The sequence below is a fragment of the Ruegeria marisrubri genome, assembly GCF_001507595.1.
In the GTDB taxonomy this organism is placed as follows: Bacteria; Pseudomonadota; Alphaproteobacteria; order Rhodobacterales; family Rhodobacteraceae; genus Ruegeria; species Ruegeria marisrubri.
Window position 1 is genome coordinate 671,494 of record NZ_LQBQ01000012.1, and the last position, 49,378, is coordinate 720,871.

Below are 49,378 nucleotides of genomic sequence, written 5' to 3' on the forward strand. Positions count from 1 at the left end.
CGGCGTCCAGTTCGGCGACCAGTTTCGAGACGGGTGCCGTTTTTGTGCCGGCCTTGATCCGGTCGAACCGCGCGCGCAGGGCCTTTTTCTCGTCGCCCTTGCAGTCGTTCCACGGGCGGCCCTGCAATCCCATCACCAGAACGTAGTAGCCGATGAAATGCGGGCGGGTGCCGGCCTCGATCAGCCTTGCATAGGCCGCATCCGCGCCCAGTTCGCGCAGCTCCTCGGCCGAATGGATGCCGGCGCGGGCGCAGGCCTGCTCGAAGGCGGGGCCGAGATTGCGGATCGAGGAGACGGGGCTGGGCATGGGGTCTGTCTAGCGGCGGTCGGCGGCGATGTCACGCTTGTCCGAGGTCTCGGCCTGGGATACCCAAGGGCTGGGGAGCCTACGGCAGGGGAGGACGGAATGAACGCATTGGATGTGGCACAGGCGGCGCGGCAGCTTGACCTGACCGATCCGCCCGAGGGCTTCGTCGAGAACCCGTTTCCGTTCTACGACGCGCTGCTGGCCCATGCGCCGGTTCTGCCGCAGCCGGACGGGTCGGTTCTGCTGAGCCGCCACCGGGATCTGGACCGGATCTATCGCGACACCAAGCTGTATTCGTCGGACAAGAAGGCCGCGTTCGGCCCGAAATTCGGCGTGGGCTCGCCTTTGTTCGAGCACCACACGACCTCGCTGGTGTTTTCCGACCCGCCGCTGCACACGCGGGTGCGCAAGATCATGACCTCGGCGCTGACCCCGCGGGCGATTGCCCGGATGGAGCCGGGGCTGATCGAGACGGTGGATCATCTGCTGGACGCGATGGCGGGAAAGCCCCGGGTCGATCTGATCGAGGATTTCGCCTCGACCATCCCGATCCAGATCATCGGCAACCTGCTGGACGTTCCGATGGAGGAGCGCGGGCCGCTGCGCGACTGGTCGCTGGCCATTCTGGGTGCGCTGGAGCCCGCGCTGACCGAAGAGCAACTGGCGCGGGGCCATGCGGCGGTCGAGGAGTTCAAGGCCTATCTGACCGATCTGGTGGCGCGGCGGCGGGAGGCGCCGGGCGATCCCGAGACCGACGTGCTGACCCGGCTGATCCGGGGCGAGGGGGCGGACGCGACCCTCAGCGAGATCGAGCTCTTGCAGAACTGTATCTTCATCCTGAATGCCGGACACGAGACCACCACGAACCTGATCGGCAACGGGCTGGCGCTGCTGAACGATCACCCGGAGCAGAAACAGCGCCTGCTGGACGACCCCGAGCTGATCACGCCGGCGGTGGAGGAGATCCTGCGCTTTCGCTCGCCCAACCAGTTCGGCAATCGCGAGACGACCGAGGACATCGAGTTGGACGGACTGGCGATCCCGGCGGGCACCAACCTGCACCTGTGCATCGGCGCGGCGAACCGTGACCCCGAGGTGTTCGGCGATCCCGCCCGGTTCGACATCACCCGCAAACCGAACCGGCACCTGGCCTTTGCCGGTGGGCCGCATGTCTGCGTCGGGCTGACGCTGGCACGGATGGAGGGGCGCATCGCCATCGGCCGTCTGCTGGCGCGGTTCCCCGGCTATCGCCTGTTGGACGGGCGGGTGCGGGGCGGGCGCATCCGGTTCCGTGGCTACGCCGCGCTGCCCGCGGAACTGTAGGCGGGCGTTCGGTCACGCGGCGGGTCAGGACTTCGACAGGTTCAGCGTGACCTCCAGCCCCGGATCGGCGTTGCGGGCGGTGAAGCTGCCGCCATGCATCCGGGCGATGGCCGCCACCAGCGCCAGCCCCAGACCCGAGTTCCGGCTGCCGCGGGCCGGGTCCAGCGTGACGAAGGGCTGGTCCAGCCGGCCCAGATCAGAGGCGGGCACGCCGGGGCCCATGTCGCGGACGCTCAGCCGGGCATGGCCGTCCTGCTCTCCCAGTTCGACCGTGATGCCGGTGCCTTCGGGCGCGTAGCGCAGGGCGTTTTCCAGCAGGTTCGACAGCGCCTGGGACAGAAGCGGCCGGTGGCCGGGGATGGGCGGGGCGGTGCCGGTCAGGCTGAGTTCAACCCCCTGATCCGCAGCGACGGGTTCGTAGAGTTCCACCACGTCCGCGGCCAGTCGGCCAAGATCGACCTGTTCGAACTGCTCGCGGCCCAGCCCGGCCTCGGCGCGGGAAATCTCGGTCAGTTGCGCCAGAACGCGCAGCAGGTGGTCGACCTCTCCCAGTGCGCGGATGGCGTCGGCCTCGCGCTCGGGCTCGGGGCGGTCTGGAATGGACAGGGCCTCGACCCGCTGGCGCAGGCGTGACAGCGGCGAGCGCAGGTCATGGGCGATCGAGTTGGAGGTGGTGCGCAGGTTGCTGACCAGTTCCTCGATCCGGTCCAGCATCTCGTTCAGCGTACCGGCCACCTGGTCGAACTCGTCGCCCGAGCCGCGCAGGGGGATGCGGCGCGAAAGGTCGCCCGAGACGATGTCGTCGGCGGTGCGGGCGATGTCCTTGAGGCGCGAGAACACAAGCCGCGTCAGCAGCCAGCCGGTCAGCAGGCTGAGCGCGAAGGCGGCGATGAGCGCCAGAAAAACCGAACGGAACAGGACCCGGTCGAACTGCTGCCGGGCCGAGGCGTCGCGCCCGACCAGCAGGCGTTCGCCGGTGCGCAGGCGGATCGAGGCGGCCGAGATCGGGACGGCTTCGTTCGAGGCGGTCTTGATCACGTCAAGCTCGACCCAGCCGCTGCCGGGTTCGATCTCCGGGGGCCACCTCAGCATGTTGCCGGCCAGGACCAGCCCGTCCGGATCCGTCAACAGGTAGAGCGCGTCGCGTTCGGCGGCATTGCCGAGGCGTCGTTCGATGGCGGTGAGCAGGCCCAGCATCCCGCGCCGTTCATATTCGTCGGCCAGCCCGGTCAGTTCGGCGGTGACCACCGACCGCGTCTCGCCGGCGATGGTCCGGTTCGCGGTGACATAGACCAGCGCCAGCACGGCGGCCGTCAGCAGCGTGCTGAGCACCATGCTGGCCAGAACCAGCCGCGTGCGGGCGTTTCTGAGGGACAGCACGGACCTAGCCATCGGACATCATGTATCCGGCGCCGCGCACGGTTTCGATCAGCGGCTCGCCGCCGCCCTCGTCCAGCTGGCGGCGCAGTTTCGAGATATGCACGTCCACCACGTTGGTGTTCGGGTCGAAGTGATAGTCCCACACGCCTTCCAGCAGCATGGTGCGCGACACCACGCGGTTCTTGCGGCGCAGGAAGAATTCGAGGATCTGGAACTCGCGCGGGGTCAGGGTGATCTCGCGGTCGCCGCGCGTGACGCGGCGCGTCAGCAGGTCCATCTTGAGGTCGCGGCAGGTGAGAACCGAAGCTTCCTCGGTTTCCTGCGGACGGCGCAGAAGGGCCTCGATGCGGGCGTGAAGTTCCTGAAAGGAAAAGGGCTTGACGAGATAGTCATCGGCCCCGGCGCGCAGGCCCTTGACCCGCTCGTCAACGGCGCTCATCGCGGTCAGCATCAGAACGGGGGTCTTGAGACCCGCCGCACGCAGGGACTTGACCAGCGACAGCCCGTCGAGACCGGGCAGCATCCGGTCAAGGATGATCGCGTCAAAACCACCGTCGGTGGCGTGATACAGCCCCTCGCGCCCGTCTTCGCAGGCCTCGACGGTGTATCCTTCCTCGGCAAAGCCCTTGGCGATGAACTCGCGGGTGTCGGCGTCGTCCTCGACGATCAGAATGCGTCTGCTCATGCTGAGAAATCCTTTTCCGACAGGTATATGCGGATGTTTCCCGAAATGCACGCGCCGGGTGCGGTTGCCCGCACCCGGCAGTTCGGCGATGGGGGGACGCGTGTTCATCGCCGGAGTTGCGCGCCTGAAAGCCTCACCAATCGGCGCGCGCGTGTCCATGTCAGGCGATGTCGACGGCCACGAAGATCCGGTTGCCGCCGCGGTCGATCAGCACCAGCACCGGATCGGAGGCTTCGCTGTCGAGCGCCTCCTTCAACTCGGCGGGGTCGTCCACCGGCCGGCCGCCGAACTGCACGATCACGTCGCCCCTGCGCAGACCGGCCTTGGCCGCCGGGCTGTCGGGGTCGATCGAGGTGACCACGACGCCTTTCGTGTCGCCGTCGATCCCCAGTTGCGCGCGGGTGGTGTCGTCCAGCGGGGCCACGGTGACGCCCAGAACCCGCTGGGAGTCATCGCTGGCCGAAGGGATGGCCGTATCGGCCGAGGCCAGTTGATGCTTGCCGATGGTGACGGTGAGCTCTTTCTCCTTGCCGTTGCGCAGCACCTTGATGGTGGAGTCGGTGCCTGCGCGGGTGGCGCCCACCAGACGGGGCAGGTCGGCGCTGGATTTCACCTCGGTCCCGTTGAAGGACAGGATCACGTCGCCCTGTTTCAGCGCGCCTTCGGCGGGGCTGTCGCTCAAGACATCAGAAACCAGCGCCCCGGTGGGCTTGTCGATGCCCATGGCGGCGGCGATTTCCGGGGTGACGGTCTGGATCGAGACGCCAAGCCAGCCGCGATCCACCTGGCCGTCCTCCATCAGGTCATCGACGATGGTTTCAACGATGTTCGAGGTGACCGCAAAACCAAGCCCCACTGAGCTGCCCGTGGGCGAATAGATGGCCGAGTTCACGCCGACCACCTCGCCTTCCATGTTGAACAGCGGGCCGCCCGAGTTGCCCTTGTTGATCGCGGCGTCGGTCTGGATGAATTCGGCATAGGGGCCGTCCGAGATGTTGCGGCCCTTGGCCGAGACGATGCCGGTGGTAACGGTGGAGCTCAGGCCGAAGGGATTGCCGATGGCGACGACGTCTTCGCCCACGCGGATCTCGTCGCTGTCGCCCAGCTTGACGGCCGGAAGCTCCTCGTCCGTGTCGATGCGCAGCAGGGCGATATCGGTCAGGGGGTCAGTGCCGATGACCTGCGCATCGAAGGTGCGGTCGTCGCTCAGCCGCACGGTGACCGTATCGGCCCCTTCGATCACGTGGTTGTTGGTGACGATATGGCCGTCCTCTTCCAGGATGAAACCGGATCCCAGGCCCCGGCTGGGGCCGGGGTTCGGCATCCCGAACCCCTCGGGCATGCCGAACTGGCGGAAGAATTCGTTCAATGGGTGATCACCCAGATCCAGCCCCCTTGCGCCCTTCGGGCCGGGCTTGGGCTTGTGTTCCGCGATGATGGTCACGACCGAGGGCGAAACCTCTTCGACCAGATCGGCGAGGGCTTCGTCGGCGAGGGCGGGAAGGGCGGTCGAAGTCATCAGCGCCGCGCCGAGCGCGCCGGCGCCCGTCCAGCCTGACAGCGAAGGGAATAGTCGGGATGTCTTGCGGATCGTCATTTTCGTCTCCTGTAATCGGGCGGGTTGTTCCGGGTTTGAAGCAGGAGATGACCTTGCAGCCTGTAAGCTTCCTGTCGGCAGGATTAAGATTTCTTCATCTTGTGCGGATCGGGCGGGGCTGGCAGTCCTCGCCGTGGGCCGCAACCCCGGGGGAAAGACCGTGTTTCCGGCCCTGTTTCAGGTGCCCGGGCCCAGGTGTCGACCGCGTCACATCAAAGGCTCGGACGTGGTCGTATCGAATCGCCAACCGCCTTTTCCGGTCAAATCGATCAGCGATCGGACGGGGTATGGTATTGTTGCAACAAGGGGAAATAGTTTTTGCGCTAACGGGGTGATTGTTGATGGATGGGAAACGAGAGGGCTGGGTGGCGGAAAAGTCTCAAAATGATCTATCGAGGGTTGAGCGATTATTGCCTGCCGGATCTTGAACGGTCATCTTCCGGTCTTTGAAAAATCTGTACTTGAGTCACGGATCTTGAAAGTTTTGTTCAAATATCACTGATTCTGTGAATATCTGTTACTCTATCCAGGGTTGAGTCGGTCAAGAGCGAACTGTTGCGGAAAAACATGGTGTCCATGCGCTGCCGGCAAGACCCCCTCGATTTTTCCGTTGTCTGCTCATGACAGATGCGCAACCATGAAATTGCCCAAGTGAGGGGGACCTGTCGGCGCCGGGGGGTGCCGTCGGTAAATTTCAGTCAACTGGAAACGCTGGCTGCCATGTTAACGAGGGGGTCAAGTATTTGTGCGGCGGCGGCGTAACCGGGCAACCTTTTCGGTTTCCCGGCGGTGTTCCCAGGTGTCAGTGAAATGTTAAAGAATCTAACTGGGCAGGCGGTCCGGCTTTGAAAGCCGGACCGCACTCTTTTTGGGGGACGCGAAATTTCGCGCTCAGGTCCCCCGAGCGCCTTTTTGCCCGGCACGCCAGCGGTCCCAGTCCCGGGGGGTATCCAGATCGGTGCGCGCGTGCTGACCGGGCAGGGGCGTCAGGTGGACCCGGTCGGAATGGCGGTTCACGATTGACTGTGCCCCGCCGTCACCGGTCAGGGTGGCCAGTTCTCTGAACAGGGAAGAATGGAAGACAACCGGATGCCCCGGTTTTCCGTCTTCGGTCGCGCCTCTCCAGATAAGCATGTCCGGGGCATCCGTGACGCTTTCGAGCACCGCTGCCAGGTCTGCCGCGGTCAGGTCCACCAGATCGGCCAACATCACCATGACAGCCGTGGATTCCTCGGGCAGGGCCTTTAGCGCGCCGCGCAGGCTGGCGTTCATGCCCTCGTCCGCGTCGGCGATCGGAACGATGCGGACATCCAGCCCGGCCAACGCGTCGTGGCGCGGGTGCGGGGCTGGGGGCAGGGCCACGATGACCGGGGCCACGGCACGCGCGATTTCCGCGGTCCGGCGCAGCAGGGGCTGGCCGTCGATGTCCTGCATCAGCTTGTCCGCGCCGCCCATGCGGCTGGACCGGCCAGCAGCAAGGAGGATGATCGGAATGGTGCTCATGCCGCCACCATGGCGTGTGGCGCGGGCGTTGTCACCCGCGCATGCGTGCGCCATCCGCGTCGAAGGGCGGGGTCGAGAGAACGCGGGCCTTGCGCATCTGGCCCAAGATCTCGATCTCGACCTGCAGCCCGTCCGCGATACGGTCGGTGGGCAGAAAGCCCATCGCGATGGATTTTCCCGTGTGGTGCGAATAGCCACCCGAAGTGCAGAAGCCCACGACCTTGCCGTCCAGCCAGATCGGTTCATAGGCGTTCACGTCGGCATCGTCGGCATCGACCTCGAAGGCCACCAGCCTGCGCGCGGGGCCTGTCGCACGTTCCGCCTCGGCGGCGGCGCGGCCGATGAAATCGGCGGGCTTGTTGAAGGCGATGAAGCGGTCCAGCCCGGTTTCCGCAGGCGTGTAGTCGGGTGAAAACTCGCGCATCCACGAGCCGAAGAACTTGTCGAGCCGCAGGCTCATCATCGCGCGCATCCCGAAGGGCACCACGCCGTGCGGCTGACCGGCCTGCCACAGGGTCCACCACAGTTGGCGCTGCGCCATCGGATCGCAGTAGATCTCGAACCCCAGATCGCCGGTATAGCTGACCCGCTGCACGATGCAGTCGGTCATGCCCACGACCATCCGGCGCACGTCCATGAAGCGCATGTCGCTGACATCCTCGCGCGTGCAGGCGGCCAGAACCTCGCGGGCCTTGGGGCCGGCGATCTGGAAGCCGTTGCGTTTGTCGCTGATATTCTCGACGGTTACGCCGTCTTGCTGATGCTGCTGGAACCATCGCATGTGGAAGTTCTGCGCGCCGTATGAGGCGGTGAGCTGGAACTCTTCCTCGCCCAGACAGGAGACGGTGAAATCGCCGATCAGCTTGCCTTTGGGCGACAGCATGGGCGTCAGCGACAGGCGGCCCGGGGCGGGGATGCGCCCGGCCATGATGCGGTCGAGCCAGGCGCGGGCGCGCGGACCTGTCACCAGGTATTTGCCGAAATTGTGCACCTCGTTGATGCCGACGCCCTCGCGCACGGCGCGCACCTCGCGGCCCGTGGCGGCAAAGGCGTCAGAGCGGCGGAACGAGGGGGTTTCATAGGTCGGCTCGCCCTCTTGCGCGAAATAGTTCGGCACCTCGAGCCCGTATTGCTGGCCCCAGACCGCACCCAGATCGCTGAAGATGTCATACATCGGCGTGGTGCGGTTGGGCCGCGCGGCCGGCAGTTCCTCGTTAGGGTAGGCGACGGAGAAGCGCTTCTGATAGTTCTCGATCACCTTGGGGCGGGTATAGCCGGGGGTGATCCAGTCGCCGAACCGGGCCACGTCCATGGCAAAGACGTCGCGTTCGGGCTCGCCCTCGATCATCCATTGCGCCAGTGTCAGGCCGACGCCGCCGCCCTGGCTGAACCCGGCCATGACGCCGCAGGCCGACCAGTAGTTGCGCACGCCGGGCACCGGGCCGACCAGCGGGTTGCCGTCGGGGGCAAAGGTGAAGGGGCCGTGGATCACCGATTTCACCCCGGCCTCGGCCAGAACCGGGAAACGGCGATAGGCGAACTCGATCGAGTCGGTGATCTTGTCGAAATCGTCTGGCAGCAGCTCGTGCCCGAACTCCCACGGGGTGCCATCCACCGCCCAGGGCTTGCAGGGCTGTTCGTAGAAGCCGATGCACAGGCCGCGCCCCTCCTGCCGCAGGTAGCTTTCGCCGGCCGGGTCCATGACGTGCGGATGCTCGCCGCCCGCGTCGATGATCGCCTCGATTTCGGGGATATTGTCGGTGACGAGGTATTGATGCTCCATCGGGTGCAGCGGGAAGTAGATGCCCGCCATCGCGCCCACCTCGCGCGCCCAGAGGCCGCCGGCGTTGACGATATGCTCGGCGTGGATGGTGCCCTTGTCGGTCACCACGTCCCATGTGCCGTCGGGGCGCTGGTTGGTCTCGCGCACCATGCAGTGGGTCTCGATGGTGGCCCCACCCATCTTTGCGGCCTTGGCATAGGCGTGGGTGGTGCCCGAGGGGTCGAGGTGCCCGTCCAGAGGGTCATAAAGCGCGCCGATGATGCCGTCGGTGTTGGTGATCGGCGCGATCTTCTTGATCTCGTCGGGGCCCACGATCTCGGTTTCCAGCCCCATGAAGCGGTGCTTGGCGCGTTCGGCCAGCAGCATGTCGAACCGGTCCTGGTTGTCGGCCAGCGTGATGCCGCCCACATGGTGCAAGCCGCAGGACATACCGGTGATCTCTTCCAGTTCCTTGTAGAGCCGGATGGTATAGCCTTGCAGCGCGGCCATGTTGGTGTCGCCGTTCAGCGTATGAAACCCGCCCGCCGCGTGCCAGGTCGAGCCGCTGGTGAGTTCCGACCGCTCCAGCAGCATCACATCCGACCAGCCCAGCTTGGTGAGGTGATAGAGCACCGAACAGCCTACGACGCCGCCACCGATGACGGCAACCTGACAGGTGGTTTTCATGGGTTCCCTCCGGTTTTTGCGGCGAGGGTGCAGGGCGCCTTCGCCGCTTTCTGTTCCGTTAGCGACACGTTTTGTCGTTTGCCTCAGTCGCTGGTGCGCAGGCGCGAATGCTGCACGATCCAGACCGTCAGAATGGGGGCCAGCAGGGTGATCAGGGCGACGGTGATCAGCAGGATGCCCAGTTCGGAATAGTCGGCGGGCGTGGTGACGGTGCCGTCGGGGGCCTTGACCTCGCGCGTGACGGTGAAGATCTGGTTGAGATACTTGGTGCCGAGGCTGGAGGCGGAAAGCGCCAGGTTGGTGAACGAGGCCATGACTGCGAAGAAGGTCGCCTTGAGCGCGGGGGGCGCGTTGCGGGCGATCCAGGCCAGCATCGGGATCATCGAGATCTGGCCCAGCGGAGATTCGATTGCCGTGTCGATGATGGCGATGAAGCGCGCATCCACGACGCCGCCGGTCAGTTCCGCGGTCCAGTGGTGGATGCCGTAATACAGCCCGATCCCCGGAAGCGACATGATCCCTGCGGCGATGCTCAGCAGGATCACGATGTCGGCGATGGTCTTGGACGCCATCAACGGGCGCAGCACCACCATGCCGAACAGCGTCAGTACCGAGGTGATCAGATAGAGCACCGACAGGAACTGCTGGTCAAAGCCCAGAACGTCGATCTCGAACCAGGAGTTGCCCGCGCCGGGCAGCGGGACGGCGCGGAAGACGAAGACGATGATCGCGGTGCCCACCAGCGCCCGCGCCTTGTCGGGTTCGAGATTGCGGACCAGTTGCCGCATCAGCGTCAGCACGATGGCCATGGACCCGGCAAAGACGATTTCCTGTGAAAAGGGCATGTCCAGCAGACCCACCGTCAGGGTCATGGCGACGAAGATCGCGCCGCCGGTGAAATACCAATGGTTCGCCTTGATCGGTTCTCCGTCCGGGTCGAAATGCTTCAGCGCCTCGTCGCGGCTCAGCCCTTGCTGGATCAGGAACCGGATGGTTTTGCGTTTCTGGAGGCCGGCGAGCACGACGCCCGAGATCGAGATGCAGGGGATCAGCAGCGCCAGCAGGTAGATTTCGCCGTAGACGGCGGCCTTGTCGGCCTCGGGCAGGGTTTCGATCCCGGCAAACAGCCAGATGTTCAGAGCGGCGACGGAGCTGGCGCCGCTGATAAGGGCAAAGCGGCCCAGCGTCTGCATCGTGGTGTGCAGGGCGCGTTCGGTCTCGGTGTCCAGCGGTTGTCCGTATTCGTCGCGTTTCGGCACCGCCTCGACCGACATGGCGTCGGCCACCGCGTCCTGGATGACGTATCCGCAGGGGGCCAGCAGCACCGACAGCACATACCATGCGGTCACCGACATGATCTCGGGCATCCAGGCCACCCGCGTGGCCAGCCCGAACATGATCAGCAGGCTGGTCGCGATCAGGGCCGCGCCCACATAGATGAGCCACGCCTTCCACCGCCAGATCAGGTCCACCAGGTGCCCCAGCGGCATCTTGAGCGCCCACGGCAGACCGGCCCAGAAGGCGAGGCCTGCAATGAAGGCGGCGGAGACGTCGAGATATTCCTTGACGAAAAAGGTGCCCACGATCCCGGTCAGGCCCTGCGCGCCGGCCGCGAAATAGACCATCAGCGGCGGCAGGAAGGACCAGCGCAACTGGCGGCCCAGATCCAGAACCACCGCGTCGAACCAGAGCCAGAGACGCGCGGCGGCCTTCATAGCGGTCGGATCTTGAGCTCGGTCACCCGGTTGCCTTCACGCTTGGTGACCTCGAAGCGGAAGCCGTGGAAGGCAAAGACCTGTCCGACCGTCGGGATCATCTGCGCCTCGTGGATCACCAGGCCGGCGACCGTGTTGGCCTCTTCATCCGGCAGGTTCCAGTCCATTGCGCGGTTGAGATCGCGAATGGTCATGGCGCCATCCACCAGATACTGGCCATCCTCGGTGCGGATGACCTCGGATTCCGCATCGGTGTCGAACTCGTCGGTGATCTCGCCGACGATCTCTTCGAGAATGTCCTCGAGCGTGATCAGGCCGCGGAGCGAGCCGTATTCGTCCACCACCAGCGCGAAGTGGCTGCGCATCCGCAGGAATTCGCGCATCTGGTCGTCGAGCGTGGTGGTTTCCGGTACGAAATAGGGGGCGTTGGCGACCTTGGTGATGTCGAAGTTCCGCAGCCGGTCGGTGTCGCCGCCAGACCCGCCCACCTGCGCATACATGGCGCGGAACAGGTCCTTGGCGTGAACCACGCCGATGATGTTCTCGTGCTCGCCGCGATAGACCGGCAGGCGGGTGTGCGGGCTTTCGAGACATTGCTGCAGGATTGCCTCGGGCTCGTCCTCGGCGTCGATCATCTCGATGTTCGAGCGGTGCAGCATGATTTCTTCGACCGTGCGTTCCCCCAGATCGAGCGCGCCTAGGATGCGGTCGCGGTCCTCTTTTTCGACGACGCCCTCGGAATGGCCCAGCTGCAAGGCGCCTGCGATTTCCTCGCGCACCGCCAGGATGTGGCTGTCGGGGTCGATCCTGACGCCGAACAGGCGCAGCACGCCGCGCACCAGAAGGCGGACGGCGGCGACGACAGGCGCGAATACCGTCACGATCACGCTGATGGCCGGGGCCACGGCGGCGGCGGCCTTTTCGGCGTTGGTGATTGCGTAGGTCTTGGGCAGGACCTCGGCAAAGATCAGCACCAGCAGCGTCATCACCAGCGTCGCCAGCGCCACGCCGCTTTCGCCGAACATGCGGGTGAACAGTGCCGTCGCCAGCGAGGCCGCAAGGATATTGACCAGGTTGTTGCCCAGCAGGACCGAGCCGATCAGGCGCTCGTTGTCGTCGGTGATGTCCAGCGCCTTCTGCGCCCCGCGCGAGCCCTTGTCCGCCTGCGCCCGCAGCTTGCCGCGCGACGAGGCGGTCAGCGCGGTTTCCGAGCCCGAGAAAAAGCCCGAGAGAACGAGCAGAAACAGGATGGCGCCGGAGGTGATCCAGAATGCGCCGTCGATTGTGGAAGAGGTCGGGTCCATCGGTCCTACGTTGTGCTTGGTGTTCTGTCCGTTATGGGGGCGGTGCCTTGCCCGATCAAGGGGTTAGCCTTTGTTCCTGGCAAGGGGATGATGTTCGAGCACCAGTTCGGACAGGCGTTCGTCGAGAACATGGGTGTAGATTTCCGTGGTCGCCACGTCTGCGTGCCCCAGCAGCGTCTGGATCGCGCGCAGGTCGGCCCCGTTCGCCAGCAGGTGCGTCGCGAAGGCGTGGCGCAGGGTGTGCGGCGTCACCTTGTCGGGCGGCAGGCCGGCCGTTACGGCGAGTTCCTTGATCAGCAGGTAGAAGCGGTGGCGCGTCAGGTGGCCCGACTTGCCGCGCGAGGGAAACAGGAATTTCGAGGGCCGCCCGCCCTTGCTGACCAACTGTTCCTCAGCCTCGTCCCGGACCGCCAGCCAGGCGGCCAGCGCTTCGCGCGCCGGGGGCGAGAGGGGCACCATCCGCTCTTTCCCGCCCTTGCCGAGGACCAGCAGCATCCGGGGATCGCCCCGCGCCGAGGCAACGGGCAGCGAGACAAGTTCGGTCACCCTCATGCCGGTGGCATAGAGCACTTCCATCAGGCAGGTGTTGCGCAGCCGGTCGGATTGCGTTCGCCCGGTCGTGCGCGCCGCGTCCAGAAGGCGATCGACCTCGGGCACATCCAGCGTCTTGGGCAGACGTTTCTGGCGGCCCGGCCCCTTGATCTGGATGGCGGGGTTGGAGTCGCGCCAGCCTTCCTCGAAGGCAAAGCGGTAGAGTTGTTTGATCGCCGACAGACGCCGGGCGCGTGTGGATTGCGCCAGCCCCTGCGCGTCGCAGTCGATCAGATAGGCCTCGACCTGGTCCCGGTCGGCGGTCGCGAAGTCGGAGTTTTTCCGGGACAGGAAGCCGGCGAAATCCTTCAGATCCCGCCCATAGGCGAGCAGCGTGTTGGTCGCGGCGCCGAGTTCGGCGGCCTGCGCCTCGAGAAAGGTCGAAATCCACAGATCCTGCGTGGCCGGTCCGCCCATGTCTCACCCCCCGTTCAGGATCAGCAGTTGCAGGGCGGCCCGGCGCGCGGTGTCCTCGAGCCCGACGTGACGCAGAGCCGAGATGGCGCCGGTCAGATCGACGAGGTTGCCGCGGGCGCCCTGGGCAAAGAGCTGCATGGTCACGAGGATCGCCTCTCCGAACTGGCCCTTGTCCAGAAGCGTGCGGACCTCGCGCGGAACGTCGGCCGCCCAGACGAAGCCCTCGGAAACAGCGTCTGCGAGTGGGGACGGGGACAGCCCACGCCCCGGTTCGCCCCGCGCCAGCGCCGCGAGGAACCTGTTGGCCTCGGAGTCATCCGGCGGGTTTTGGGCCGCCTGCTCGTAGAAGTCCGAGAGCAACAGGATACGCCAGCGCAGGTTTTCCGCGTCCTTGTCGGGAAGCTCGTGTTGCACCAGCTGCTCGGCGAACAGCTCGGCAAAGGGAACCTCGAGATCGACGGCGGCCATTGCCTCCCAAACCGGGGGCAGGGCCTTGGCAATGGCGGAGGGGTCTTTGGTGGAGAGTGCCGCTTCGAAACGCTGCACGGCCTCGACGCGATCCCAGACCCCGCCCGAGGCGGCAGGTTCGCGCTCGGTATAGAGCCCCAGCAGGCGGTTCGGCGTCAGGGCGCCGATGCGGGTCAGGCGTTCGGCCGCTTCGACCTGTGCCTTCCATCCGGCCACGTCGCGCAGATCGGCATTGGCGAAGGCGCGGGGAAGCGGCGCGGTCGGCAGGCGCTCTCCGATCGTTTCGAACAGGCGGAAGGTGAGCGGGTCCGGGTCGTCGGGCTGCGGCAGGGGCGGCGCGCCTTCGAAGAGTTCCGGGCTGAGGAAGCGGTCGAGTAGGTCAAGCTCTTCGGGTGAGAGCAGATCCAGGGCGTGCGCGGCCTCGAGTGTCAGCGCGGCCGAGGCCCAGTCGCCGCGCCGGGCCTTGCAGAAGATCTGCGCCGGGTAGCTGTGCGACAGATACGGTTGCGCGATCAGGGCCGCGCAGCTGCGGTCCTCGTCACCGGTCAGAAGGGTGGCGTCGAACCAGCGTTTGAAGCGGTCTTGCGAGTCGGTCGGGCCGGCAAGCTGGACCAGCGCCTGCGCCGGATCGACGGCCCCCAGTTGCATCAGCCTGTCCAGCCGGGCCGACAGCAGGGTTTCATGGGCACCTGGCCCCGATGGCGCGCGCGACTCGGACAGAAGCAGGGTGAACAGCAGACGCTGCATCGCCGGGTTGTCGCGGACAGGAACGGTCAGAATGAGGTCGGCGAGATGGTCGGGGTCGCTGCCGCGCCACAGATCCACCGGCAAGCCGGTCACGGATGACGACACCAGGCCCAGCGGGGGGGAAAGCCGCTCGAGCGGGGTCACTTCGACCTCGGGACGCGCGCCGGTGTCCGTGACCGGCGGTTCCAGCAGTACCGTTCCGGGCAGGTTCCGCGGCGGTTCGTTCAGCCAGTCGATCGCCGACAGGGGTTGCTGCGCCAGCGCCGGTCCGGTCAGCCATAGCGCGATCAGCGCCGCTCTAGTCCACATCCAGGGTCACCGGAACGCGGACTTCGCCTTGCGGTGCGGAAAAGTCGGCGCCAAAGAACTCGCCGAGATAGGCATACCCGACAAGCCCGATGAAACACAGGCAAATGATGTAGACGAGGAATTTGATCAAGCGGCCCATTGCCTCACGCTGCCCCATTCTGCTCTTTTGACCAAGTTATAACTTCCAATTTCCGCAAGATCACGTCATTCACGGTGCAATGAGCGAAATTAAGCATAACGCCCCTGAATCCGTCGAGGCGCAGCACTGGATTCTGCACAAGACGGTGGTGATGGTGGGCATGATGGGTGCGGGCAAGACCGCCGTGGGGCGGGCCCTGGCCGCGCGGCTGGGGGTTCCGTTCCTCGACAGCGATGCCGAGATCGAATCGGCGGCGAACATGACCATCCCCGAGATCTTCGAGCGCGACGGCGAGGCGTTCTTTCGCAAGAAGGAAAGCCAGGTCATCAGCCGCCTGCTGGACGAGGAAAGGGGTATCCTTTCGACCGGCGGCGGCGCGTTTCTGTCCGAGGAAAACCGCCGCATGATCTCGGAGCGCGGCGTTTCGGTCTGGCTGCGGGCGGATCTGAACGTGTTGTGGAACCGGGTCCGGCACAAGGACACGCGGCCGCTGCTGCGCACGCCGGACCCGCATGCGACGTTGCGCGCGCTGTATGAAGCGCGGGTGCCGATCTATGCCAAGGCCGACTTGATCGTGGACTCGGATGCCGAAACCACGATCGACAGAATGGTTGACCGGGTGCTGGCCGCGTTGGAGACCCGCCCGGACGTTTTGGAACGGAAATAGATGCATCAGACCGTACATGTCGCCCTGGGCGAACGCTCTTACGACGTTGAAATCGGGCCGGACCTGCTGGCCGAGGCCGGGGCGCGCATCGCGCCCCTGCTGAAACGCAAACGGGTGGCGGTTCTGACCGACGAGACGGTGGCCGGGTTGCATCTGGAAAGCCTGCGGGCCGGGCTGGCTGGCGGTGGCGTCGAGATGGTCTCGCTGGCGTTGCCGGCGGGCGAGGCCACCAAGAGCTGGCCGCATTTCGAACGCGCGGTCGAGTGGCTGCTGTCGGAAAAGGTCGAGCGGCAGGACGTGGTGGTTGCCTTTGGCGGCGGCGTCATCGGGGATCTGGCGGGCTTTGCGGCGGCGGTGCTGCGGCGCGGGGTGCGCTTCGTGCAGATCCCCACATCGCTGCTGGCGCAGGTGGACAGCTCGGTGGGCGGCAAGACCGGGATCAACGCGCCGCAGGGCAAGAACCTGATCGGGGCCTTTCACCAGCCCTCGCTGGTGCTGGCGGATACCTCGGTTCTGGGGACGCTGACGGCGCGGGATTTCCTGGCGGGCTATGGCGAAGTGGTGAAATACGGGCTGCTTGGTGATGCCGAATTCTTTGAGTGGCTCGAGGCCAACGGCCCGGCGCTGGCCGCCGGTGACATGGCGGCGCGGGTGCAGGCGGTGACCCGCTCGGTGCAGATGAAGGCCGATATCGTGGCCCGCGACGAGACCGAGCAGGGGGACCGCGCGCTTTTGAACCTCGGCCATACCTTCTGCCACGCGCTCGAGGCGGCGACGGGTTATTCCGACCGGCTGCTGCATGGCGAGGGCGTCGCGATCGGCTGTGCGCTGGCCTTCGAATTGTCGGCGCGGCTGGGGCTGTGTTCGCAGGAGGACCCGAGCCGGGTGCGGGCGCATCTGCGGGCGATGGGGATGAAGACCGACCTGTCCGACATTCCGGGCGATCTGCCGGGGGCCGAGGCGCTGGTGGCGCTGATGGCGCAGGACAAGAAGGTGGTGGACGGTGAGCTGAGATTCATCCTGGCGCGCGGGATCGGGCAGGCCTTCGTGACCTCGGACGTTCCGCCCGACGCGGTTCTGGCGGTGCTTGAGGATGCGCTGGCAACCTGCTGAAACCGGGCGGTTCAGCGGCCCCGGATCACCATCAGCTCGCCGATGTTTTCGCGGGTGATGTAACCGACCATGCGGCCGCTTTCGGTGCAGACCGCGATGGCCGGCGCGCCCTTGTGCAGAGCGTCCAGCACGGTTTCCAGGCCCGCCGTCAGGGGCACGCGGGGGATGTCGGTTTCCATGATCGAGGTGGCCGGGTCCGAACGGGGGTGATCCCCGGCCAGTGCCGCGAACAGCTGCCCACGCGTCACGAAGCCCAACAACTCGCCGTTGTAGTCCAGCACAGGGAATTCATGCTGGGTGGTGTGAATGACGGCCTGCGCGGCGGTGTTCAGGGTATCGGTCGGCGACAGCGCCTCGAACGAGGTAATCATCGCGTCGCGCGCCAGCACCCGGCGCGCCACGGCGCGCATGGCGACGTCCTGGCTTTCGGCATTGGCGGCGATGAACACGAACACGGCAATCAGAACCAGGATCGGGTTGCCCGTGCTGAGGCCCAGGAAGCCGAACAGGATGGCGACGAACTGGCCCGCCGAGGCGGCCATTCGGGTCGCCTTGACCCGGTCCATGCGCATGCAGAGCAGGGCGCGGAACACCCGGCCGCCGTCCATCGGGAAGGCCGGGATCATGTTGAACACCGCGAGGAACAGGTTGATGTAGGCCAGACGGGTGAACAGGTCGATCTGGGCCGAGTCGATCTCGGCCATGGTATCGAGTTGCACGCCCGCGCCGAACACCACCAGCACGCCCCAGATGACGATGTTCACGGCCGGGCCGGCCAGGGCGACCATGACCTCCTGCGTCGGTTTTTCCGGCATCCGTTCCAGCCGGGCGAGGCCGCCGATGGGCAGCAGCGTGATGTCGGGCGTGCGGATGCCGTAGCGCCGCGCCATCAGGGCGTGGCCGAATTCATGCGCCACCACGCAGGCGAACAGGGCGACCACGAAGATGACGTTCTCGACCGCGGCGGGCCAGCCGCCCTCGGCATAGGCGGCAAAGCCGATCCACGCCAGCAGCAGGAAAAACGTGACGTGGACCCTCAGTTCCGAGCCGAAAAGACGGCCAAGCGTGAAGGACCATGTCATGTCTTACCTCCGGCCGATCAGAACGGGATTTCGTCGTCGTCGATGCCGCTGGACGCAGGCGCCGGTGCGCTGCTGCCATACGGATCGCTCTGCTGACCGCCGCCATAACCGCCGCCGTAGCCGCCACCGGCCTGGCCGCCACCATATCCTCCGCCGCCTTCGCCGCGGGCATCCAGCATCACCAGGTTGGCATTGAAGCCCTGCAGGACGACCTCGGTCGTATAGCGGTCCTGGCCGGACTGATCCTGCCATTTCCGGGTCTGTAGCTGGCCTTCGAGGTAAACCTTGGAACCTTTCCGAAGGTATTGCTCGGCCACGCGGACCAGACCTTCGTTGAAGATCGCCACCGAGTGCCATTCCGTGCGCTCGCGCCGCTCGCCGGTGTTGCGGTCCTTCCAGGTCTCGGAGGTGGCGACGCGAAGGTTGCACACCTTGCCGCCGTTCTGGAACGTCCGCACCTCGGGATCGCGGCCCAGATTTCCGACCAGAATGACTTTGTTGACTGAGCCAGCCATGTATTTCCCCGTTCTTGTTGTCTCGATGCTTTCGAATCTGAGCGATCCGTCCTCGTGACCCTATACGGACTGCGTCATGGTTAAAACAGGGTTGATGCGGGTGCGCGCCGCGACACCGGCCTCAAGGGGGCGTTACACTTTCATTTTGGGCAGAAAACAATATAATCAGCCACAGGGGGACAGAAACCGGGTCTGCTTTGATGCGTGTATTGTTTAGCGGTTTTGTGTTGATTTCTTTCGTTCTGGCATCGGCCCCGGTCCAGGCGGACATGCTGTCGTCCAAGAACAGGCGGGACATATTCCGCAATCAGGCCAAGCTGCTCGATACCCGGGCCGCCAGCCAGTATGAGAACTCGGTCAGGCTGCGGCCAAAATCCGTCCAGCCGCAATTCAACAAGCGATACGCCGGCAAGTATCGCGGGCAGTATCTGCAGCTGGCCCGTGATGCGGCGCGGAAACACAACATTCCCGAAGACCTGTTCCTGCGCCTCGTCCAGCAGGAATCCGGCTGGAACCCGACGGCGAAATCTCACAAGGGGGCGTTGGGGCTGGCGCAGTTGATGCCGCAGACGGCTCGGCTGTTGGGCGTGAACCCGTATGACCCAAAGCAGAACCTCGAAGGTGGCGCGCGCTACCTGTCGTGGCAATACCGCAAGTTCAAATCATGGCGCCTGGCGCTTGCCGCCTACAATGCCGGCCCCGAGGCGGTCGAAAGGTATGGCGGTGTCCCGCCCTACAAAGAGACGCAGAACTACGTCAAAAGCATCTGGGGCGGCTGAGCGAAACGCCTTGCCCGGACTCGTCCTTTCGGAATCTCACCTATGTGGCGGTATGGAACGCGTGTCGCCGGCTGTCGCGCAACCGCCCGAGCAGGGGGCCTGACCCGAAGTCATGTGTTCGACCGAAGAGGGGACCGAAGCCGGATACGCTCTACGGCCCCACGTAGCGCGCCGAAATGGTCGGCCCCGTGCGTGAATGTCAGTTGGACGCGTGTGCGTTGGATCGGGACGCCGCAGTCAAACTCTGCGCCCTCTCGGAGTGGAAAACTGCACTGAATTGGCCGCTGCGAGGAAGGGCCGATTGTCCGAAAACACCGCCTTAGCCCACAATACGCAGCCACGACGGTTTCGCCGTGGCTACGGTCAGAAGGACAGGGGGCGGAACCGCCGCTTGCGAAGGGGGCTACTCGGCCGCGATCTTGATGACCGGCTCCATGCTCTTGAGGATCTCTTCGCTCAGGTGGCACTTGATCTGGTGACCTTCGGCCACCCTCCTGGACGGCGGCACCTCGCGTTCGCACAGATCGCCGGGCACCTGGGATTTCCAGCGGCAGCGCGTCTGGAAGGGGCAGCCCGGCGGCGGGTTCATGGCGGACGGGATGTCGCCCTCGAGCACGATGTGCTGTTTCTCAACCGACGTATCCGCGATCGGAACGGCCGAAAGCAGCGCCTCGGTATAGGGGTGGTAGGGCGGCGAGAAGACCTGATCAGTGGTTCCCAGTTCGACCACATGGCCCAGATACATCACCATCACCCGGTCGCTGAGATAGCGCACGATGGACAGGTCATGGCTGATGAAGAGCAGCGTCGTCTTCTTTTCACGCTGGATTTCCATCAGCAGGTCGGTAACCGCCGCCTGGACCGACACGTCCAGCGCCGAGACCGGCTCGTCCGCGACGACGATCCGCGCATCGCCCGCAAAGGCGCGGGCGATACCGACGCGCTGTTTCTGCCCGCCCGACAACTGGCGCGGCATCCGGTCGGCAAAGGCGCGGGGCAGCTTCACCAGGTCCAGCAGTTCCAGCATGCGCTGCCGCCGCTCGGCCTCGGAATTGCCGACGCCAAAGATTTCCAGTGCCCGGATGATCTGACGGCCCACGGTCATCGACGGGTTCAGCGTGTCGAACGGGTTCTGGAACACCATCTGCACCTCACCGACGGTCTTGGCGTCGCGTTCCTCGATCGGAACCTGCTCGATGTTGCGGTTGTCCAGAAGGATCTGCCCGTCCGTCGCCGTCTCGAGCCCCATCAGCACCTTGGCGAAGGTGGACTTGCCACAGCCGGACTCGCCGACGATGGCCAGGGTCTCGGATTCATGCGCCTCGAAGCTGAGCGTCTCGTTGGCCTTGACCACCTTCTTGTGGCCGCCGCCGAACAGGGCATTGGCCGCGACCTCGTAGTATTTCTTGAGGTTGTCGATCTTCAGAACGGTCTGGCCGATCTCGGCCTTTTCCTTCGTATCCGCCATCGTGACCGGCGCGCTCCAGTCGATCTCCTGGAATTTCAGACAGCGCGTGTGATGGCGGTCATTGCCCGGAACCGTGAACATCGGAATGTCCTGCGCGTCACAGCGGCCTTCCTCGAAATAATCGCAGCGCGGCCCGAAATTGCAGCCCGGCGGGCGTTCGTGGGGCAGGGGGAAGTTGCCGGGAATGGCGATCAGCGGACGCGAGTTCTTGTCCGCCCCCGGCAGCGGGATCGAGCGGAACAGCGCCTGCGTGTAGGGGTGCTGCATCTCGTCAAAGACATCGTGGATCGAACCGCGCTCGACTGCCTCGCCGGAATACATCACGCACAGCCGGTCGCAGGTCTCCAGCACCAGCCCCAGGTTGTGGCTGATGAACAGCATCGAGGTGCCGTATTTCTTGCCCAGGTCCTTGACCAACTCCACCACGGCCGCCTCGACCGTCACGTCCAGCGCGGTCGTGGGCTCGTCCAGGATCAACAGCGCCGGTTTCGACATCAGCGCCATGGCGATCACGATGCGCTGCTGCTGGCCGCCCGACAGTTGGTGCGGATAGCTGTTCAGCATCCGCTCGGGGTCGGGCAGGCGCACGTCGGTCACGACCTCCAGCGCGCGGGCATAGGCCTCTTCCTTGCTGACCCCTTCATGGATCATCGGCACTTCCATCAGCTGCTTGCCGATCTTCATCGCCGGGTTCAGCGAGGCCATCGGCTCCTGATAGATCATCGCGATCTCGTTGCCTCGGATGTCGCGCAACTCTTCGGCGCTCATCTCGCTCAGGTCGCGACCCTTGAACTTGATGGTGCCGCCGACGATGCGCCCGTTCTTGCCCAGGTCCTGCATCACGCCCAGCGCCACGGTGGACTTGCCGCAGCCGGATTCCCCGACCAGCCCGACCGCCTCGCCCGGCATCACCGAAACCGAGAAATCCATCACCGCGGGAATTTCCCGCAGCCGGGTGAAGAAGGATATCGACAGCTTGTCGATCTCAAGGATCGGGCCGTCATAATCCGCAAGTTTGCTCATTTTCTTGCTCCCAGATGAACGCGGGCCTCCGCCCTTCTTCATCTTTTCGAAAATACTCCGGGGGTCCGGGGGCAGAGCCCCCGGCCTTGGTCACGTCAGTCCTTCAGGCTTTCTTCGCGCAGGCCATCCGCCAGCAGGTTCAGGCCCAGAACCAGCGACAGCAGCGCCAGCGCCGGCGGCAGGGCCGGGTGCAGATAGATCGACAGCAGCTTGCGCCCCTCGTTGATCGTCGAACCCCAGTCCGGGCTTTCCGGCGGCAGGCCGAGGCCAAAGAAACCCAGAGTTCCCAGAAGGATGGTGGTATAGCCGATGCGCAGGCAGAAATCGACGATCAGCGGCCCGCGCGCGTTGGGCAGGATCTCCCACAGCATGATGTACCACGGGCCTTCGCCCCGCGTCTGGGCGGCGGCCACATAGTCGCGCGTCTTGATGTCCATCGCCAGCCCCCGCACGATGCGGAACACCGTGGGCGAGTTCACGAAGACCACCGAGACGAATACCACCAGGATCCCCCCGGGCACGTCGAACAGATCCATGAAGGTCGGCAGGCCCCAGATCGCATAGTCCTTGGTGTTGATCACATACCCGCCGGTCGAGATCAGGGACAGGTAGAGCCAAATCGCGACGCCCAGCACCCCGATCAGCAGCGGTGTGCGGAAATTCGGCCGTGTATAGTAGCGCGAATTCAGCAGCACTCCGACAAAGATGATTGGGAAGACGAACAGCACGGCGGCCATGTAGTTTGGCACGCCGGTCGCGATGATCTCGGGCGTTACCAGCAGATAGAACAGCAGGATCACCGGGAAGGCCAGGATCAGGTTGGCGAGGAAGGACAAGAGCGTGTCGAGGCGGCCGCCATAGTACCCTGCGGGCAGGCCCAGCGTGATGCCGACCATGAAGGCGAACAGCGTTGCCAGCGGCGCGATCTGCACCACGATCCAGGCGCCCTTGACCATGCGGCTGAACACGTCGCGCGCCAGGTTGTCGCCGCCCAGCAGATACCAGGCATATTGGCTCTCATCCAGATTGGGCAGCGGTGTTCCGGGAACCTTGTTCTTCATTCCCGAAACCTGCACCAGCGGGTCGTGGGTCACGATCAGGTCGAGGGCCCCGAAAATCCCGGTAAACACCCAGAACATCACCAGTCCGAACCCGATCATCCCAACCGGGCTGTCGAACAGTTTGCCATACAGCCCCAATCGGCGCTTGAAGGCGACCGACATGGCGAAGACGATGATCAGCGACACCCAGACGGGCAGGAATTGCTGCGATATTGCGCCGACGATCCCGGCGTTGCTGCCCAGGAAGACGCCAAGCACGATGTAGGCCAGCGCCAGCAGAACCGAGGCCAAAAACGTGAAACGCAGGGCGGTCTGCGCCAGGCCCCGCGGCCCGGCGGCGGATTTGAGTGTCCCGTCGGGATTGACGATCACCGGGCCTTCGGTGGTGGCGATATTGATGAGGATCCAGGCAAGGATCGACAAGATCAGTCCCGCCAGGGCGATCGCGAGAACAGGGTTGAGAAAGGCGATCGAGCCAGTCCAGCTGAGAGGTTCCATATCCTGTTCTCCCTTACGAAATCCGGATGCGCGGGTTCAGGTAGACATAGCCGATATCCGAGATCAGCTGCGTCAGCAGCACCACGAAGACCGACACGACCGAGATCGCCAGCAAGAGCTGGATGTCGTTGTTGCCGGCGGCCTGCACCAGCGCCCAGCCGAAGCCCTTGTAGTTGAACAGGGTCTCGACGATCACGACGCCGTTCAGCAGCCAGGGGAACTGCAGCATGATGACGGTGAAAGGCGCGATCAGCGCGTTGCGCAGGGCGTGCTTCATCACGATCGTCGGGAACGACACCCCCTTGAGGCGTGCAGTCCTGATATACTGCGCGGTCATCACCTCGGTCATCGAGGCCCGGGTCATCCGGGCGATATAGCCCATGCCGTAAAGCGCGATGGTCAGCACCGGCAGGAAGAAGTTCTCGAAGGTGGGATTGTCCATCGCCTGCGTCGCGGTGCCCTTGAACCATTTCAGCCCCACCGTTGACGAGGTGAAGATGGCGATGAAGATCACGCCCGAGACGTATTCCGGTGTTGCCGTGGTGATGATCGAAAAGGTCGAGAGCGACCGGTCAAGCACCGAGCCTTCGCGCATCCCGGCCAGGATGCCGACGATCAGCGCCGATGGGACCATCAGCACCAGAACCCAGAACATCAGATATCCGGTATTGCCGAGGCGCTTGGAAACGATCCCGCCCACGTCATCCTTGAAGACCGTGGAATAGCCCCATTCACCCTGCAGGACGCCGCAGAATTTCGGCGTGTCCTCGGGCGCCACGCCGGGCCGGGCGCAGGTGCCGACGAACTGACCGTCATCCAGCGTGTTGGTAAAGCCCGGCATCACCCCCAGCCATTGGCCATACTTGACCAGCATGGGTTGGCGATAGCCGCGATTCTCGAGCCAGGTTTCGACCTGCTCGTCGGACATCCGCTGGTTGCCCTGCGTTTTCGCGAGCTTTTCGAGGTTCGGATAGAGGTTGGTCAGAAAGAAGACCACGAAAGTCAGACACAATGCCGTCAGCAGCATCACGCCGAACCGTCGGAGGATGAAGAGTCCCATGATGACCCCTGTTGTTCATGTGTTCCACAGATCGTTGGGCCTTTTGTGCCGGCCTCTGGTTTCCGGGTTCAGTCCGGTGCGTCTGCGGCTGGAAAGGGGCGCCCTGCACGGGCGCCCCGGTCTGTGTCGTCAGCGCAGGGCTCAGGCAGCCCAGCCCCACTTGTAGTGGTGGTGCTCGAAGGACACGTGCATGTCGGTGCCAACCAGCCCTTCCTTCATGTGGCGATACAGCGAGCGCCAGTAGGGCTGGACGGTCACGCCTTCCTCCTGGATCAGCGCGGCTGCGCGTGCGGCCACTTCGCGGCGCTTGTCGGCATCCGCGATGGCCAGCGCCTCGTCGAGCAGCGCGTCGAACTCGGGGTTGGCCCAGCCGAATTCGTTCCACGCCTCGCCCGAGCGATAGGCCAGCGCCCAGACCTGAACGCCCAGCGGGCGGTGGTTCCAGTTGGTCGAGCTGTAGGGATATTTCGCCCAGTCGTTCCAGAAGGTGTTGCCCGGCAGAACCGTGCGCTTGACCTTGATGCCCGCGTCACGCAGCTGCGCGGCGACGGCGTCGGTGGTGTTGCGGCGCCAGTCGTCGTCGATCGAGATGATCTCGTGCTCGAAATCGGCCATGCCGGCCTCTTCCATCAGCTTGAGCGCACCGGCCGGGTCGTGCTTCTGCGGCGGCAGTTCCGGATACTCCGGGTGGATCGGGCCGATATGGTGGTTCTCGGCGGTCTGGCCGCGGTTGCCATAGCCCAGTTCCAGGCAGACCGAGTTGTCCACGGCCATCTGCAGGGCCTGACGGACGCGCTTGTCGGCATAAGGCTTCTTGCCGTCCACCTCGGCCAGCTGGTTCGGGCGGATCACGATGGTGCTCATGGTGACCACTTCGGACTTCACGTAGCCGAGGCCGTCCATCACGTCGATGAATTCACCCACCGACTCGTAGAGCATGTCCACCTCGTCGGATTCCATGGCGGCCAGCCAGGCCGACGGGTCGGTGCCGTAGTCGATATACTCGATCCGGTCCAGCGCCGGACGGCCAAAGACCGCCTCGCCCCACCAGGTGTGGTTCTCGTTGCGGGTCATGACCGCTTTGACGCCCACTTCGAGTTCGGACATCAGGTAGGGGCCGGTGCCCACGTTGTTGAGCAGGTCGCTTTCGCTGAACGAGCTGTGGACGATCGCCGCCGGATAGTCGGCCATGCCGGCGATCAGCGAGATGTCGGACTTGGGCAGGTTCAGGCGGACGGTGTGGGTGTCCACGACCTCGATGCTGCCTTCGACGGCCTGGCCGGTTTCGGCGTCAACCAGCGTCGCGAAGCGGCCCGCCATCGAGTTGGTTTCCGAGCTCTTGTCGCACCAGCGGGCGATGTTGCGGGCCACGTCCTCGGCGGTGAAGTCGTCGCCGTTGTTCCACTTCACGCCCTGGCGGACCTTGAGCGTGTACTGGGTGGCGTCCTCGTTGATTTCCCAGCCTTCCAGCAGCATGCCGCGGAATGTCCCGTCCGAGTTGTACTCGACGAGATATTCCAAGGTGCCGCGCGAGAAGTTCGCGATCTGCGACCAGTCATAGGTACGCGGATCCTTGAGGGCGCGCACCTCCATCTGGGCGCGCAGCGTTCCGCCTTCCTTCTTGGCGGCGTCGGCGGCCTGGACGGGCGCGGTCAGGCCGATCATCCCATAGGCCGCGGCGGCAGTTACCCCGAGGCCGGTCGCGCGGGTCAGGAACTCGCGGCGACTGAGCTTGCCTTCCCGGTATTCCTGGGCGTGCATCTCTGCGGCCCAGTGAACGGGTGCTCCGGTCATTGTCTTGTTGGTCATGAATGTCTCCCTGTGACACGTTTGATTATTGGTGGAGGTTTCAACTCGGATGGTTGAAGTCAAAAGCGGTTCCTTCTTTGGAAGGCCGACAACTCTTTTGGAACGTTCGCATCCCCATATGCCCATTTCGCAACAGAAATCCCCGCAGGTCAATGTTCGGAATCGTCATGAATTGGACAAAAGCGACATGGGCGCAGAAAGTGGCGCATTCGTCATGGGGCCTTTGGACACCCGTGTGCGCAGGGATTCCCGTATGTTTTCGGGCTTGCGGCCCCTCCGGGTGAGGTGGTCAAAAAAACGTGAATTTTCTGTGCGTATTGCGCAGCGTCCCGACCCGCGCAGTTTTAGATTTTCCAAATGTCAGCCGGGCAGATGGATGTGATTCCAGCTTTTCATTCGTGCCCGGAACCATGTGCGCTGACGCTTGGCGAATTGCCGGGTGGCGATTCCCGCCCTTTCCCGCGCCTCATCCAGGGTCAGTTCGCCCCGCAGATGGGCCATCAGTTCGGGAACGCCGATCGCCTTGCACGAGGGCAGGGCAGGGTCGTAGCGGTCGCGCATGGCCGCGACCTCGGCCAACGCGCCCTGTTCCAGCATCTGGTCGAAGCGGCGCATGATGCGGTCGAGCAGCCAGGTCTTGTCCACGTCGAAAACCAGTGGCACGGCCTGGTCCAGCGGCAGGGCGGGCGGTGGTGTGTCGTCCTGCCAGTCGGACAAGGGGCGACCGGTGGCCTGCTGCACCTCCCACGCGCGCTGAACCCGCGCGCGGTTGAGCGTGTCGATCCGCGCCGCCGTCTCGGCGTCGATCCCGGCCAGCAGTTCGGCCAGTGACATGGCGTCGGCCCGGGCGCGGATGCCGGGTGGCGTCGGAGGAATATCCGCCATGCCTTCGGTCAGGGCCGCGAAATACAGGCCCGTTCCGCCGACGATGATCGGGCGCGGCCCGGCAGAGAGCAGGGGCACCACCTCGCGCAGCCAATGCCCGGTGGAATAGGTGGCGTCATATGGAACATGGCCATAGAGCAGATGCGGCGCGCGGGCCTCTTCCTGGGGCGAGGGGCGGGCGGTGATGATGCGCCAGCAGTCATAGACCTGGCTGGCGTCGGCATTGACGATGACGCCGCCGTGCCGTTCGGCGATCTCGAGCGCCAGCGCAGATTTCCCCGAGGCCGTCGGCCCCGCGATCAGCACCGGCTTGTCGTCCGGGATCGGCGGCAGTCCGTCCAGCAACCGGGTCACAGTGTTTGCCGTCATGTGCGATTGCCTCGTTTCGAACCGTGCCGCATTGAACCTGCGGGGGTTTTGCTTCATTTTGCGCCGGAAAAACAACCCCGGGCCTCAGCGGAGCGCGACATGACCTCTACCATCCTCCCAGAATCACAGGAACAACCGCAGACCAAGTTCAAACGGGTCATGCTCAAGATCTCGGGCGAGGCCTTGATGGGCGATCAGGGATTCGGCCTGCACCCGCCGACCGTCCAGCGGATCGCCGAAGAAGTGAAGTCGGTGCATGACCTCGGCGTCGAGATCTGCATGGTGATCGGAGGCGGCAACATCTTTCGCGGCCTGTCCGGTTCGGCGCAGGGGATGGAGCGCACCACGGCCGACTACATGGGGATGCTGGCCACGGTCATGAACGCGCTGGCCATGCAGTCGGCGCTGGAGGGGATGGGGGTGTTCACCCGCGTGATCTCGGCCATTCCGATGGACCAGGTGTGCGAGCCCTATATCCGCCGCCGCGCGGTCCGGCACCTGGAGAAAAAGCGGGTCTGCATTTTCGCCGCCGGCACCGGCAACCCGTATTTCACCACCGACACCGCCGCGACGCTGCGCGCCAACGAGATGGGCTGCGAGGCGATCTTCAAGGGCACCAAGGTGGATGGCGTCTATGACAAGGACCCGGTCAAGTTCCCCGACGCCAAACGCTATGACACGGTCAGCTATGACGACGTTCTGGCCAAGCGCCTGGGCGTGATGGACGCCTCGGCCATCGCGCTGGCGCGCGACAACAACCTGCCGATCATCGTGTTCTCGCTGGATGAACCGGGCGGATTCCGCGGCATTCTGGCGGGCGAGGGAACCTATACCAAGGTTCAGGGCTGATATCGCCGTCGAACGGAAAGTCGTGGGCCGGGGCGGAAAACCCCGGCCTTTTTCGTGTGAATCTGTTAGATTGCGGGATGGGGCAGGTTGGCGGAAACCGTCGATTTCGTCGGTTTCAGGGGGCATTCGGTCTCATTTGCCGCGCAAAGGGGGCAGATGCTGGTCGATTAGGAGGGGCACAAAACAACAGGAGAAGAGGGATAATGTCCGACAGCACCGAAACCGACTATGAAGTCGGTCAGGACAATATCCAGATCATGGGTCTGGATATTCACAATCCGGTCTTTGCCGTATCCGGCCTGACCATCATCGCTTTCGTTTTCTTTTCGCTCGTGTTCCGCGAACAGGCCACCGAGTTCTTCGGCTGGCTGCGTCCGGCGCTGACCAGCAGGTTCGACTGGGTCTTCATGATCGCCTGCAACATCTTCGTGGTGTTCTCGCTGGTCCTGATCGTGACGCCCTATGGCTCGATCCGGTTGGGCGGGGCGGATGCCAAGCCGGACTACAGCTATGCCGGCTGGTTCTCGATGCTGTTTGCCGCGGGCATGGGCATCGGGCTGGTGTTCTGGGGCGTGGCCGAGCCGATCTCGCATTACGGATCGTCCATGGGCGGGATTGCCGTGGGCGAGGACGGTGTCCGCACCGACTGGGCGCCTTTGGGTGCGGCAGCCGGCGATCCGGCGACCTCGAAGGATCTGGCGATGGCCGCCACCATCTTCCACTGGGGCCTGCATCCCTGGGCGATCTACGCGGTGGTGGCGCTGGCGCTGGCCTTTTTCAGCTTCAACCGGGGGCTGCCGCTGACCATGCGCTCGGTCTTCTACCCGCTGTTCGGCGAGGCAACCTGGGGAACGCTGGGCCACATCATCGACGTGCTGGCGGTGTTCGCCACCATTTTCGGGCTGGCGACTTCGCTGGGGCTGGGCGCGACGCAGGCGCTGGCGGGTCTGAACTATCTGTTCGACGTTCCCGTTACCGACGGGATGAAGGTGCTGCTGATCGTGCTGATCACCGGCTTCGCCCTGGTTTCGGTCGTTGCCGGCCTGGACAAGGGCGTCAAGCGCCTGTCCGAGGCCAACATGATCCTGGCGGCGGCGCTGCTGATCCTGGTGCTGATCGTAGGCCCGACCGTCGCGATCCTGACGGGGTTCTTCACGGGCATCGTGGAATACGTCCGCGAACTGCCGGCGCTGTCCAACTGGATCGGGCGCGAGGACACCAACTTCATGCAGGGCTGGACCACCTTCTACTGGGCCTGGTGGATTTCCTGGTCGCCCTTCGTCGGCATGTTCATCGCCCGTATCTCGCGCGGTCGAACGGTGCGCGAATTCGTGACCTGCGTGATCCTGATCCCGACCGTCGTCGGTGCCCTGTGGATGAGCGTGTTCGGTGGCGCGGCGCTGGACCAGGTGATGTCGGGGGCCGGGCAGGCCGTGTCGGATGCCGCGCTTGAACTGAAGATGTTCAAGATGTTCGAGGCCTTTCCGATGACCGGCGTGCTGTCCTTCATCGGCATCATTCTGGTGGTGGTCTTCTTCGTCACCAGCTCGGACTCGGGCTCTCTGGTGATCGACACGATCACCGCCGGCGGCAAGACCGACGCCCCGACGGCGCAGCGCGTGTTCTGGTGCATCCTCGAAGGCGCCATCGCCATCGTGCTGCTGCTGGGCGGCGGGTTGGGCGCGTTGCAGGCCGCCGCCATCGCGACGGGCTTTCCCTTTGCGATCGTGCTGGTCCTGATGTGCGTGTCGATCTTCATCGGGCTGGCGCGCGAGAAACGCAGGGGCTGAGCCCGTTCGACACCAAACCGAAAGACCCCGGACAGGTTCCGGGGTCTTTTCATATCGTCTTGACCCCAAGCCGCGGGACCGGCTATCTGCCGGGGTCCCGCGCCACAAAACGGGCTTGCGGGGCTGCCGCCGTTCCCTCATTCCTTGTGCGGGGCCGCGGCTCGGCTGGAAGACCTGCCATGTTTTCGGACCTGTCCGGATCATGCGCGGGCAGCCATCCGAGCAGTGGAGCATGAATGAGGAGAAACGTGCGATGAGCACCTTGGACATTGATTTCGTTCGGGCCCAGTTTCCGGCTTTTTCCGAGCCTGCGCTGCAGGGGCAGGCCTTTTTCGAGAATGCGGGCGGGTCCTATACCTGCAAGCCGGTGATCGACCGACTGATGCGCTTCTACACCCAGCGCAAGGTGCAGCCCTATGCGCCCTACGAGGCAAGCCGCCTTGCGGGGGAAGAGATGGACGAGGCCCGCGCGCGGATGGCCGCGCTGTTGGGGGTCGAGACCGACGAACTGAGCTTTGGCCCCTCGACCACGCAGAACACCTATGTTCTGGCGCAGGCCTTCCGCCAGTGGTTGAAGCCCGGCGAGGCCATCATCGTCACCGATCAGGACCACGAGGCCAATTCCGGCCCCTGGCGGCGGCTGGCAGATGACGGGATCGAGATCCGCGAGTGGACGATCGACCCGGATACCGGCTCGCTGAACCCGTTGGATCTGGAAAACCTGCTGGACGAAAAGGTCCGGCTGGTGTGTTTCCCGCATTGCTCGAACGTGGTGGGCGAGATCAACCCGGTGACCGAGATCACCGCCATCGCCCATGCCGCCGGGGCCTTCGTCTGCGTGGACGGGGTGTCCTATGCGCCGCACGGGTTCCCCAATGTCGGCGACCTCGGCCCGGATATCTACCTGTTCTCTTCCTACAAGACCTACGGGCCGCATCAGGGCTGCATGGTCATCCGCCGCAGCCTTGGCGAGTTGCTGCCCAATCAGGCGCATTTCTTCAACGGCGATGTGCTCTACAAGCGGTTCACGCCCGCCGGGCCGGATCATGCGCAGGTGGCGGCCTGTGCCGGGATGGCGGATTATGTCGATCTGCTGTGTGAACACCACGGTGGCCCCGCGGCGGACGCGGCCGGGCGGGGCGCTTTCGTGCACGATCTGATGCGGGCGCATGAGGTGGAGTTGCTTCATCCCTTGCTGGATGCGGTCAAGGACCGGAACGCGGTTCGGCTGATCGGCCCGGCGGATGCGGGCAGGCGCGCGCCGACGGTGGCTCTGTCCCTGAACCGGGCGTCCGAGCCGGTTGCCGCGGAACTGGCCGAGCATGGGATCATGGCGGGCGGCGGCGATTTCTACGCCGTGCGTCCCTTGCAGGCGATGGGGGTCGATCTGGACAAGGGTGTTCTGCGGCTGAGCTTCACGCATTACACCACGAAGGCCGAAATCGATCAGCTCATCGACGCGCTGGATCGGGTATTGTGATCTGCCTTCATCCCCGCTTCGTATCGTTTTCAACGGCATGAGGCGGGGATGAACGGCAAGACGGCTCCCATCATATTCTGGTTCAGGCGCGATCTGCGCCTGTCCGACCATCCGGGGTTTGCGGAGGCCGCGCGCTCAGGGCGGCCGGTCATTCCGGTATTCATCCGCGACGAACTGGTCGATGGGCTTGGCGCCGCGCCCAAGTGGCGGCTGGGGCAGGGTCTGGAGAGTTTGGCCGCTGATCTGGAGCGGCGCGGCAGCAAGCTGATTTTTCGCAGCGGGGATGCCTTGCAGGCCCTTCGTGCGTTGGTGGCCGAAACCGGGGCGGACACCGTCTGTTGGACCCGGGCCTATGACCCGGATTCGATCAGGCGGGATTCAGCGATCAAGGCCGCGCTGCGGGGGCAGGGCATCGAGGCGCGATCGCATTCGGGCCATCTTTTGTTCGAGCCTTGGACAGTGGCCAATAGATCGGGGCTGCCCTACAAGGTGTTTTCGCCGTTCTGGCGTGCCGTGCGCGGGCGCGAGGTCGCCGCGCCAGAGGCTGCGCCCAGCCGTCTGGCAGCGCCCGATGTCTTGCCGGCCTCCGAGGATTTGGGCAGTTGGGCGCTGGGTCGGGCCTTGCGGCGCGGGGCCGAGGTTGTACGCACTTTTGTGCGCCCCGGTGAAGCTGTCGCGCATGAAAAGCTGGAGAATTTTATTCACGAAAAGCTGCCCCGGTATCCGGAACTGCGCGATCGGCCAGATGTCGATGGCACTTCGGGCCTGTCGGAATACATGGCTCTGGGTGAAATTGGTCCGAGAACCGTCTGGCACACCGTCATGCGCGCGCTGCAATCCGGGGTGCCGGGGGCCGAGGCGTTCTTGCGTCAGTTGGCATGGCGCGAATTTTCCTATCACCTGATGTTCCATTCGCCGGTGCTTCTGACCGGAAACTGGAAACCCGAGTGGGATGGCTTTCCGTGGAGCGAAGATTCGGGCCAACCGCATGTGGTTGCGTGGAAACGGGCTAGGACGGGCGTTCCCATCGTGGATGCGGGCTTGCGCGAGATGTATGTGACCGGGCGGATGCACAACCGGGTGCGGATGCTTGCGGCAAGTTATCTGACCAAGCATCTGATGACGCACTGGAAAATCGGGATGGACTGGTTCGCCGACTGCCTGATCGACTGGGATCCGGCGGCCAATGCGATGGGGTGGCAGTGGGTCGCCGGATCGGGGCCGGATGCGGCACCCTATTTCCGGGTTTTCAACCCCGCGACGCAGGCGGAACGGTTCGACCCGGATGGTTCGTATCGTCGGCGCTGGGTTGCGGAAACTCAGGCTAAACCGCCGAAGACAGCCGAGGCTTATTTCCGGGCCGTACCGCGCAGGTGGGGGCTCTCGCCGCGGTCGGAATATCCGGATCCAATCGTCAGGCTCGATGACGGCCGCAGGGCCGCGCTGGCGGCCTATCAGGCGGGCAAGTCACGTGTAAGGAACTGAAAACTTGCCACAAACCAATTCAGCGCCTAGCCTACGTCTGATAGGCGCATTCGGGGAGAGCGGATGATCCTGACGTCAACGGAAGGGCAGGAAAACCTGCCACGGTATTTCGCCCAGGTCATGAAAATGCTTGGCGCGCTCGAGATGGGCCGTCTGGATATCGCCCTGCCTGACGGAAGGATCTTCCGTGCCGAGGGGCAGAAACCGGGGCCAGTGGCGCGGATCGACGTTCACGACCCCGACGTGTTTTCGCGGCTGGTGCGGGAGGGCGATCTTGGATTTTCCGACGCCTACTTGGAAGGCGAATGGAGCACGCCGGACCTTCGGGCCTTCATGGACTTTGTGCATAGGGGAAGCGACTCGGTTTACGATGGCTTTCCGGGGCAGTTCCTGCTGCGGGCTTATGAACGGTTGAGGTTCTGGCTGCATCGAAATCACCGCAAGCAGGCGAAAAAGAACATCTCCTACCACTACGATCTGGGCAATGATTTCTACGATCTCTGGCTGGATGACACGATGACCTATTCCAGCGCGCTGTTCGAGACCGGACAGGAAAGCCTGGAAAATGCCCAGACCGCGAAATATGCCAGTCTCATCGACCAGATGGAGGCCAAGCCCGGCGACCATATCCTTGAAATCGGCTGTGGATGGGGCGGGTTCGCGGAATATGCCGCCAAGGAGCGCGGGCTGCGCGTAACGGGGCTGACGATCAGTCAGGAGCAGTTCAACTATGCGACGCAGAGAATTGAAAAAGCTGGTCTTTCCGACCTTGCGAAGTTCAAGCTGCAGGATTATCGCGACGAGCGCGGCACCTATGACGGGATCGCGTCCATCGAGATGTTCGAGGCGGTCGGTCAGCAGTATTGGCCCGTCTATTTCGAAACGGTGCGCGAACGTCTGAAACCGGGGGCTCAGGCGACACTTCAGATCATCACCGTCGCCGACAGGCGGTGGGAGGTCTACAAGAGAGGCGTCGATTTCATCCAGAAATACATCTTTCCCGGCGGCATGTTGCCGTCGCCCACGGTTCTGCGGCAGCAGATCGAGTTGGCGGGGCTGGACGTCGTCCGCTCCAAGGAGTTCGGAAAGAGCTATGACCTGACCCTGCGCCGCTGGTACGAAACCTTCAACGACAAGTGGGACCAGATCGCCGACAAGGGCTTTGACGAGCGTTTCCGCCGCATGTGGAATTTTTATCTGACGGCGTGCGGTGCAGCCTTTGACACCGGCAACTGTGATGTGACACAGATTACAGTCGCCAGACCAAGGTGACGCCACATGATCCCAATGCCTACAGCCTACCGGTTGGTTGCCGCCTGTTGCCTCGCGGTGCTGGCCTTCATCGTTTCCAGCCAGGTCATCAACCTGAGCCCGGAAGGCACGAACTTCGGTTATTTCACCTATGTGAATATCGGGTTGGGAGTCATCTGCGGCTGGGTGGTCATGGGCAAGCGCACCGGGCGCGGCATCACCGCCGCGATCAACAACGGCCTGACGGGGATGGTGGCGCTGGTGTTCTGGGGTCTTTTCGTGCAGGGCACCAACGAGATGTTCAAGCTGGCCATGCGCCATCGCTATGACGGGCCGTTCGAAGCGGTTCTGGGCATTTTCCAGCTCGGCGTGGAGTATGGAAAAGTCCTTTTGGAGCCGCATATCATCTGGACCCTGCTCATCGGCGGCGTCGTATCCGGTCTGCTGACCGAGCTGGCCTGGCGCCGGTGGCGGTGAGTCTCGTCTCAATGATCTGAATGAAAGACCACATTTCGTGAGCAATCTGTTTTTCTACGGCACCTTGCGGCATGCGCCGCTTCTGGAACTCGTGCTGGGGCGCCCGGCCTCTGATATCGATGCGACACCGGCAGTATTGCAGGACCATGCGGTTCATGCAGTGCGCGAACAGGCTTTCCCGATGATCCTGAAGGCGCCGGGCGAACAGGCCGAAGGGATCCTGGTGCGTGGTCTGAGCGAGGAGGACATAGCGCGTCTGGAGTTCTACGAGGGCGGCTTTGACTATGATCTGGAGACGCGCTGGGTCGATCTGCCCGATGGGACGCGAGCCGAGGCCGAGGTTTTCTATCCCGAGGCCGGGCTGTGGCAGCCGGGCGATCGTTGGTCACTGGAGGCCTGGGCCGAGCAATGGGGCGAACTGACCCTGCTGGCTGCGGAAGAGGTCATGGCCTATTGCGGGCGTGTCGATGCCAAGCGGATCGCCCGTAGCTTCCCGGCGATCCGCATGCGGGCCTGGGCGCGTATCGCCGCCCGGTCACGGGTGACCGGCGATGCGCGCGATGTATCCCGAGATGTGATCGTCCATGATCGAAGACATGCCTATGTCGACTATTTCGGGATGGATGAGATCGACTTGCAATATCGCCAGCACGACGGATCCATGGGGCCGGTTCTGAGGCGCAACGGTCTGATGACTGGGCAGGCGGTGATCGTTCTGCCTTATGATCCGGTGCGTGACACGGTGCTGCTGATCGAGCAGTTCCGCGCGCCGGTCTACCTGATTGGTGACCCCGAACCCTGGATGTGGGAAGCGGTGGCCGGCATGATCGATCCCGGGGAAACGCCGGAAACAACCGCGCACCGCGAGGCCATGGAAGAGGCCCATATCGAGCTGAAGGGGCTCGAATACGCAGGGGGAGCCTATTCGTCCTGCGGTTCCTCCACCGAGTATGACCATCTCTATGTCGGGCTGGCTGATCTGTCCAGGACCGTGAACAATGGCGGAGTCGACAGGGAGGGCGAGGACATACGCAGCCATATCCTGCCATTTGCCGAGTTCATGCAATGGGTGGAAGACCACAGGATCAAGAGCCTGCAACTGCTGTCGCTGGCGCATTGGCTGGCGCGGCACCGCGACCGGCTGCGCGGGCAGGGTTGATCCGCATCGGGTTTGCCATGACCGCTTGTGGTCGCGTCGGGCCGACTGTAAATCTGAACACTGAACGAATATTGAGAGGGCACCATGCGCATTGCACGCGATCTGGCGGACGCCGTTGGCAAAACACCTCTGATCCGGCTGCGCCGCGTCAGCGAGGAAACCGGATGTGAAATCCTCGGCAAGGCCGAATTCATGAATCCGGGGCAATCGGTCAAGGATCGGGCGGCGCTGTACATCATCAGGGATGCCGTCGCGCGCGGCCAGCTCAAGCCGGGCGGAACCATCGTCGAGGGAACCGCGGGCAACACCGGAATCGGTCTGGCGCTGGTCGGCGCCTCGATGGGCTTCAAGACCGTTATCGTGATTCCCGAAACGCAGTCGGAAGAGAAAAAGGACATGCTGCGGCTGGCGGGCGCGCAGCTGGTCCAGGTGCCGGCGGCACCATACCGCAACCCCAACAACTTCGTCCACTATTCGCGCCGCTTGGCCGAGGAACTGGCCAAGACGGAGCCGAACGGCGCGATCTGGGCCAACCAGTTCGACAATGTGGCCAACCGTCAGGCGCATGTGGAGACCACCGGTCCCGAAATCTGGGAGCAGACCGAAGGCAAGGTTGACGGGTTCATCTGCGCCGTGGGCTCGGGCGGGACGCTGGCCGGCGTGTCCGAGGCACTCAAACCCAAGGGCGTCAAGATCGGCCTGGCCGATCCGATGGGGGCCGCGCTCTATTCCTACTACACCACCGGCGAACTGGCGATGGAGGGCGGCTCGATCGCCGAAGGGATCGGTCAGGTGCGTATCACCAAGAACCTCGAAGGATTCCGGCCGGATTTCGCCTGTCAGATTTCCGACAACGAGGCGCTGCCCTATATCTTCAACCTGCTGCGCGAGGAGGGGCTGGTCATGGGGGGATCGACCGCGATCAACATCGCCGGTGCCGTTCGCATGGCCAGGGAGATGGGGCCGGGACATACGATCGTTACCGTCCTGTGCGACTATGGAACCCGCTATCAGTCCAAGCTGTTCAACCCCGAATTCCTGCGTGAAAAAGAGCTGCCCGTGCCGGACTGGATGACCGAAGCACCACGCAGCATTCCCGGCGTGTTCGAGGACGTGTAATGCGCGGCCTGGGCCGCTACCTGTTCGCGCTTGTTGCAGCGCTGCTGTTGAGTTTTGGCAGCGGCGCCCAGGCGCAACTGTCGGAAGAACAGACCGAGTTTTACAAGGAATGGCTTGCGACCGCCGAGCGGGCCGAGGAGGTGGTCGAGGCCGATCGGGCTTCGAACGCGGCGTTCGAGGCTTTGCGGTCAGAGATTGCGGGCTATCGCGATGTCTTCAACAAGACGCGGACAGCCAACGGCGAACGGATCAAGACGCTGGAAAGCCAGCTGAACGCCTTGGGGCCAAAGCCCGAAGACGGAGCCGAAGAACCCGAGGACATAGCGGCGTTGCGCGCGCATCTGGAAGGGGAACTGGACAGGCTGCGCGTGCCCCGGATCATTTCCGAAGAGGCGTATTTCAGGGCTACTGGCCTGATCAGCGAGATCGACAACATCATCCGTGAAAGACAGGCCCAGGAACTGCTGCAGCGCGGTCCGTCACCTCTGAACCCACGCTACTGGCCAAGGGCCTTGGAGGACATAAGGGAGGCCGGCCACTCACTGGCAAACGAGATTCGGGCCAACTTCAAAACGGCGGTTGTTCACGAAAAGATTCAAAATAACGCTCCGGCGATTTTCGTGCTTGTCGTGGTGGGCTTTGTCCTGATCTGGCGGGGCAAGCGGTGGTCTGAACGGGCCGGCGACTATCTGCGTTCGCTGGGCGGCAACGGCACGGGTGTATGGACCTTCATCGTTTCCCTTTTCCGTATCCTGCTGCCTTGGGCGGGCGTTCTGGCGCTGACCCATGCGGTGAACCTGACCGGGGTCCTGGGGCTGAGGGGAACGCTTTTGCTGCAGCAGATACCGCTTTGGGCCGCGGCAATTTTCTATTTCGACTGGATCGGTCGCCAATTGTACGTGGCGAGCGCCATGAACCGCTTTCAACGGTTTTCCACCGCCCAGATATCCGAGATGCGGATTCACATCGATCTGCTGGCCGTCATGCTGGTGCTGCATGGGATGGCCCAGCAGTTCGAGCAGATCGAGAACGTCTCGGACGCAACGCGCGCGGTCGTGGGCTTCCCGATCATCGTGGCGACAGCCGTCCTGCTGCTGAGAATACGACAGATCCGAGGGCGTGATGATCTTGGGGAGGACCAGGACGGTACGTCCTCTGCTCGCTCTGCAGGGTTCAGCCAGATCGTCGAGATCATCCGGCGTGGGCTGTTGTTCCTTGCGTTCGGGGCACCGGTTCTGGCAGCTTTCGGGTTTTCCAACGCGGCCGAAGCGATCATCTTTCCTACGGTCAAAACTCTCGCCCTCATTGCTGCGCTCATCATCTTCCAGGGCTTTCTCAGCAGCGTCTACGGCTGGATAACAGGCAAGGGTGAGGCTGCGCAGGACTCGTTGTTCAATGTGCTGGTCGGTTTTGTCCTCGCTCTGTTCTCGATCCCGATCATCGCCATCTACTGGGGCGCCCGCGAAGCGAACCTGCGCGAATTCTGGTCGAAGATCCTGGAGGGGTTCCAGATCGGCGGAGTCACCATTTCGCCGACCAATTTCTTCACCTTCGTAATCATCTTCCTCGTCGGATACGGCGCGACCAAGGTGTTCCAGAGCAGTTTGCGCGGCTCGCTGCTGCCCAAGACCAAGCTCGACCCCGGCGCGCAAAACGCCATCGTGGCCGGGACGGGATATGTCGGTATCTTCATCGCGGCCCTGATTGCCATCACGCTGGCGGGGTTTGACCTTTCGTCGCTGGCCATCGTCGCCGGTGCTCTGTCGGTCGGCATCGGCTTTGGCCTGCAGACCATCGTTTCCAACTTCGTGTCGGGCATCATCCTGCTGATCGAGCGGCCGATTTCGAAAGGCGACTGGATCGATGTGAACGGCATGATGGGCTATGTCCGTGACATTTCGGTGCGCTCGACCCGGATCGAAACCTTCGACCGGACCGACGTGATCGTGCCGAACTCGGACCTGATCAGCGGGGTGGTGACCAACTACACCCGCGGCAACACGGTGGGCCGCGTGATCGTGCCGGTCGGCGTGGCGTATGGAACCGACACCCGCAAGGTCGAGACTATTCTGCGAGAGATCGCCAATGCGCATCCTATGGTTCTGGCGAACCCGGCACCGTCCATCGTGTTCCAGGGGTTCGGCGCGGATTCGCTGGATTTCGAGATCCGGGCGATCCTGCGCGACGTGAACTGGGTGTTGTCGGTGAAGTCGGACATGAACCACGAGATCAACCGACGCTTTGCCGAAGAGGGCATCGAGATTCCCTTTGCGCAGCGAGATGTATGGCTGCGCAACCCTGAAACCTTGACGGGCGCCATGGTTGCGCCTGAAACGCAAAAGGCGCCGCCGGTGTCCGAGCCGGGCCGCGCGTCGTCGGAGCCGGCTGCGATGACCGAAGCGGATCTGGACGCCGATGGAGGCGGGGATGGAGACGGCCGATGAGCACTGACATGCTGTTCCGGGAGAATGCCTATCTGCGCGTGTCCGAGGCCACCGTGACTGGCCACACTGATGAGGGCGGCGTGATCCTCGACCGCAGCCTGTTCTACCCGACCGGTGGCGGGCAGCCCGGCGACAGCGGCCGGCTGGAGTGGTCCGGTGGTGAGATGTCGGTGGCGACGGCGGTCAAGGGGCAGGGTGCTGAGATCGTTCTGGTCCCGGCCGAAGGGAGCAGCCTGCCACCGGTCGGCGCACCCGTGACGCAGCATCTGGACTCGGATCGCCGCTATCGTCACATGCGGGTCCATACCGCCTTGCACCTGCTGTCCGTTGTCCTGCCGTTCGAGGTATCCGGCGGCGCGATTGGCGCGGAAAAGGGACGGCTTGATTTCAACATGCCCGAGGCGCCGCAGGACAAGGAGGCGCTGCGACAGCAGCTGCAGGCCTTGATTGATCAGGACCTTCCCGTGACCGAGGACTGGATCACCGACGAGGAACTGGACGCCAATCCCGGTCTGGTCAAGACGATGTCGGTTTCGCCGCCCCGGGGCTCGGGCCGCGTGCGGCTGATCAGAATCGGGGAGGGGCCGGATCAGATCGACCTGCAACCCTGCGGCGGCACCCATGTGGCCCGCACGGGCGAGATCGGGCCTATCCGTCTGGGAAAGATCGAGAAAAAGGGCAAGCAGAACCGCCGGGTCTATTTGCATCTGGATCGTTGATTGGATGCAAACACCCCTTGCAAATCCCGATCTGTTGGTCCAAATATCCCCGGCACGGAGAGGTGGCCGAGTGGTCGAAGGCGCACGCCTGGAAAGTGTGTAGGCGGGAAACCGTCTCCAGGGTTCGAATCCCTGTCTCTCCGCCACCCACCTAAATTATTAATATTAATAAGAAAAACACCGGATTTTCGGTCGATTTTTCCGTGCCTTACGTCTCCACCGCCCATTCAGAGACTCACCTGAGAGACCGTTTCGCCAGCAATGGCGCGATGGGTCTCTGGGGAGCGCATCGACCGGTTCGGTTTTGGCCGGAATTTCCCTGCGTGCAGGGAATTTGCAGGGAATTTTTCAGATTTTGCCTCGAATTGACGCTTTCGGCCCTGATTTGATGATCTGAATCAGTACGTTACAGACGAGTTCCCTGCTGCCGCAGCAGGGAACATGCAGGGAATTCCGATGTCGAATGGACCCGGACACGGTGCCGGAATAGCGGCTCGGCCCGACCCGCCGCTCAGATCCCGTAGAGTCGTTCCTGGTCCTGCCAATTGAGGGGGATCGGGCGCTGCAGGATCCGGTGCAGGGTGAGCTCTGGCGGCAGCGTACCGTCGCAGATGGCGCGCTGGAGCTTCGGGGAGAGGAAGGCGAGGGGCGCGCGGGTCCGGATGAAGGCATCATGATGTCCGGCCTTGTGTGCGATTGCGGCGAGCGGGGTTCCGTTGCGCAGCGCTGTGATCCATCGATGCGCGCCAGATAGCGTGCGCAGCAGCACCGGATCGGGTTCGGGAATGGGGGTGCCTGCCAGCAGCTTCGCTTCGACACCGCGGCGGCGCAGATGAACCGGCGCCGAGAGGTCTAATAGGTCCGGAGAAAGGTCGCTGGCGGGGAGATGCAACACTTCGGACAGGATGGCGGCATCGAGCATTAGCAGGATCTCCCTCGGCGCGATGGTGCCACTGACAAGGATGCGGCGGAGCAAGTCAGGTTCGGCAAACATGGCCGTAGCCGTTCCAACGTCTGGACCTATCCTGGCGCGACAGGTGGGCGGGGGGACGATGACGACGACTTCCATGTGCATCCGACTGTCAAGCCGATCCGGCTGGTCATGGATGCACTTCTCGATGTGACCGGCCCCGGTAATCTGGTGGTCGATCCCTTTCTCGGCTCAGGGACGACGCTGCTTGCAGCCGAGCGCACGTGCCGGCGCTGCATTGGGGTCGAGATCGAGCCGGCCTACGTCGATCTCGCAATCCGGCGCTGGCAGGCGATGACAGGCGGGCAGGCCATACATGCCGAGACTGGCGAGCGCTTCGATGACCGAGCCGCGCGAACCCGTGCAGGTCAAACTCCTGACGAACAACATTCACCGGAGGACTTCTGATGAGCAGTTCGAACAAAGGCAAGAAGGACTACGACATCGGCTACGGCAAGCCCCCGAAACACACACAGTGGCAGAAGGGGCAGTCCGGGAACCCAAATGGGAAGAAGAAGGGTAAGGGGCTCGCCCAGTACCTCCTGGAAGCCGGCGAGGAGGAAAAGGCTTTCCTAGTGGACGGCAAGGAAGTCGTCATGCCGGTGAATGCGGCGCTCGCGAAACAGATCTACGCGGACGCGATCAAAGGCAAGCACCAATCGGCCAAGCTTGCCTTCGATGCCCAGAAAGCGCTGGCCGGCGACGTTCCGTCCTTGGAGGCAGTACTTGTGGGGCCAGAAGAGTTCGAAGTCGCGCGTGGTCATGCCGATTGGCTGAAGCTCATCGAAGATGCCTTCGGTGAAGCCGGGGAGGACGACGACGATGAATGACCTGACACCCCGACAGTTTTTTGCTGCCAATATGGCAGCCTTGCTACGCGACAACCTGCACGCCTATGTCCACCGCGCGTTTCTCGAACTCTACCCCGGCATCGCTTTTTTACCGGCCTTCTACATCCGCGCCATCTGTCATCAGCTCGAACGCGTGGAGCGGGGCGAGGTTCGTCGCCTTCTCATCATTCTGCCACCCCGGCACCTGAAATCGCACTGTGCCAGCGTGGCCTTCTCGACCTGGTTTCTGGCCCGGAACCCTTCGATGACGGTGGTCGGGGCAAGCTACAATGCGGACCTCGCCCAGACATTCAGCGCACTGGCGCGCCGGATCCTGGAGGCGCCCTGGCATCGCGCGGCGTTTCCACATCTTCTGCTGGACCCTCGAAAGGCCTCGGCCGAAGAACTGCGGATACGAAACTTTGGCGGCCGCAGGATCGCGACGTCGGTGGGGGGCACCTTTACAGGCAAGGGGACCAACCTCACCATCATCGATGATCCGATCAAGGCCGATGATGCCTTCTCGGAGGCAAGGCGGGACGATGTGTTCAACTGGATCACTTCGACGGTTATCAGCCGCTTTGACGATCCAAAGCGGGGTGCGATGGTCGTGGTCGCTCAGCGCCTGCACGTTGATGATCTTCCGGGGCGGTTGATGGAAGCAGGCGGTTGGGAGGTTCTTCAGCTTCCGGCAATTGCGCCGGTAGCATCCGAAATAGGCATCGGCTCCGGGCTGGTCTGGAATCGAGAACGCAACGAACTTCTCCATCCCGAAAGGATTGATGAAGGGACACTGGAACAGATCCGCAAGGAACTCGGAGATTTTGCGTTTAAGGCGCAGTACCAGCAGCAACCAGCGCCCACGGATGGGCATATCATCCGCACTGAACGCTTTGGCACCTACAATAAGCCCTTGCCGCGTCATCATTTTGAAGCTGTGGTTCAGAGTTGGGATCTCGCCGTCGTTCCTGGCAACACTAATGACTACACGGTTTGCACGACCTTCCGAGCGTGGATCCCGCCGACATCGAAATTTCAGTCAAGGACAATGTCCTGACGATTTCGGGCGAACGCAAGATGCCAGAAGTGCCCGAAGGTGCGCGCTGGCACCGCAACGAGCGGGAATACGGCAAATTCACCCGAGCGATCCGGCTGCCGTTCCAGGCCTCTGACGACAAGGTCGAGGCGCGGATGGCAAACGGTGTGCTGAGGATCGCTGTCGGCCGCCCCGAAGAGGACCTGCCGAAAAGAATCGAGATCAAGGCCGCGTAAGAGGAGGACGGATCATGAACACCGAAGTCACTCAAACCGCCGACAAGACCCCGGCCGAGACGCCGGAAACCACGACGGGTGGCCGCATCTACAGGCCGCTCACCGATATCGTCGAAACCGACGAGGGCGTGACCCTGATGCTCGAAATGCCCGGCGTTGCGGCAGAGGATGTGGATGTCACGCTTGAAAAGCGCGTTCTGACGATCCGAGGCAAGGTGCATCCCGCCCATCCCGAAAAGCTGCAACTGGCCTATGCCGAGTACGGCGAAGGCGATTTCGAGCGGGCTTTCACACTTTCCGACGACTTCGATCCCGAAAAGATCGGCGCGTCGGTCGCGAATGGTGTGCTGACCGTGACGCTGCCCCGCGCGGAACAGGCTCAGCCCAAGAAGATTACTGTGACGGCTTCGTGATTGGCGCCGTCCGACCGTTTCGAACAAAGGAGGACTGACAATGCAGATCAAGGACCTGATTCCCTGGGCTCGCAAGGATCAAGCGCCAGAGCCCAAGACGGATGACAACAACCCGATCGCAACGCTCCAGCGCGACATGAACCGCGTGTTCGAAAACTTCTGGAACCGCGTGGGCGACTTGGACTGGCCCTGGAGCGGAGATGCGAAATCCGACGTCGTCGAGACCGAGGGTGCGGTCGAAGTGTCGATCGAACTGCCCGGGATGGATATGAAGGATATCGAGGTCACGGTGACCGACGACATGCTGACCATCAAGGGCGAGAAAAAGATCGAGCGGCAGGAGGAAAAGAAGGGCTACTACCTGTCCGAACGCAGCTATGGTGCGGTGTATCGCACGATCCCGCTTCCTCCGGGCGTTGACGGCGAAAAGGCCGAGGCCAGCTTCAAGAACGGCGTTTTGACGATCAGGCTGCCGCAGACGCCCGAAGCTCAGGCCAAGGTCAAGCGCATCGAGGTGAAAAACGCCTGATCATCGGTCTCCCGCGCCGCGAGCGCCCGCCTCGCGGCGCCATCTTCGCAAGGAGGTTTCCCATGATTGGCCGAGTGGTTCTTGTCTTGCTCATGGCGCTCGGGGTTGCGAGCGGTCCGGCCGGCGCCCAGTTCGCAGCCGCGGAGGCTGACGCGCGTGGCATACCCACGATCGCGCCGCTGATCGACGCAATCGACGACGCCGTCGTGAACATTTCGGTGGTTTCGGAGCGGCCGGCACAGTTGACGCCGTTGTTCCGCGACCCGTTCTTTCAGCCTTTCCTGCCACCGCTGGAACAGCTGCCGCCACAACGGCAGATGAGCGCCGGTTCCGGCGTCATAGTGGACGCGGAGGAAGGCTACGTTCTGACCAACAATCACGTGGTCGAGAACGCGGATGAAATCAGAATAACCCTGCGGGACAACCGCAAGTTCGAGGCCGAATTGATCGGACGGGATCCGGCGACCGACATCGCCGTGCTGCAGATCGAGGCGGATGACCTGACCGACATACCGCTGGGCGATTCCGACGACCTCCGCGTGGGCGACTTCGTCGTGGCCATTGGCAACCCCTTCGGTCTGGGGCAGACCGTGACCAGCGGGATCGTTTCGGCGTTGGGGCGTTCCGGTATCAACCCGGAAGGCTACGAGGACTTCATTCAGACGGACGCCTCGATCAATCCCGGCAACTCGGGCGGCGCGCTGGTCACGCTGGATGGTAGGCTCGTGGGCATCAACACCGCGATCATTGCGCCAAACGGCGGTGGCAATGTCGGCATCGGTTTTGCCGTGCCCATTGACATGGCCATGGCCGTCATGGAGCAACTCGTGGAGTTCGGCGAAGTCCAGCGAGGCCGCCTTGGAGTCATGATCCAGGATCTCACGCCGGATCTTGCCGCAGCGCTTGGCGTCGAAGCCGAAACCGGTGCGGTGGTGTCTTCCGTGGAACCCGACACACCGGCCGACGCCGCGGGGCTGGCTGCCGGTGATGTGATCGTTGCAGTTGACGATGAGGCGGTCGAAGGCTCGGCCGATCTGCGTCAGAAGATCGGGCTTCGACGTCCCGGTGAGGAAGTCCAAATTGCCTACCTGCGCGATCAAGAGAGACGGACCGCCGTGGTGCGGTTGGCAGATGCCGGTGGGCGGCATGCCACCGTGCGCGGTCGCGATAGTTCGGACGTTTTAGCCGGTGTCCGCCTCTCGCCGCTGGATCGGTCGCATCCGGCTTGGGGCGAGGTGGATGGCGTCGTCGTAACGGAGATCGCGCCAGGAAGCCGCGCCGCGCGGGCTGGACTGGAAGCGGGTGACGTGATCACCGCCGTCAACCGGAGGCCCGTGGACTCGATCCGCGACATAGACCGCGCGCTCGAAGAGGCCCCAGGCGCCGTCGCTCTGACGGTTTGGCGCGAAGGTCGGCTCATATTGGTGGTTCTGCGGACTTAAGTCCGGTTGCAACAAACATGGGCGCCTCCGAACCGAGTGAACTTCGGTTCGGAGTAGCCTTGCGATCGGGACTTGGACACTGCCAGCTTCCCTCATTCAGTCACTGCCCGCCGCCGACAGCCTCAGGCGCAGCTGTTTCTCCATTTCGATGATGGCGAAGAAGGCCAGGCCAACGCCGATGACGATGGCTCCGTCCAGCAGGGAAACGGGCCGTGTTTCGAACAGGCGGTGCATGAACGGCGCGTAGGTGAACAGCAACTGCCCCGCCACCACGATCACTAAGCAGATCCAGACCGCCTGGGTGCCGCGCACGGCTTCCCATGTCAGCGAGGTCGTGTGGAAGTTGCGGATAAAGAAAAGGTGGAAGATTTCGAGAACGATGAGCGTGTTGACGCAGAGCGTGCGGGCGAGTTGCAGATCATAGCCTCGGTCGAGCGCGTAGTTGTAGACACCGTAGGTTCCGACCACGAAAAGGATCGACACCAGCACCACATGCCAAACCAGCGTGCGGTCGAGCACCGGGGCGTCCACGGGCAGTGGAGGACGGCGCATGATGCCCGGTTCGGTGCGTTCGAAGGCGAGTGCCACCCCCAGCGAGCCGGCGGTCACGAGGTTGATCCAGAGAATCTGGATCGCCGAAAGGGGCATGGCAAAACCCCATAGTAGGGCGAGGATGACGACGGCGGCCTCGCCGGAATTGGTCGGCAGCGTCCAACTGATGACCTTCCGGATGTTTTCGAACACAGTCCGGCCTTCGCGCACCGCCGCCACGATCGATGCGAAATTGTCGTCTGTCAGCACCAGATCGGCGACCTCCTTGGCCGCGTCCGAACCGGTGATGCCCATCGCCACGCCGGCATTGGCGCGCTTGAGCGCCGGGGCGTCGTTCACTCCGTCTCCGGTCATGGCCACGATCTCTCCCTTCGCCTGAAGGGCGTTTACCAACCGAAGCTTGTGTTCCGGCGTGGCGCGCGCAAAGACGTTGGTCAGTGACGCCTCCTCGATCAGCTGCGCGTCGTCCAGAGCATCGATGTCGCGTCCGGTCAGCACCAGGGCGGGCGCATTGAGCCCGATCCGGGCAGCGATGGCTGCGGCGGTGGCAGCGTGGTCGCCCGTGATCATCTTGACCGAGATGCCGGCGCTTTGGCATTCGGCCACCGCCGCGGTTGCCTCGGAGCGCGGCGGGTCGATCAACCCGACCAGCCCGATGAAAATCAACCCTTCCTCAAGGGTCTTTTGCGACAGCGTCCGGGACTTTTCCACCGCACGACAAGCAAGCGCGATCACGCGCTGGCCTTCGGCGGCCATGCTGTCTGTTTGCGCATGCCAAAACGAAGGGTCGATCGGTTCGGAACTGCCAGCGGCTGCCATTTGTGTCTTGCACAGTGCAAGAATGGCCTCTGGCGCGCCCTTGACGTGCACCCTGGTCTCGCCGTCGGGCAGGCGGTCGAGCGTCGCCATGTAGCGGTATTCGGCGTCGAAAGGCATGACGGCGAGGCGTTCGAAATGGTCCCGGTCGCCGAGGCGACCGGCCTTTTCGGCGAGAACAAGCAGCGCCGCCTCCATGGGATCGCCGCTTGTTTCCCGGCCGGTCTGCCGGTCCAGAAAGGTGCTGTCGTTGCAAGCAAGCGCCGTTTCGACAAGAGCGGCGAACGCAGCATCGCCATCAAGGGTGGTGTCCGAAGAGGGCAGAATCTCGCCTGTCGGAAGGTAGCCGTCGCCCGTGACCTCATAGCGCGTCGCGGAGGTCCGCAGCGAGGCCACCATCATCTCGTTGCGGGTCAGCGTGCCCGTTTTGTCGGTGCAAATCACCGTCACCGCCCCCAACGTATCGATCGCCGGCAGACGGCGCACGATGGCGTGCCGCGAAGCCATCTTCCGCACGCCAACCGCAAGGGTGATGGTCAAGACGGCCGGCAGCCCTTCGGGTATTGCCGCCACCGCAAGGCCGACGACGGTCATGAACAGGGTCTCGAACGGATGGTTCTGAACGAAATAGCCGTAAACCAACAGCAACCCTGCGCCAAACAGGATCAGCGCCGTGATCCAACGCGCAAAGATATCCATCTTTCGCAAAAGCGGCGTTGTCAGTTCTTCGATCCCGCCGAGCAGGCGGCTGATCCGGCCGATCTCGGTTGACGCGCCGGTTGCCGTCACGACTGCGCGGGCTTGGCCAGCCACGACCAGAGTGCCGGCAAACAGCATTGATTGCCGCTCGCCCAAGGCCGCGTCCTCAGCCGCGGGCGCGGTGGTCTTTTCGACAGGCACCGACTCGCCTGTCAGGATGGCTTCCTGAGCCTTCAGCCTGTTGGCCTCGACCAGCCGGGCGTCGGCGGGAACCCGGTTGCCTGCCTCAAGCAGGATCATGTCTCCGGGGACGAGATCGGCCGCAGAGATGCGCCGACGCTGTCCGTCGCGCAGGACCGTGGCCATGGGCGCCAGCATCCGGTGCAGCGCCGCTATGGCGGCCTCGGCGCGCCCTTCCTGGACGAAGCCGATCGCGGCATTGACCAACACCACCGCAAGGATCACGCTGGTATCCACATAATGGGCCAGGCTGGCCGTGATCACCGCGGCGGCGATCAGGACATAGATCAAGAGATTGTGGAACTGCCTCAGAAACCGTCTGACTGGTCCGGCGCTCTGCGCGCCGGGCAGGGAGTTTTGCCCGAAACGGGACAGCCGGCGAGCAGCCTCCTGCTCGCTTAGCCCGTAGGGGTCGGAAGCCAACCTGGCCAGCACCGCCTCGGCCGGAAGTGCATGCCAGGCTTGATGCGTTGCTATCGGCATTGGCTGCTCGACCTTCCGGCCCGAATTCTGGAGGCTGCTTTTGTTCATTTCGGTCTTGGTCACTATGGCTCGGTTGCCGTTGTCGGTCCAATCGATACCGCTCTGAATGACCCGCCAGGCCGACGCGGGGTCCGAGGGTATGTTGCCGATGAAGAGGGGCGTCGGCAACAGGAAGTCGCCAAACATTGCGAAAAGCGCCGCCGCGGGGGAAAGCGAACCTCGGGCCCGAGGAGAACGGGCGTAAAAAAGACTTCTGTCTTGTAGATCTTCGGACACCGGCGAATCCGGTCTTGAGATCGTTCACGTCACGCTTCAGGTAAATAGCGTGTCAACAAATTCAAAATCGACGTAGTCGGTTCGCAAGGGTTCACCTTTGTCCTTGAAACCCACGATCTCGATCACGTCCCCGGCGGACAGCGCCACGCCGCTTATGGTGCGCTCGGCAAATGAGGACTGATCCGCAAATTTGCCGCCGGCATCGAGATCCCAGACAAAGCTGTCGATCTGGGTGCCGTTCACCAGAACGCTCATCTGCGACTGTCCGTCGGATTCATCGAAATGGCCGATAGTCAGATCGTAGATGCCGTCGCTCTGAGCGAAAGTGTAGGCCGCGCGCTGTTCGCCTGCGTTGCCGGCCTTCAGGAATTGACCATTGGACGCGTGGCCGTTGTTCTTCACGACAAAGCCGCTCAAGATGGTGAAGGTCTCCGCCTCGACCCGGAACGGATCTGATGGCGGTGGCGGTGGCGGCGAGGACAGATCGACCGTGAAGCCATCCAGCGTCGGGTCGGCGGCCACCGGGTTGCCGCTGGTGTCCAGCACCTCGCCCGCCGCGCCGTGCGCGGCGTGCCGTCGCTGGCGGTGTCGAGGCTGACGCCGGTCACCGAGAGCGCGCCGCCGGGTCCGGTGACGGTGATGTCGCCGACGTCGATGCTGGCGGTGTCGATGGCCACGTTGTCCGTGAAGGTGACGGTGACGTCGGTGGTCGTCGTTCCGACGTGGGCCGGTCCGATATCGGGGGCCGAGGCGGACTGGACCACGGGCGCGGTGCTGTCGCCGCTGTCGGCGGTGAAACTGGCGAGGGTCGGATCGGCGG

Annotated in this window: 42 protein-coding genes, 1 tRNA gene and 1 pseudogene (1 of these 44 cut by a window edge); 23 read left to right on the forward strand and 21 right to left on the reverse strand. The window is 63.7% G+C overall.

What is annotated here, in order from left to right; all coding sequences use genetic code 11:
- Positions 1 to 307 carry the 5' portion of a TfoX/Sxy family protein gene (locus AVO45_RS10310; RefSeq protein ID WP_068346565.1) on the reverse strand. The gene continues 44 nt to the left of window position 1, outside the view, so the window shows 307 of its 351 coding nt (coding positions 1-307); its start codon is at positions 305 to 307; the stop codon falls past the left edge of the window.
- Positions 308 to 406: 99 nt separating this feature from the next.
- On the opposite strand from AVO45_RS10310, the gene AVO45_RS10315 reads away from it, so the two are divergent.
- Positions 407 to 1,630 carry a cytochrome P450 gene (locus AVO45_RS10315; RefSeq protein WP_068346567.1) on the forward strand — a complete coding sequence of 408 codons (1,224 nt, stop codon included), beginning with the start codon at positions 407 to 409 and terminating at the stop codon, positions 1,628 to 1,630.
- Between the two features lie 24 nt (positions 1,631 to 1,654).
- Here AVO45_RS10315 and AVO45_RS10320 read toward each other — a convergent pair whose 3' ends face one another.
- The 10 genes from AVO45_RS10320 to AVO45_RS19880 form a co-directional block, all read right to left on the reverse strand.
- A complete protein-coding gene (locus AVO45_RS10320) occupies positions 1,655 to 3,022 on the reverse strand; it encodes a sensor histidine kinase (protein ID WP_068346569.1) in 1,368 nt (455 codons plus the stop codon).
- Complete coding sequence (locus AVO45_RS10325) at positions 3,015 to 3,695, reverse strand: response regulator transcription factor (protein WP_068346755.1); 681 nt, start codon at positions 3,693 to 3,695, stop codon at positions 3,015 to 3,017. Before AVO45_RS10325 ends, AVO45_RS10320 begins: the two co-directional genes overlap by 8 nt.
- A 160-nt stretch (positions 3,696 to 3,855) precedes the next feature.
- Complete coding sequence (locus tag AVO45_RS10330) at positions 3,856 to 5,292, reverse strand: DegQ family serine endoprotease (RefSeq protein ID WP_068346571.1); 1,437 nt, start codon at positions 5,290 to 5,292, stop codon at positions 3,856 to 3,858.
- Between the two features lie 891 nt (positions 5,293 to 6,183).
- Entirely contained in the window at positions 6,184 to 6,795 is a 612-nt protein-coding gene (locus tag AVO45_RS10335) for a nucleotidyltransferase family protein (RefSeq protein WP_068346757.1), read from the reverse strand.
- A 31-nt stretch (positions 6,796 to 6,826) separates the two neighbouring features.
- Entirely contained in the window at positions 6,827 to 9,244 is a 2,418-nt protein-coding gene (locus AVO45_RS10340; protein ID WP_068346573.1) for a GcvT family protein, read from the reverse strand.
- Between the two features lie 83 nt (positions 9,245 to 9,327).
- On the reverse strand, positions 9,328 to 10,959 hold the full coding sequence (locus AVO45_RS10345; protein ID WP_068346575.1) for an MFS transporter: 1,632 nt from the start codon (positions 10,957 to 10,959) through the stop codon (positions 9,328 to 9,330).
- Complete coding sequence (locus AVO45_RS10350) at positions 10,956 to 12,263, reverse strand: HlyC/CorC family transporter (RefSeq protein ID WP_068346577.1); 1,308 nt, start codon at positions 12,261 to 12,263, stop codon at positions 10,956 to 10,958. The genes AVO45_RS10345 and AVO45_RS10350 overlap by 4 nt, the downstream gene beginning before the upstream one ends.
- Before the next feature lie 63 nt (positions 12,264 to 12,326).
- Positions 12,327 to 13,271: a site-specific tyrosine recombinase XerD gene (locus tag AVO45_RS10355; protein ID WP_068346579.1), complete on the reverse strand. Its 945-nt coding sequence runs from the start codon at positions 13,269 to 13,271 to the stop codon at positions 12,327 to 12,329.
- A 3-nt stretch (positions 13,272 to 13,274) separates the two neighbouring features.
- Complete coding sequence (locus AVO45_RS10360; RefSeq protein ID WP_068346581.1) at positions 13,275 to 14,795, reverse strand: hypothetical protein; 1,521 nt, start codon at positions 14,793 to 14,795, stop codon at positions 13,275 to 13,277.
- On the reverse strand, positions 14,785 to 14,934 hold the full coding sequence (locus AVO45_RS19880; protein WP_169796003.1) for a hypothetical protein: 150 nt from the start codon (positions 14,932 to 14,934) through the stop codon (positions 14,785 to 14,787). The genes AVO45_RS10360 and AVO45_RS19880 overlap by 11 nt, the downstream gene beginning before the upstream one ends.
- 79 nt (positions 14,935 to 15,013) lie before the next feature.
- Here AVO45_RS19880 and AVO45_RS10365 point away from each other — a divergent pair, with 79 nt between their 5' ends.
- Both AVO45_RS10365 and aroB read left to right on the forward strand, forming a co-directional pair.
- Positions 15,014 to 15,601 carry a shikimate kinase gene (locus AVO45_RS10365; RefSeq protein WP_068346583.1) on the forward strand — a complete coding sequence of 196 codons (588 nt, stop codon included), beginning with the start codon at positions 15,014 to 15,016 and terminating at the stop codon, positions 15,599 to 15,601.
- Positions 15,602 to 16,714: a 3-dehydroquinate synthase gene (aroB, locus tag AVO45_RS10370; RefSeq protein WP_068346585.1), complete on the forward strand. Its 1,113-nt coding sequence runs from the start codon at positions 15,602 to 15,604 to the stop codon at positions 16,712 to 16,714.
- 11 nt (positions 16,715 to 16,725) lie between these two features.
- Here aroB and AVO45_RS10375 read toward each other — a convergent pair whose 3' ends face one another.
- Positions 16,726 to 17,796 carry a site-2 protease family protein gene (locus AVO45_RS10375; protein WP_068346586.1) on the reverse strand — a complete coding sequence of 357 codons (1,071 nt, stop codon included), beginning with the start codon at positions 17,794 to 17,796 and terminating at the stop codon, positions 16,726 to 16,728.
- A 17-nt stretch (positions 17,797 to 17,813) separates the two neighbouring features.
- Complete coding sequence (ssb, locus tag AVO45_RS10380) at positions 17,814 to 18,311, reverse strand: single-stranded DNA-binding protein (RefSeq protein ID WP_068346588.1); 498 nt, start codon at positions 18,309 to 18,311, stop codon at positions 17,814 to 17,816.
- Between the two features lie 200 nt (positions 18,312 to 18,511).
- On the opposite strand from ssb, the gene AVO45_RS10385 reads away from it, so the two are divergent.
- Positions 18,512 to 19,090: a lytic transglycosylase domain-containing protein gene (locus AVO45_RS10385; RefSeq protein ID WP_068346590.1), complete on the forward strand. Its 579-nt coding sequence runs from the start codon at positions 18,512 to 18,514 to the stop codon at positions 19,088 to 19,090.
- Between the two features lie 403 nt (positions 19,091 to 19,493).
- Here the strand turns inward: AVO45_RS10385 and AVO45_RS10390 are convergent, their stop codons facing one another.
- From AVO45_RS10390 to miaA, 5 genes are all read right to left on the reverse strand, one after another.
- The gene (locus AVO45_RS10390) at positions 19,494 to 21,581 is read right to left on the reverse strand and encodes a dipeptide ABC transporter ATP-binding protein (protein WP_068346592.1); all 2,088 of its coding nucleotides are present in this window, start codon (positions 21,579 to 21,581) and stop codon (positions 19,494 to 19,496) included.
- Positions 21,582 to 21,676: 95 nt separating this feature from the next.
- Complete coding sequence (locus tag AVO45_RS10395; RefSeq protein WP_068346594.1) at positions 21,677 to 23,140, reverse strand: ABC transporter permease; 1,464 nt, start codon at positions 23,138 to 23,140, stop codon at positions 21,677 to 21,679.
- Positions 23,141 to 23,153: 13 nt separating this feature from the next.
- Entirely contained in the window at positions 23,154 to 24,200 is a 1,047-nt protein-coding gene (locus AVO45_RS10400; RefSeq protein ID WP_068346595.1) for an ABC transporter permease, read from the reverse strand.
- A gap of 141 nt (positions 24,201 to 24,341) precedes the next feature.
- Complete coding sequence (locus tag AVO45_RS10405; protein ID WP_068346596.1) at positions 24,342 to 26,009, reverse strand: ABC transporter substrate-binding protein; 1,668 nt, start codon at positions 26,007 to 26,009, stop codon at positions 24,342 to 24,344.
- Positions 26,010 to 26,369: 360 nt separating this feature from the next.
- On the reverse strand, positions 26,370 to 27,263 hold the full coding sequence (gene miaA, locus AVO45_RS10410) for a tRNA (adenosine(37)-N6)-dimethylallyltransferase MiaA (RefSeq protein WP_068346759.1): 894 nt from the start codon (positions 27,261 to 27,263) through the stop codon (positions 26,370 to 26,372).
- A 99-nt stretch (positions 27,264 to 27,362) separates the two neighbouring features.
- Here miaA and pyrH point away from each other — a divergent pair, with 99 nt between their 5' ends.
- From pyrH to AVO45_RS10465, 11 genes are all read left to right on the forward strand, one after another.
- On the forward strand, positions 27,363 to 28,112 hold the full coding sequence (gene pyrH / locus AVO45_RS10415) for a UMP kinase (protein ID WP_068346597.1): 750 nt from the start codon (positions 27,363 to 27,365) through the stop codon (positions 28,110 to 28,112).
- Between the two features lie 203 nt (positions 28,113 to 28,315).
- Complete coding sequence (locus AVO45_RS10420) at positions 28,316 to 29,902, forward strand: BCCT family transporter (RefSeq protein ID WP_068346599.1); 1,587 nt, start codon at positions 28,316 to 28,318, stop codon at positions 29,900 to 29,902.
- A gap of 253 nt (positions 29,903 to 30,155) precedes the next feature.
- A complete protein-coding gene (locus AVO45_RS10425; RefSeq protein ID WP_068346601.1) occupies positions 30,156 to 31,382 on the forward strand; it encodes an aminotransferase class V-fold PLP-dependent enzyme in 1,227 nt (408 codons plus the stop codon).
- 48 nt (positions 31,383 to 31,430) lie between these two features.
- Positions 31,431 to 32,867, forward strand: coding sequence for a cryptochrome/photolyase family protein (locus AVO45_RS10430; protein ID WP_068346603.1), 1,437 nt, complete (start codon positions 31,431 to 31,433; stop codon positions 32,865 to 32,867).
- Between the two features lie 63 nt (positions 32,868 to 32,930).
- Complete coding sequence (locus AVO45_RS10435) at positions 32,931 to 34,139, forward strand: SAM-dependent methyltransferase (protein WP_068346605.1); 1,209 nt, start codon at positions 32,931 to 32,933, stop codon at positions 34,137 to 34,139.
- Between the two features lie 15 nt (positions 34,140 to 34,154).
- On the forward strand, positions 34,155 to 34,595 hold the full coding sequence (locus tag AVO45_RS10440; RefSeq protein WP_068346607.1) for a TrgA family protein: 441 nt from the start codon (positions 34,155 to 34,157) through the stop codon (positions 34,593 to 34,595).
- A gap of 37 nt (positions 34,596 to 34,632) precedes the next feature.
- Entirely contained in the window at positions 34,633 to 35,754 is a 1,122-nt protein-coding gene (locus tag AVO45_RS10445; RefSeq protein ID WP_068346609.1) for an NUDIX domain-containing protein, read from the forward strand.
- Positions 35,755 to 35,838: 84 nt separating this feature from the next.
- Complete coding sequence (locus AVO45_RS10450; RefSeq protein ID WP_068346611.1) at positions 35,839 to 36,873, forward strand: cysteine synthase A; 1,035 nt, start codon at positions 35,839 to 35,841, stop codon at positions 36,871 to 36,873.
- Complete coding sequence (locus AVO45_RS10455) at positions 36,873 to 39,317, forward strand: DUF3772 domain-containing protein (RefSeq protein WP_068346613.1); 2,445 nt, start codon at positions 36,873 to 36,875, stop codon at positions 39,315 to 39,317. Before AVO45_RS10450 ends, AVO45_RS10455 begins: the two co-directional genes overlap by 1 nt.
- Positions 39,314 to 40,036, forward strand: a complete 723-nt coding sequence (locus AVO45_RS10460; protein ID WP_068346615.1) for an alanyl-tRNA editing protein — start codon at positions 39,314 to 39,316, stop codon at positions 40,034 to 40,036. The genes AVO45_RS10455 and AVO45_RS10460 overlap by 4 nt, the downstream gene beginning before the upstream one ends.
- Before the next feature lie 56 nt (positions 40,037 to 40,092).
- A tRNA-Ser gene (locus tag AVO45_RS10465) sits at positions 40,093 to 40,182 on the forward strand.
- Between the two features lie 365 nt (positions 40,183 to 40,547).
- Here AVO45_RS10465 and AVO45_RS10470 read toward each other — a convergent pair.
- On the reverse strand, positions 40,548 to 41,030 hold the full coding sequence (locus AVO45_RS10470; protein WP_157770136.1) for a hypothetical protein: 483 nt from the start codon (positions 41,028 to 41,030) through the stop codon (positions 40,548 to 40,550).
- Positions 41,031 to 41,057: 27 nt separating this feature from the next.
- Here AVO45_RS10470 and AVO45_RS10475 point away from each other — a divergent pair.
- The 7 genes and pseudogenes from AVO45_RS10475 to AVO45_RS10505 all read left to right on the forward strand — a co-directional run.
- Positions 41,058 to 41,414, forward strand: a pseudogene (locus tag AVO45_RS10475) (DNA methyltransferase); the annotation flags it as partial.
- Positions 41,414 to 41,836: a DUF5681 domain-containing protein gene (locus AVO45_RS10480; RefSeq protein ID WP_068346627.1), complete on the forward strand. Its 423-nt coding sequence runs from the start codon at positions 41,414 to 41,416 to the stop codon at positions 41,834 to 41,836. The pseudogene AVO45_RS10475 and the gene AVO45_RS10480, both read left to right, overlap by 1 nt.
- A complete protein-coding gene (locus tag AVO45_RS10485; RefSeq protein ID WP_068346629.1) occupies positions 41,829 to 42,893 on the forward strand; it encodes a hypothetical protein in 1,065 nt (354 codons plus the stop codon). The genes AVO45_RS10480 and AVO45_RS10485 overlap by 8 nt, the downstream gene beginning before the upstream one ends.
- A complete protein-coding gene (locus AVO45_RS10490) occupies positions 42,848 to 43,108 on the forward strand; it encodes an Hsp20/alpha crystallin family protein (protein WP_240482110.1) in 261 nt (86 codons plus the stop codon). The genes AVO45_RS10485 and AVO45_RS10490 overlap by 46 nt, the downstream gene beginning before the upstream one ends.
- Positions 43,109 to 43,122: 14 nt before the next feature.
- Complete coding sequence (locus tag AVO45_RS10495; protein WP_068346631.1) at positions 43,123 to 43,521, forward strand: Hsp20/alpha crystallin family protein; 399 nt, start codon at positions 43,123 to 43,125, stop codon at positions 43,519 to 43,521.
- A 40-nt stretch (positions 43,522 to 43,561) separates the two neighbouring features.
- The gene (locus tag AVO45_RS10500; protein WP_068346633.1) at positions 43,562 to 44,050 is read left to right on the forward strand and encodes an Hsp20/alpha crystallin family protein; all 489 of its coding nucleotides are present in this window, start codon (positions 43,562 to 43,564) and stop codon (positions 44,048 to 44,050) included.
- 62 nt (positions 44,051 to 44,112) lie between these two features.
- The gene (locus AVO45_RS10505; protein WP_068346634.1) at positions 44,113 to 45,492 is read left to right on the forward strand and encodes a Do family serine endopeptidase; all 1,380 of its coding nucleotides are present in this window, start codon (positions 44,113 to 44,115) and stop codon (positions 45,490 to 45,492) included.
- A gap of 96 nt (positions 45,493 to 45,588) precedes the next feature.
- Here the strand turns inward: AVO45_RS10505 and AVO45_RS10510 are convergent, their stop codons facing one another.
- Positions 45,589 to 48,282: a cation-translocating P-type ATPase gene (locus AVO45_RS10510; protein ID WP_068346761.1), complete on the reverse strand. Its 2,694-nt coding sequence runs from the start codon at positions 48,280 to 48,282 to the stop codon at positions 45,589 to 45,591.
- 312 nt (positions 48,283 to 48,594) lie between these two features.
- On the reverse strand, positions 48,595 to 49,104 hold the full coding sequence (locus tag AVO45_RS10515; RefSeq protein ID WP_068346636.1) for a hypothetical protein: 510 nt from the start codon (positions 49,102 to 49,104) through the stop codon (positions 48,595 to 48,597).
- A 39-nt stretch (positions 49,105 to 49,143) separates the two neighbouring features.
- Here AVO45_RS10515 and AVO45_RS10520 point away from each other — a divergent pair.
- On the forward strand, positions 49,144 to 49,378 hold a 235-nt coding region (locus AVO45_RS10520), incomplete at its 3' end, for a hypothetical protein (RefSeq protein ID WP_157770137.1).

Excerpts from the sequence above, each read along its gene's own strand:
- AVO45_RS10315 (WP_068346567.1), top strand. The coding sequence starts at position 407 with ATGAACGCATTGGATGTGGCACAGGCGGCGCGGCAGCTTGACCTGACC.
- AVO45_RS10320 (WP_068346569.1), bottom strand. The coding sequence starts at position 3,022 with ATGGCTAGGTCCGTGCTGTCCCTCAGAAACGCCCGCACGCGGCTGGTT.
- AVO45_RS10325 (WP_068346755.1), bottom strand. The coding sequence starts at position 3,695 with ATGAGCAGACGCATTCTGATCGTCGAGGACGACGCCGACACCCGCGAG.
- AVO45_RS10330 (WP_068346571.1), bottom strand. The coding sequence starts at position 5,292 with ATGACGATCCGCAAGACATCCCGACTATTCCCTTCGCTGTCAGGCTGG.
- AVO45_RS10335 (WP_068346757.1), bottom strand. The coding sequence starts at position 6,795 with ATGAGCACCATTCCGATCATCCTCCTTGCTGCTGGCCGGTCCAGCCGC.
- AVO45_RS10340 (WP_068346573.1), bottom strand. The coding sequence starts at position 9,244 with ATGAAAACCACCTGTCAGGTTGCCGTCATCGGTGGCGGCGTCGTAGGC.
- AVO45_RS10345 (WP_068346575.1), bottom strand. The coding sequence starts at position 10,959 with ATGAAGGCCGCCGCGCGTCTCTGGCTCTGGTTCGACGCGGTGGTTCTG.
- AVO45_RS10350 (WP_068346577.1), bottom strand. The coding sequence starts at position 12,263 with ATGGACCCGACCTCTTCCACAATCGACGGCGCATTCTGGATCACCTCC.
- AVO45_RS10355 (WP_068346579.1), bottom strand. The coding sequence starts at position 13,271 with ATGGGCGGACCGGCCACGCAGGATCTGTGGATTTCGACCTTTCTCGAG.
- AVO45_RS10360 (WP_068346581.1), bottom strand. The coding sequence starts at position 14,795 with ATGTGGACTAGAGCGGCGCTGATCGCGCTATGGCTGACCGGACCGGCG.
- AVO45_RS19880 (WP_169796003.1), bottom strand. The coding sequence starts at position 14,934 with ATGGGCCGCTTGATCAAATTCCTCGTCTACATCATTTGCCTGTGTTTC.
- AVO45_RS10365 (WP_068346583.1), top strand. The coding sequence starts at position 15,014 with ATGAGCGAAATTAAGCATAACGCCCCTGAATCCGTCGAGGCGCAGCAC.
- aroB (WP_068346585.1), top strand. The coding sequence starts at position 15,602 with ATGCATCAGACCGTACATGTCGCCCTGGGCGAACGCTCTTACGACGTT.
- AVO45_RS10375 (WP_068346586.1), bottom strand. The coding sequence starts at position 17,796 with ATGACATGGTCCTTCACGCTTGGCCGTCTTTTCGGCTCGGAACTGAGG.
- ssb (WP_068346588.1), bottom strand. The coding sequence starts at position 18,311 with ATGGCTGGCTCAGTCAACAAAGTCATTCTGGTCGGAAATCTGGGCCGC.
- AVO45_RS10385 (WP_068346590.1), top strand. The coding sequence starts at position 18,512 with ATGCGTGTATTGTTTAGCGGTTTTGTGTTGATTTCTTTCGTTCTGGCA.
- AVO45_RS10390 (WP_068346592.1), bottom strand. The coding sequence starts at position 21,581 with ATGAGCAAACTTGCGGATTATGACGGCCCGATCCTTGAGATCGACAAG.
- AVO45_RS10395 (WP_068346594.1), bottom strand. The coding sequence starts at position 23,140 with ATGGAACCTCTCAGCTGGACTGGCTCGATCGCCTTTCTCAACCCTGTT.
- AVO45_RS10400 (WP_068346595.1), bottom strand. The coding sequence starts at position 24,200 with ATGGGACTCTTCATCCTCCGACGGTTCGGCGTGATGCTGCTGACGGCA.
- AVO45_RS10405 (WP_068346596.1), bottom strand. The coding sequence starts at position 26,009 with ATGACCAACAAGACAATGACCGGAGCACCCGTTCACTGGGCCGCAGAG.
- miaA (WP_068346759.1), bottom strand. The coding sequence starts at position 27,263 with ATGACGGCAAACACTGTGACCCGGTTGCTGGACGGACTGCCGCCGATC.
- pyrH (WP_068346597.1), top strand. The coding sequence starts at position 27,363 with ATGACCTCTACCATCCTCCCAGAATCACAGGAACAACCGCAGACCAAG.
- AVO45_RS10420 (WP_068346599.1), top strand. The coding sequence starts at position 28,316 with ATGTCCGACAGCACCGAAACCGACTATGAAGTCGGTCAGGACAATATC.
- AVO45_RS10425 (WP_068346601.1), top strand. The coding sequence starts at position 30,156 with ATGAGCACCTTGGACATTGATTTCGTTCGGGCCCAGTTTCCGGCTTTT.
- AVO45_RS10430 (WP_068346603.1), top strand. The coding sequence starts at position 31,431 with ATGAACGGCAAGACGGCTCCCATCATATTCTGGTTCAGGCGCGATCTG.
- AVO45_RS10435 (WP_068346605.1), top strand. The coding sequence starts at position 32,931 with ATGATCCTGACGTCAACGGAAGGGCAGGAAAACCTGCCACGGTATTTC.
- AVO45_RS10440 (WP_068346607.1), top strand. The coding sequence starts at position 34,155 with ATGCCTACAGCCTACCGGTTGGTTGCCGCCTGTTGCCTCGCGGTGCTG.
- AVO45_RS10450 (WP_068346611.1), top strand. The coding sequence starts at position 35,839 with ATGCGCATTGCACGCGATCTGGCGGACGCCGTTGGCAAAACACCTCTG.
- AVO45_RS10455 (WP_068346613.1), top strand. The coding sequence starts at position 36,873 with ATGCGCGGCCTGGGCCGCTACCTGTTCGCGCTTGTTGCAGCGCTGCTG.
- AVO45_RS10460 (WP_068346615.1), top strand. The coding sequence starts at position 39,314 with ATGAGCACTGACATGCTGTTCCGGGAGAATGCCTATCTGCGCGTGTCC.
- AVO45_RS10470 (WP_157770136.1), bottom strand. The coding sequence starts at position 41,030 with ATGTTTGCCGAACCTGACTTGCTCCGCCGCATCCTTGTCAGTGGCACC.
- AVO45_RS10480 (WP_068346627.1), top strand. The coding sequence starts at position 41,414 with ATGAGCAGTTCGAACAAAGGCAAGAAGGACTACGACATCGGCTACGGC.
- AVO45_RS10485 (WP_068346629.1), top strand. The coding sequence starts at position 41,829 with ATGAATGACCTGACACCCCGACAGTTTTTTGCTGCCAATATGGCAGCC.
- AVO45_RS10495 (WP_068346631.1), top strand. The coding sequence starts at position 43,123 with ATGAACACCGAAGTCACTCAAACCGCCGACAAGACCCCGGCCGAGACG.
- AVO45_RS10500 (WP_068346633.1), top strand. The coding sequence starts at position 43,562 with ATGCAGATCAAGGACCTGATTCCCTGGGCTCGCAAGGATCAAGCGCCA.
- AVO45_RS10505 (WP_068346634.1), top strand. The coding sequence starts at position 44,113 with ATGATTGGCCGAGTGGTTCTTGTCTTGCTCATGGCGCTCGGGGTTGCG.
- AVO45_RS10510 (WP_068346761.1), bottom strand. The coding sequence starts at position 48,282 with ATGCCGATAGCAACGCATCAAGCCTGGCATGCACTTCCGGCCGAGGCG.